The sequence below is a fragment of the Paenibacillus sp. W4I10 genome (assembly GCF_030816325.1).
Taxonomy (GTDB): Bacteria; Bacillota; Bacilli; order Paenibacillales; family Paenibacillaceae; genus Paenibacillus; species Paenibacillus amylolyticus_B.
In genome coordinates this window covers 2,883,575-2,941,245 of record NZ_JAUSXX010000001.1, presented here as the reverse complement: position 1 = coordinate 2,941,245, position 57,671 = coordinate 2,883,575, and the positions used below count along the sequence as shown (strand labels likewise).

Annotated in this window: 45 protein-coding genes (2 of these 45 running past the window's edge); 36 read left to right on the top strand and 9 right to left on the bottom strand. The window is 46.4% G+C overall.

The window, feature by feature from the left end:
• Positions 1 to 842: the start of a glucuronoarabinoxylan endo-1,4-beta-xylanase XynC gene (gene xynC / locus QF049_RS12980; protein WP_373428240.1), read on the bottom strand. Its footprint begins 853 nt before the window's first position; the window shows 842 of its 1,695 coding nt (coding positions 1–842); its start codon is at positions 840 to 842; the stop codon falls past the left edge of the window.
• A 409-nt stretch (positions 843 to 1,251) separates the two neighbouring features.
• Here xynC and QF049_RS12975 point away from each other — a divergent pair, with 409 nt between their 5' ends.
• Entirely contained in the window at positions 1,252 to 2,091 is an 840-nt protein-coding gene (locus tag QF049_RS12975) for a divergent polysaccharide deacetylase family protein (RefSeq protein WP_307537908.1), read from the top strand.
• Here QF049_RS12975 and QF049_RS12970 read toward each other — a convergent pair.
• Positions 2,066 to 2,809 (bottom strand): N-acetylmuramoyl-L-alanine amidase family protein, encoded by a 744-nt coding sequence (locus QF049_RS12970; RefSeq protein ID WP_307537906.1) that lies wholly within the window; start codon positions 2,807 to 2,809, stop codon positions 2,066 to 2,068. The genes QF049_RS12975 and QF049_RS12970 overlap by 26 nt on opposite strands.
• 193 nt (positions 2,810 to 3,002) lie before the next feature.
• On the opposite strand from QF049_RS12970, the gene QF049_RS12965 reads away from it, so the two are divergent.
• Positions 3,003 to 3,221 (top strand): YqzE family protein, encoded by a 219-nt coding sequence (locus tag QF049_RS12965; RefSeq protein ID WP_150364930.1) that lies wholly within the window; start codon positions 3,003 to 3,005, stop codon positions 3,219 to 3,221.
• A 132-nt stretch (positions 3,222 to 3,353) separates the two neighbouring features.
• Here QF049_RS12965 and QF049_RS12960 read toward each other — a convergent pair whose 3' ends face one another.
• The 3 genes from QF049_RS12960 to QF049_RS12950 all read right to left on the bottom strand — a co-directional run bounded on the left by QF049_RS12960 (position 3,354) and on the right by QF049_RS12950 (position 7,463).
• Positions 3,354 to 4,310, bottom strand: coding sequence for a hypothetical protein (locus QF049_RS12960; RefSeq protein ID WP_307537902.1), 957 nt, complete (start codon positions 4,308 to 4,310; stop codon positions 3,354 to 3,356).
• A gap of 204 nt (positions 4,311 to 4,514) precedes the next feature.
• Complete coding sequence (locus tag QF049_RS12955; RefSeq protein WP_307537900.1) at positions 4,515 to 5,696, bottom strand: YqhG family protein; 1,182 nt, start codon at positions 5,694 to 5,696, stop codon at positions 4,515 to 4,517.
• 3 nt (positions 5,697 to 5,699) lie between these two features.
• Positions 5,700 to 7,463 carry a DEAD/DEAH box helicase gene (locus QF049_RS12950; RefSeq protein WP_307537898.1) on the bottom strand — a complete coding sequence of 588 codons (1,764 nt, stop codon included), beginning with the start codon at positions 7,461 to 7,463 and terminating at the stop codon, positions 5,700 to 5,702.
• Between the two features lie 487 nt (positions 7,464 to 7,950).
• Here QF049_RS12950 and QF049_RS12945 point away from each other — a divergent pair, with 487 nt between their 5' ends.
• On the top strand, positions 7,951 to 10,590 hold the full coding sequence (locus QF049_RS12945; RefSeq protein WP_307537895.1) for an adenosylcobalamin-dependent ribonucleoside-diphosphate reductase: 2,640 nt from the start codon (positions 7,951 to 7,953) through the stop codon (positions 10,588 to 10,590).
• Between the two features lie 81 nt (positions 10,591 to 10,671).
• On the opposite strand, the gene catA is transcribed toward QF049_RS12945, so the two are convergent.
• Positions 10,672 to 11,319, bottom strand: a complete 648-nt coding sequence (gene catA, locus QF049_RS12940; RefSeq protein ID WP_307537893.1) for a type A chloramphenicol O-acetyltransferase — start codon at positions 11,317 to 11,319, stop codon at positions 10,672 to 10,674.
• Between the two features lie 231 nt (positions 11,320 to 11,550).
• On the opposite strand from catA, the gene QF049_RS12935 reads away from it, so the two are divergent.
• From QF049_RS12935 to QF049_RS12895, 9 genes are all read left to right on the top strand, one after another.
• Positions 11,551 to 12,111, top strand: a complete 561-nt coding sequence (locus tag QF049_RS12935; protein WP_307537891.1) for a flavin reductase family protein — start codon at positions 11,551 to 11,553, stop codon at positions 12,109 to 12,111.
• Positions 12,112 to 12,685: 574 nt separating this feature from the next.
• Positions 12,686 to 14,779, top strand: a complete 2,094-nt coding sequence (locus tag QF049_RS12930) for an acyltransferase family protein (RefSeq protein ID WP_307537889.1) — start codon at positions 12,686 to 12,688, stop codon at positions 14,777 to 14,779.
• A gap of 257 nt (positions 14,780 to 15,036) precedes the next feature.
• Positions 15,037 to 16,350 (top strand): extracellular solute-binding protein, encoded by a 1,314-nt coding sequence (locus QF049_RS12925; RefSeq protein ID WP_150364925.1) that lies wholly within the window; start codon positions 15,037 to 15,039, stop codon positions 16,348 to 16,350.
• A 101-nt stretch (positions 16,351 to 16,451) separates the two neighbouring features.
• The gene (locus QF049_RS12920; RefSeq protein ID WP_091032136.1) at positions 16,452 to 17,333 is read left to right on the top strand and encodes a carbohydrate ABC transporter permease; all 882 of its coding nucleotides are present in this window, start codon (positions 16,452 to 16,454) and stop codon (positions 17,331 to 17,333) included.
• A gap of 36 nt (positions 17,334 to 17,369) precedes the next feature.
• The gene (locus QF049_RS12915) at positions 17,370 to 18,224 is read left to right on the top strand and encodes a carbohydrate ABC transporter permease (protein ID WP_165790059.1); all 855 of its coding nucleotides are present in this window, start codon (positions 17,370 to 17,372) and stop codon (positions 18,222 to 18,224) included.
• A 30-nt stretch (positions 18,225 to 18,254) separates the two neighbouring features.
• Positions 18,255 to 20,036 (top strand): cache domain-containing sensor histidine kinase, encoded by a 1,782-nt coding sequence (locus QF049_RS12910; protein ID WP_307537885.1) that lies wholly within the window; start codon positions 18,255 to 18,257, stop codon positions 20,034 to 20,036.
• Complete coding sequence (locus tag QF049_RS12905) at positions 20,033 to 21,619, top strand: helix-turn-helix domain-containing protein (RefSeq protein WP_307537883.1); 1,587 nt, start codon at positions 20,033 to 20,035, stop codon at positions 21,617 to 21,619. The genes QF049_RS12910 and QF049_RS12905 overlap by 4 nt, the downstream gene beginning before the upstream one ends.
• Before the next feature lie 90 nt (positions 21,620 to 21,709).
• Positions 21,710 to 24,286, top strand: a complete 2,577-nt coding sequence (locus QF049_RS12900) for a beta-mannosidase (RefSeq protein WP_307537882.1) — start codon at positions 21,710 to 21,712, stop codon at positions 24,284 to 24,286.
• Positions 24,287 to 24,501: 215 nt separating this feature from the next.
• Entirely contained in the window at positions 24,502 to 24,729 is a 228-nt protein-coding gene (locus QF049_RS12895) for a hypothetical protein (protein WP_307537880.1), read from the top strand.
• Positions 24,730 to 24,843: 114 nt separating this feature from the next.
• On the opposite strand, the gene QF049_RS12890 is transcribed toward QF049_RS12895, so the two are convergent.
• On the bottom strand, positions 24,844 to 25,959 hold the full coding sequence (locus tag QF049_RS12890; RefSeq protein WP_307537878.1) for an FAD-dependent monooxygenase: 1,116 nt from the start codon (positions 25,957 to 25,959) through the stop codon (positions 24,844 to 24,846).
• 271 nt (positions 25,960 to 26,230) lie between these two features.
• Here QF049_RS12890 and QF049_RS12885 point away from each other — a divergent pair, with 271 nt between their 5' ends.
• Positions 26,231 to 26,713: a MarR family winged helix-turn-helix transcriptional regulator gene (locus tag QF049_RS12885; protein ID WP_307537875.1), complete on the top strand. Its 483-nt coding sequence runs from the start codon at positions 26,231 to 26,233 to the stop codon at positions 26,711 to 26,713.
• Between the two features lie 99 nt (positions 26,714 to 26,812).
• On the opposite strand, the gene QF049_RS12880 is transcribed toward QF049_RS12885, so the two are convergent.
• Positions 26,813 to 27,112: a hypothetical protein gene (locus QF049_RS12880; protein WP_307537874.1), complete on the bottom strand. Its 300-nt coding sequence runs from the start codon at positions 27,110 to 27,112 to the stop codon at positions 26,813 to 26,815.
• 443 nt (positions 27,113 to 27,555) lie between these two features.
• Between QF049_RS12880 and QF049_RS12875 the strand changes: the two genes are divergently transcribed.
• The 5 genes from QF049_RS12875 to QF049_RS12855 all read left to right on the top strand — a co-directional run bounded on the left by QF049_RS12875 (position 27,556) and on the right by QF049_RS12855 (position 32,505).
• On the top strand, positions 27,556 to 29,580 hold the full coding sequence (locus QF049_RS12875) for a Na+/H+ antiporter (RefSeq protein ID WP_307537872.1): 2,025 nt from the start codon (positions 27,556 to 27,558) through the stop codon (positions 29,578 to 29,580).
• A gap of 108 nt (positions 29,581 to 29,688) precedes the next feature.
• Positions 29,689 to 30,627, top strand: a complete 939-nt coding sequence (locus tag QF049_RS12870) for an aldo/keto reductase (protein WP_307537870.1) — start codon at positions 29,689 to 29,691, stop codon at positions 30,625 to 30,627.
• 66 nt (positions 30,628 to 30,693) lie between these two features.
• Positions 30,694 to 31,482: a polysaccharide deacetylase family protein gene (locus tag QF049_RS12865; RefSeq protein ID WP_307537868.1), complete on the top strand. Its 789-nt coding sequence runs from the start codon at positions 30,694 to 30,696 to the stop codon at positions 31,480 to 31,482.
• 214 nt (positions 31,483 to 31,696) lie between these two features.
• Complete coding sequence (locus QF049_RS12860) at positions 31,697 to 31,903, top strand: YwbE family protein (RefSeq protein ID WP_026081155.1); 207 nt, start codon at positions 31,697 to 31,699, stop codon at positions 31,901 to 31,903.
• Between the two features lie 41 nt (positions 31,904 to 31,944).
• Complete coding sequence (locus QF049_RS12855) at positions 31,945 to 32,505, top strand: DUF4269 domain-containing protein (RefSeq protein WP_307537866.1); 561 nt, start codon at positions 31,945 to 31,947, stop codon at positions 32,503 to 32,505.
• A gap of 21 nt (positions 32,506 to 32,526) precedes the next feature.
• Here the strand turns inward: QF049_RS12855 and QF049_RS12850 are convergent, their stop codons facing one another.
• Positions 32,527 to 33,969, bottom strand: coding sequence for a hypothetical protein (locus QF049_RS12850; protein ID WP_307537864.1), 1,443 nt, complete (start codon positions 33,967 to 33,969; stop codon positions 32,527 to 32,529).
• A gap of 342 nt (positions 33,970 to 34,311) precedes the next feature.
• On the opposite strand from QF049_RS12850, the gene QF049_RS12845 reads away from it, so the two are divergent.
• From QF049_RS12845 to QF049_RS12760, 18 genes are all read left to right on the top strand, one after another.
• Positions 34,312 to 36,111: a sensor histidine kinase gene (locus QF049_RS12845; RefSeq protein WP_307537862.1), complete on the top strand. Its 1,800-nt coding sequence runs from the start codon at positions 34,312 to 34,314 to the stop codon at positions 36,109 to 36,111.
• Entirely contained in the window at positions 36,086 to 37,699 is a 1,614-nt protein-coding gene (locus QF049_RS12840) for a response regulator transcription factor (protein WP_307537860.1), read from the top strand. Before QF049_RS12845 ends, QF049_RS12840 begins: the two co-directional genes overlap by 26 nt.
• 184 nt (positions 37,700 to 37,883) lie before the next feature.
• On the top strand, positions 37,884 to 38,870 hold the full coding sequence (locus tag QF049_RS12835) for an ABC transporter permease (protein ID WP_076208980.1): 987 nt from the start codon (positions 37,884 to 37,886) through the stop codon (positions 38,868 to 38,870).
• 17 nt (positions 38,871 to 38,887) lie between these two features.
• Entirely contained in the window at positions 38,888 to 39,796 is a 909-nt protein-coding gene (locus QF049_RS12830; protein ID WP_017689303.1) for a carbohydrate ABC transporter permease, read from the top strand.
• Positions 39,797 to 39,929: 133 nt separating this feature from the next.
• The gene (locus tag QF049_RS12825) at positions 39,930 to 41,459 is read left to right on the top strand and encodes an ABC transporter substrate-binding protein (protein ID WP_307537858.1); all 1,530 of its coding nucleotides are present in this window, start codon (positions 39,930 to 39,932) and stop codon (positions 41,457 to 41,459) included.
• Positions 41,460 to 41,640: 181 nt separating this feature from the next.
• Positions 41,641 to 42,339 carry a hypothetical protein gene (locus QF049_RS12820; protein WP_307537856.1) on the top strand — a complete coding sequence of 233 codons (699 nt, stop codon included), beginning with the start codon at positions 41,641 to 41,643 and terminating at the stop codon, positions 42,337 to 42,339.
• Between the two features lie 299 nt (positions 42,340 to 42,638).
• Positions 42,639 to 43,790: a sensor histidine kinase gene (locus tag QF049_RS12815; protein ID WP_307537854.1), complete on the top strand. Its 1,152-nt coding sequence runs from the start codon at positions 42,639 to 42,641 to the stop codon at positions 43,788 to 43,790.
• Positions 43,765 to 44,394, top strand: a complete 630-nt coding sequence (locus QF049_RS31485) for a sensor histidine kinase (protein WP_307537852.1) — start codon at positions 43,765 to 43,767, stop codon at positions 44,392 to 44,394. The genes QF049_RS12815 and QF049_RS31485 overlap by 26 nt, the downstream gene beginning before the upstream one ends.
• Before the next feature lie 73 nt (positions 44,395 to 44,467).
• A complete protein-coding gene (locus QF049_RS12805; protein WP_307537850.1) occupies positions 44,468 to 46,096 on the top strand; it encodes a response regulator in 1,629 nt (542 codons plus the stop codon).
• A gap of 123 nt (positions 46,097 to 46,219) precedes the next feature.
• Positions 46,220 to 47,911 carry a type 2 periplasmic-binding domain-containing protein gene (locus tag QF049_RS12800; RefSeq protein ID WP_307413816.1) on the top strand — a complete coding sequence of 564 codons (1,692 nt, stop codon included), beginning with the start codon at positions 46,220 to 46,222 and terminating at the stop codon, positions 47,909 to 47,911.
• 189 nt (positions 47,912 to 48,100) lie between these two features.
• Entirely contained in the window at positions 48,101 to 48,991 is an 891-nt protein-coding gene (locus QF049_RS12795) for an ABC transporter permease (protein ID WP_074094500.1), read from the top strand.
• A gap of 29 nt (positions 48,992 to 49,020) precedes the next feature.
• Positions 49,021 to 49,899, top strand: coding sequence for a carbohydrate ABC transporter permease (locus QF049_RS12790; protein ID WP_091032085.1), 879 nt, complete (start codon positions 49,021 to 49,023; stop codon positions 49,897 to 49,899).
• Positions 49,900 to 49,931: 32 nt separating this feature from the next.
• On the top strand, positions 49,932 to 51,017 hold the full coding sequence (locus tag QF049_RS12785) for a glycoside hydrolase family 53 protein (protein WP_307537848.1): 1,086 nt from the start codon (positions 49,932 to 49,934) through the stop codon (positions 51,015 to 51,017).
• Between the two features lie 85 nt (positions 51,018 to 51,102).
• Positions 51,103 to 53,175 (top strand): beta-galactosidase, encoded by a 2,073-nt coding sequence (locus QF049_RS12780; protein WP_307537846.1) that lies wholly within the window; start codon positions 51,103 to 51,105, stop codon positions 53,173 to 53,175.
• A 211-nt stretch (positions 53,176 to 53,386) separates the two neighbouring features.
• Positions 53,387 to 54,826, top strand: coding sequence for an NAD-dependent malic enzyme (locus QF049_RS12775; protein WP_124113995.1), 1,440 nt, complete (start codon positions 53,387 to 53,389; stop codon positions 54,824 to 54,826).
• 1 nt (position 54,827) lies between these two features.
• A complete protein-coding gene (locus tag QF049_RS12770) occupies positions 54,828 to 55,550 on the top strand; it encodes an HD domain-containing protein (protein ID WP_307537844.1) in 723 nt (240 codons plus the stop codon).
• A gap of 299 nt (positions 55,551 to 55,849) precedes the next feature.
• Positions 55,850 to 56,917 (top strand): FUSC family protein, encoded by a 1,068-nt coding sequence (locus tag QF049_RS12765; RefSeq protein ID WP_017689291.1) that lies wholly within the window; start codon positions 55,850 to 55,852, stop codon positions 56,915 to 56,917.
• Between the two features lie 285 nt (positions 56,918 to 57,202).
• Positions 57,203 to 57,671, top strand: the 5' portion of a protein-coding gene (locus tag QF049_RS12760; protein WP_307537842.1) for a pyridoxamine 5'-phosphate oxidase family protein. Its footprint extends 26 nt past the window's final position; 469 of the gene's 495 nt are visible here — the first part of the coding sequence; the start codon lies at positions 57,203 to 57,205; its stop codon lies beyond the right edge, outside the window.

Below are 57,671 nucleotides of genomic sequence, written 5' to 3'. Positions count from 1 at the left end.
TCTAGTGCTTCAGGCCAGCGGTCTGCTGAATTGTTGTCACTGTTCGGAACATACACCTCAGTCATCCACAGTTCTTTGCCAGCTCCTTTTTGCTTGAAGAGAGGGTAGGCAAAATTCGAAATCTGAGTTCCGTACGTATGTGCTCCCAGAATGTCCATGTTGGCAAGGGCCTGCGGATCATTCAGGATTGGGTCGGATATGTTCTTTAAGTACTGGAAGGATTCAGGTGCCATGACTTTGGTACCTTGAATGGAACCAGCATTTTCTTTCATGAATCGAAGGATCTCTTGTGGAGTCCACCAGGTCCAGTCATGAGCATAATCCGGTTCATTTTGTACCGAAATGGCATACAGATCTACACCGTTATTTTTCATGTAGGATACAAAGTCGTTCAGATGTTGCGCATATGCGGCATATTTGTCGTATTTCAGACGTTTGGCATTGGTGTCACCATTGCGGTTGAATGTTTCAACCATACTGCTCGGAGGATTCCATGGGGATGCGAATACGATAGCCCCCTTTTCAATAGCCCGTTTGGCTGTGGCAACTTCACGATACCAGTTATTAGAATCTGGATCAACGTAGATCCTGAGAATTGAAAAGCCTAACTGATTCTGGTCGTTACCAAAAGCAGTTTCACGTTGAGCGGGAGTCAGATCACCAATCCAAGCAGGAAGGTTAATGCCCCCAAAGCCCTTAATCAGCTGTTTTTCCGAGGACAAATTAATGTTGGCATCGCTGGCTGCTGACACATTTGTCGGGGTTAACATCAAAGGCAGGGCTGTTAAACAGGCCAAAAGAACATTAATCGTTTTTTTTAGTTTGAATTTCACTACTTTCATCCTCCTCGATAATGGTAAATGGTTACATAGATAAAACGCGACCAGGGATAACAAACAAGAATAGCGGATTGCCTGGCATTTATTTTATGTAAACCCTTTCAAAACCTCCTTCCATAAATCATAGGAAAGAAATGAAGCACATGAATTCTTTCATTTGTTGATTCTACTAAATAATTCCTAGACTGAAAACCTGACAAATTACAGTATTTTTTCTAATTAATCTCTATTTTCTAACTGTTCAATGACAGTTCTTGTCTGAATACAAAGGAGAAAACTGGAATGATGGAGATCTTCGTTTGAAATAGAGGTCTCCAATGGCGGGGATGTCGTTATTAAGGAAGGCTTTGGCTTACATATTCCTGCCTTCATTATCAAACAATGAGATCACAGAAGTTACGGGGAGGGAATCATGATGAAAGTACAGAGAAAGATTTATCGATTAACTGCAGGTATTATGACATTTTTGATTGTGATTTGCGCAGGAATATCAGTAGGAGGGCCAACAGCGGCAGCTTCAGAGTCCACATCGAATCACAATCGGTTAGCGATTATCATCGATGATGTTGGTAATGACATGAAGGGTACGGCCGAGATCCTGGCAATGCCAGTTAAACTAACGGTAGCGGTCATGCCTTTTTTGCCAACAACGAAGAAAGATGCGATAGCTGCACATGAAAAGGGGATGGATGTGATTGTGCACATGCCCATGGAACCCAAGAAAGGACGACCTGAATGGCTGGGCCCGGGTGCAATCACATCCAATCTAACAGATGAAGAAGTCCGCTCACGCGTGGAGAAAGCGATTGATGATGTGCCCCACGCAATTGGCATGAACAATCATATGGGTTCCAAAATTACTTCGGACAAACGCATCATGTCAATTGTGCTCGATGTATGCAAGGAGCGGGGCCTCTTCTTTGTAGACAGCCGTACGAACTTTCGCTCCGTGGTGGGGGAACTGGCCGTATCCAAAAATATGCCACCTGTAGGTAATGACATTTTCCTGGATGATCAAAACTCCAAGCAACTCATTCGCAAGCAACTGGATCTGGCTGCTCAGCGTGCGATCGACAAGAATATCTGTGTTGTCATTGGTCATGTCGGTCATTCGGGGATGAACACATCCGCAGTAATTCGTGAATCCGTCTCCCGTCTGCAAAATCAGGTTCAATTTGTAGGAATCGGTGATCTGGTTCGAGATGTGTGGCAATGGCATTCTGCTCCTACACTACCGACAGGTAATAAATAATGCCATTGGCAATGGACTGGGCGATTCGTTTTTGCTCAGCGGGGTCATTCATTCTGGCTCGATCTGCCGCATTGCTCAAAAATCCGGTTTCAACGATGACGGCAGGTTGCTTCACGTAATTTAATATATAAAAGGGCTTGCCCCATACGACCCCGTGCTCCGTTCCGTACAACTTGTTCATGGCATCCTGAATGGATTGGGCCAGCAAGTAACTCCTGCCTTCCTTCTGGTGCAGTACCACCGGGCCGTGTGCATTCGATCGGGGGCTCCAGTTCGCATGAATGCTGACCACGATATCTGTACTTACTTCTTCGCTAAGGCTTTTACGTTGGGCAAGATCTCTGGTATGACGGGAGCGGCTGTTCAGCCAGCGGTTCTCATCACTAAGTGCATAATCACCAAGTCGATTGATGATAACGGCATAACCTTTGCTGCGAAGCAGGAGATAGACCTTTTGGCTAATGGCCAGGTTGATATCTTTTTCCAGCACTCCTTGGGCTGAGGTACCACCGTCAATACCGCCATGGCCTACGTCGAGCAGGATAACGGGTGCTGCAAAGGCATGATGACTTGAGCGATAAGCATCTCCATCGGTCACCGGAAGCATGGATGGACTGTTCTGGGAAGGGGCTGCTTTTCCATAAGCGACATGAGGCAGCATGAGAAGGCAATGGAAGCTGATTAGCAAGGCTACCGAAGCGGTCAGCAGCTTATACATGAGAATACACACTCCTTCATGAAATAGGTATCGAATGCAGATTAACGACTCGATGGATACCTTTGGCATTAGACTGTGCATTCTGAGGGTTTTCATACTTCTTTCAATAAAAAATGTTTAACCAGTACACATCCTGCACACAATAGAACTATCGTAAACTCCGCGAATGTGCAGGAGCGAAGGAGGCAGAATTATGGCCAAAAGTGATGAGTTGGTAAAATACATTACGCAGCGTGTTGTTCATTATATCGATACGCCGAAGGATGAGCGGAAAGGCCGCACCAAAAGGAAAGAGCCGTGGGCGATGAAGTGGTTTGGTATGATCCCTTTCGCTGTATCCCTGTGGGTGGGGAAAAAGGAAAAAGAATTCGATACAGAGTCTCATAAACGAAGTTCTTCGGGTAAAGGGTGACAATCGCTTACCTATTTCACTAATGTTAAACCAAAAGACGCAATCCCTTAATATAATGGGAAGGCGTCTTATTTGTTGTGGATGTTTATAATTTTAAAGTTATCTGACCGAATCTTAAGAATTTGCTGATGATCAAGGATTTACGATGTAAAAATGACCATCTTGCTGCAATGTGCTCAAAGGGACAAAGCGTTGAATGGATGATTTTCCACCTAGCGCTACATATAGACTGGACTCTGCTTCCTGATCTGTATGCCACAGCTGATAACCGCTAACGGGTAAAGGACCGCCGTATACGATATTACGATCACCCGCTGAGAAAACAATCCCTTGATTCTCCCCGTGTTGTATTACATCTTGTGCCCGGTTGGCAGCAACAGGCTTGGCGGTAATCCACAACAGATTGTCAGCCGGATTAAAGACGGGTCTGAGATAAATTGGATCGACTGAAAAAGATGGCGTTGTGAACAAATCAGTTATGCTGGCAGAGATCTGTTTGGAATCAGCCTCCAGCAGGTTCAGGAACTCTGACGGTAGTACATCTCCGTTCGTAGCATCAATATAAAGTGCAGGATGGTTAGGTTGTTCCACTTTCCAATAAGCCAGCAGGGGAAGAGCATAACCAAGATGAAGCTCTCCTCCGCCAGCAAGTAATGCCTCAAGGTTCACATGTTGTTGATCCAAGGCTTGTCCAAGAAGTTCATTGTTGTATGGTGACTGTTCTCCATGACCATATTCACTAAGCATCAACTGACCCTGCTCTGTGACTGTAATAATCATATATCCGATAGGTTTACCTTCAAACTCAGCTTGTACGAGCCAGCTATGTGTACCTGGCCCCAGAGGGTAGAAGTCCAGTTCGGCGTTCTTCCAATGCATTTCGCCGTCCGCTGTACCAAGTGTAACAGCTTGTTGCTCTGCAAACCGTTGCACAGCAGCGGGAGCAAGCTTTTCATTCTGAATGGCATGATGTTCGGGACTATATTCTCTTGATGATGCGCGGGATAGCGAAGACGTTTTTTGTTCCTCTGCATGGGCTATCGACCAAAAAGAGAATAGGGCAAGACAACTGAACAAGCCCAAGGTCATACAGGTTGTTTTCCGAGCGTTGTGCCAACACGTATGAAAGAATCGTTTCAAATTTACACCTACTTTTCATTTATCCGTTGCCTGAGCGGGTCCTAGTTTCATTCTAGGGGACAGGCTATGCAAAGGTTGCCGCAACCTGTCGGGCAGCTGATCATGAATAAACACTACTTTTGCCAGCATTTGCAGGAAAAGTAGTGTCTTCGTCTATCTTAAGTGAAACATGCCGCTGCTAATGGCAGTCACTTTCACTTTGGGTTCATATTGCCAGATCATCTCGGTCCGGCGTGTCTCGTACTGCAGTTTCATCGCTTCACGATCTATTACCGCCTGTTTGGCTTTCTCTTCTTCGGCATCTGTCTCGGAGTCGACCTGTACTGCGGCCTCTGCCGCCAGTTCTACATCTGCTCCAATGGGTTTAGCGTTAGTTATATCCAGAACTTTTTTCAGTGGTGCAGGTGGTGTGCGGTTAGAATGGATATTCTCCGTGTCTGAGGCTATGTTAACTGGTGATTCTACCTCAGGCGTATCTTCTCGGAGTACCGCCTCATAGTAGGTGTCCAACACGTCCAGCTCCAGATCAAGCCGCTCCTGGGCTTTCTCTGCCCAGCTATAATCAAGTTCCAACAAGCGGTTTGTCAAATGAGATTCCAGAGCAGCTCCGGCATCAAATAACGAAATTTTAGCTGTCTGCACATGCATGTTCTCCGCAAGCCTCGGACTGAGATCACGTCGGTTCAGCTTAGTACCGAATTTTTCTATAATTTCACCCGAGCGAAGGGAGATGCCGAGAAAATGCAATTCCTCCCGTTTCAAATCACAGGCGAATTCCACCTTGAAACAGACACCAAGCCAAGGCTCATATACGGCTGGCGCTGTAGCGCGCAATTGCCGTTTGGCAGCCTGTTCGAACAGGTTTACGAAGGCACCGCCTTCACGGGCAGCGCCGAAAATCTGCTGGAGTCTGCGACTGCCGTACACCACTTCTTCACGCAATATTCGTCCTGGCCCCAGCTGTGGCAGTGATGGCGTAATACCAAAGTAACGGCCTAAAATCGTTTCTTTTGGTGGCTCGCCTTGAGGACTGCCGTTGGTTACGCCATTCGTTTCAGCAGCGTTAGGTGATGCTTGTGCAGCTTTGGCTTCTGCTGCTTCAATGGCCTGCTGATAACTGTCAGGATCAAATATAAATGTAAAGGACATCGTATCAGCGGGTGCTCCGGTTCGTTCCACGAACCCCCAATAATAGGGGCGATTGGTCAACGCTTTGTCCGCCTCAGGCGAGAGTTTGACTGTAACATGGGCAGGGGAACGTTCCATAATCTGACAATCAAGTGCTTCCAGATAGGTGAGAACATATGCCTGCACTTCATGGGGAGACATGGTCATGAGTTAGCTACCTCCTTTGCGAAGATCTAACAACCCGGATACGGCAGGCCCTTCATCGGCAACCTCACGTTGAATGGAGTTCAGCGATTGCCCAAGTGAATCCATTTTGCGGCGAATATCTTCATCGGTTTGTGATTCCAACATGATTTTGTACAAACTTTTCTCAATAGACTCCTTCTTCTCCAACCGTTCCAGAATGACATCCAGCCCGCCGATCACCATCTCAAACATATTGATCTTCTCATGCAGCAGATTCAGAATATGTTCCTCAATCGTTCCAGTCGTGGATAAATTGAAGATGTTCACGTCATTTTGCTGTCCAAGCCGGTGTACCCGACCGATCCGCTGCTCTACCCGCATGGGGTTCCAAGGCAGATCAAAGTTGATCATATGATGGCAAAATTGCAGATTGATGCCTTCACCACCTGCTTCGGTTGCAATCATGGCTTGCACACGCCCGCGGAAGAGATCCATCATCCAGTCTTTTTTGCCTCGATTCATGCCACCCCGATAGGGTACCGCCGTAAGCCCATTGTTGCGGAAATAGTTTAGCAGATACTCCTGCGTGGCCCGGTATTCGGTGAAGATAATTACTTTTTCATTCATGTTCCGAATCAGTTCCATTGTTTTCTCGGCTTTGGTATTTTCCTTGATCGCTTTAATATGGGCAACGAGTTCCCAAATCTTGTCCCGAAGGGGAGAGTCCAGCGGAAGTTTCTTCGACAGATTAACCAGTGTCACGAATACAGCATCCCGACTGCTGCACACTTCACGCTGCAATGTAACAAGGGAGAGCATGCTGCTCAGGTTGCCACCAGCTTCCTGGTACTGGTCTTTGACAAATGAAGTCACACCATCATAAAGCGCTTGTTCTTCGGGCGATAGTTGCAGATTCACGTTGGAGACGTTCCGTTTGGTAAATTGAACGGGGCCTTCGCCACGGCGGTTACGAATCATGACTTTGGATAACTCGTTCTTAAGCTGCTCCTGATTTTTCGGAACTCGTTTGTCTACAACAAAGTTGGCCGCAAAGTCACCCTGACGACCCAGTTGACCGGGCTTCAGCAGGTTGATCAGATTGAACAATTCGCTCATATCGTTCTGCACAGGTGTAGCTGTAAGCAGCAGACAATACTTTTTGCGCAATTTCAGCATGAATTGATAGTTAGTTGTTTTCTTGTTTTTGAGCTTATGAGCCTCGTCAATAATAATCATGTCGTAATCGGTATTCAGCAGCATATCTTTATGCGGGTCACGTTTGGCTGTATCCATGGAAGCAACAACCACTTCATTCTGCCAGGAATAGGCCTTTTTCTGGGCAATGGCAGGGATGCCAAATTTCGAATTCAACTCCCGTACCCATTGGAGCACAAGAGACGCTGGCACGAGAATGAGTACCTTGGATACGAGACCCCGAACCATATATTCTTTCAGAATGAGACCGGCTTCAATGGTTTTGCCAAGACCCACCTCATCGGCGAGAATGGCCCGGCCTGACATTTCAAATAATACTCTGCGAGCAGTGTCCATCTGGTGAGGGAGTGGAGTAAGGCCTTGTAGATGCTTCAAACACTGGATCTCGTCAAAATTGGGAATCAGGTTGGTTTCTTCGGCTTGAATGCCCAGTTGGAAGAGTCGATAATCCCCCCAAGGACCTCCTTTATCCAGTCGTGATTCCAATTGATTAATCCAGCTTCGATCAAATTCCAACGGAACGGGCAGCTCGGCTACAGGTTGATTGGTGTGGTGCGGGTTTTTCCGGTTCATGGTGCTTCCTCCCCTGCCATACGTGATGACGTTTTATTCGTAGGTAATAGTATGGACGAATGAGAGTCAGTTCATAACTATGTGGGTTCAAATAAGGAATATTTACACTTGTCACTCCGATGACAGATTAACCTACCGATCGCTGTTATCCCCAGATTTTTTTGATTCCCTTCTCCAATGGGGAAAACCCGGGGATAGCGTATGCTTTCGATGCAGCTTTCTTTCAGAAAGCTTTTAGGCGAACGCTTCGCTTTTCAGGTTTTTTCTGTCCCAAAAAATTCAAAGATTTTGTATGCGTGAGTCTGAGGGTGTGTGAAGAAGCTTGTCCGAGAATGGGGAGTCTATGAGGATGGACTATGATAAAAGTCGCATGGAAAATCAATATATGGTGTATTATACTGGATTTAAATCACTATATGTGGTGTTTCATCATAATTTATTCTTATAGTGAAAATGGAGCTTGAATCCGGGGAGGTTGAACGTAGCGATGAAATCGAACCAACGATCGTACCAATTAGAAGGACTCAGCGAAAAAATATTTCTGGACCGATACGCCTGGAAGGACGCTGATTCGAATCATGCCAAGGTCGGAGATGTGGTACTCGTATTAACGAAGGATGATCCCAAGTTCCCAACCAAGGAAGTGGGCGAAATCATAGAACGTCAGGATCAGCTTGTACAGGTAAGAACTCGAAGCGGAGAGATGATCGAGACAAACGTGGAGAAATTGACACTCAACATAGAAAAAACACCGGAAGAGATGTGGGACCGTCTTGCCAAAGCGATGGCTTCTGTCGAATCCACAGCCGATCAGCGGGCAACGTGGGAGTCCAAGTTCCGCTCTGTGTTGGAAGATTGGAAGTTAGTACCCGGAGGACGCATTGCTGCGGGCGCGGGGGCAAGCGATGAGCTGACACTTTTCAATTGTTATGTCATTCCGTCTCCACAGGACAGTCGGGGTGGCATCATGAAGACTTTGACCGAGATGACGGAGATTATGGCACGTGGGGGAGGCGTGGGTATTAATCTGTCCTCTTTGCGTCCTCGCCGAGCGGTGGTGAAAGGTGTCAACGGATCATCCAGCGGTTCCGTATCGTGGGGCGGATTGTTCAGTTATACGACTGGACTGATTGAACAGGGCGGAAGCCGCCGGGGTGCGCTTATGCTCATGATGAATGACTGGCATCCGGATGTGCTTGATTTTATTACCGTGAAACAAACGATGGGGCAGGTGACCAATGCTAATCTGTCTGTATGTGTGAGCAACGCATTTATGGAGGCTGTCAAGCAGGACGGAGATTGGGATTTGGTTTTCCCCGATACGAACGATCCAGACTACGACACCGAGTGGAACGGGGATATGCAGAAGTGGAAAGCCGCAGGTCATTCGGTGGTGCACTATCGTACGCTGAAAGCTCGTGAAATCTGGCATACCATTATTGAATCAGCCTGGAAATCGGCAGAGCCTGGTGTGGTATTCATGGAGTACTACAACCAGATGTCCAACAGCTGGTACTTTAACCCGATCATCTGTACTAATCCTTGCGGTGAACAAGGTCTGCCTGGCTGGGGGGTATGTAATCTGTCTGCGATCAATCTGTCCAAATTCTATGATGAAACGAATCATGATGTGGCATGGGATGAACTGGCGGAAACCACTCGTATCTCGGCTAGATTTTTGGACAATGTCATCGATGCAACACCATATCATTTTGAGGAAAATAGACTGAATCAGCAGCGTGAACGCCGGGTTGGGCTTGGCACCATGGGACTGGCAGAGCTGATGATTAAGCTGCGTATCCGATACGGCAGTCCTGAATCCCTTATTTTTCTGGATAAACTGTATGGATTCATGGCGAAAGAGGCCTATCTGGCATCGGCAGAGATTGCAGCAGAGAAGGGAGCTTTCCCAGCTTTCGAAGCTGAACCGTACTTACAGAGTGGATTCATGAAAAACATGGTTGCAACGTACCCTGAAGTGGGAGAGGCCATTCGTAAACAGGGCATTCGAAATGTCACGCTGATCACTCAGGCGCCAACGGGAAGTACTGGTACGATGGTGGGCACATCCACAGGTATTGAGCCGTATTTCGCCTTCAAGTATTTCCGTCAAAGCCGTCTAGGTTATGATGAACAGTTCGTACCCATTGCGCAAGATTGGCTGGATGAACATCCGGGTGAAGCTTTACCAGACTATTATGTGACGGCGATGGATCTGTCGGCTGAGAATCACATCCGGGTGCAGGCTGCGATCCAGCAATGGGTGGATAGCTCCATCTCGAAGACGGCCAACTGTCCGGCTGATTTTACGGTGGAGGATACGGCTGAGCTGTACGAACTGGCCTTCGACCTTGGCTGTAAGGGAGTAACGATATATCGCGACGGCAGCAGGGATGTGCAGGTGTTGTCCACGTCGAAGAAGGAAGAGGCCAAGACCGAAGATGAAAACACGGGGGAAGCAGGAGAGAAGACTGCCGTATCTGCAATAGATAACCCGAATAATATTGGAGGGCAGGCAGGTGTTGGATCTTTCAGTAGCGAGGTTGATGTTGAGACTCTTTCTTCTGATCAAGCCCCTTCTTCTGCTACAGTGCTGGATAAACAATACAGAAGCCGTCCTCAAGTACTGCGCGGTGCAACATACAAAATCAATACGCCATTCGGGATGGCTTACATTACGATCAACGATCTGGAGGGAACGCCGGGTGAGATCTTCCTGAACGTGGGCAAAGCGGGATCGGACGTGTTTGCCATGGCTGAGGCACTCGGTCGAGTGTGCTCTCTGTTCCTTCGATACGGAGATCATGGGCACAAGGTTGAACTCTTGATCAAACATCTCAAGGGAATCGGCGGTTCGGGAGCGATTGGCTTCGGAGCCAACAGGGTTGAATCGATTGCTGATGCAGTCGCCAAAGCATTGGAAAGTCATGTACAGAGCAACGCTCAGGAGAACGAAACTGGAGTAACAAAAGAACAGAACCAAGTGAAGAGCGTATATCCACAAGTGGAGGATCAGAAAACCTTTACCGAATCGAGAGATTTATGTCCTTCATGCGGCTCGGCATCCCTGATGAATGTGGAAGGTTGCAAAACATGCAGCAACTGTGGGTACAGTAAGTGCAATTAAATACCTTTTGAAAAAAGAGAAAAAGAAAGGCACTCCTGACTCCATTACGAAGTCAGGAATGCCTTTTTGTCATTTAGCTAACTAACACCAATCCTGGCATCGATCTGCAAGTGATTGCAATTCATTAAATAAAACGCCAGCATGGTAGCCGTCGCACACAGCGTGATGTAACTGAACGGATAAGGGAAGATATACTTGATCGTTTTGTTGAACATATTTCCCCATCGTGAAAATAGGTAACAAGTAGGTTCCCTCATTGTAAATATTCAGATTAAATCCAGTAAAGTTCACCCAGGGAATGCTGGAAACGGGAAATGTATTTGGCGGTTCATTGGGTTTGGCAACAAATTGTTTGTGATCTTTGTAATTCTTCATATCTTCCAGATAACGAATGTGGAATGTCTCGAAATCTTCATGGAATGTCGTCCAGATCGTTGAGAAACTCTTGTCGTCCTCATGGAAAATCGTATAACTCGGAGACATTTCGTCCCAGTAGCCCAATCTCCCCTCGGCATCAAAACAGGTTCGGAATTCCCTGTGTGCATTGACGACCGTAGAGATCATATGAATAAGAGCGGGATAGAACTTCAATCCTTTAAGCTTCAGTTCGTTGATCAATAGAGTGATATCCAGATTAGCAGTTATGCTGTAAGTACATCTGACCTGATTCAAGTAGTGGTCAAAGTATGGCTTTCGATCCCACTGATCTAACACGATTGAATTAAACATAAGTTATAACCTCCTAAATTTGAATATTGCCTTCATTTAGGAGGTATATTTGACTGATTTGACCATATCCTATCACATTCCCAGTATCGTATTTTTAGAAATTGACCATCTCAGTATAACATGATACTGAATGTGTCGCTTATAGCGAAATCCTCTGCAAAACGCTTTTTCAACCAGATTTTTTACTTTATAATTAAAGTTGTGTTTATAACGAAGAAGAGAGGGGATTAGATGCGTCAGCCGATAGAAGAACCCATATTTTATTCTTATCCTGGAATGGTAGCGGTGGTGACTTCACGTCATGAGGGAGTTCAGAATGTGATGGCGTCCGGATGGCATACATACATCGGATCATCACCAGGCGTATATGGCATCTCCCTTCGTAAGGAAACATACTCCTATGAACTCATTGAGAAGAGCGGCGTATTCGGTGTTCATTTCCTGCCAGGTCATCGATCGGAGTGGATTCAAGCTGCAGGAACGTTCAGTGGAAGAGCTACGGATAAATTCACAAGATTCGGCATTCCATATGAGGAAGGAATCAAGGTAAGTGTACCCATTTTGACAGACGCTTATTTTGCTTATGAATGCAAGGTTATGGAGATTACGACATATGGTGACCATGAATGGATTGCAGGCGAAGTGTTGCAGCGATATCAGGATCAGAAGTATTTTCTGGAGAATGGAATGGTTGATCTGGAGAAGTTACAAATCCCAATGTATACAGGGCGTTCAACATACCGGATCATGGATGCGAGAACAGAAGAAAAGATTCACCCGTTCCACCTCTAGGGTCCTAGGCAAGAAGAAGCAATTATGAGCAAAACTTTCAATCCGGTCTGACATAGGTTTATAATGGATATTGGCTGCTGAGCAAGTCGGCAGCCTTTTGTTATGGATTCAATTGTTTCAATCGATGTATGCGTGGGTATGCTGGTTTGCGCAAGCGGGACAGGTAATTTTAGCCACTCAATGAAAAATACTATATTTAACGACAAAATTAGAGTATGATTTTACAGCTATATGAGCTGGCAGGAAAGGTTACATCGGTTTAATCGTTTGTAACTATTCCTGTAAAGTATGAGGCTTATTTCGGGCGTATAATGCTAAACGTGAACTCACGAATGAATATAAAGAATATTTTAATGATTAAACTTAATGGACAGGCAATTCGTCTTCTTTAAGATTATAGAATTCACACAGAATGTAGCATCATCGGATCGTGCTTCAAACAGAAGCTTTTCTTATGTTGTAAATGAAAGATGGAAGGTGCAATACGTATGTTAATGACAACCAGAACGATCAGGAGTTCCTTTATGCCCCCAACACCGATGTTGTTGATTCACAGTAACAAGGAGGGGCATGCATGTCACAATCGTTAAACCGTAAGAGACATATGAATGGACTTGACGGCTTGCGAGCCATCGCTGTACTTGCGGTAATCGCGTATCATCTGAATTTGGATTTTATTCCGGGCGGACTGCTCGGTGTAGGGATATTCTTTGTTCTCTCGGGATATTTAATTACAGATATTCTCGTGTCACAGTGGCAGGAACATGGACGCATTTCACTCGGTGATTTCTGGGTAAGACGGGTGAGGCGTTTGCTTCCAGGCATGCTGACCATGACAGCTGTGGTGATGATCTGGTTAGCTTGTACAGACCCATCCCGGCTTGCTGCGCTTCGTGGTGATATCGTTTCGGGTGTATTATACATAAGCAATTGGTGGTATATCTTTCACAACGTTTCCTATTTCGAAAGTTTTGGCCCTCCATCACCGTTTGGACATTTCTGGTCACTGGCTGTGGAAGAGCAATTTTATCTTATATGGCCTCTTCTACTGATCGCAGCAATCGTAGTGTTCAAAAGAAAGGGATGGCTGGTCGTCTTCATTGTCGTCGCAGCTGAATTGTCTGCTGGCGCAATGGCCATCATGTATAATCCGGATCTGGACCCGAGCCGTGTATATTATGGAACAGACACGCGGGCATTCGCACTGCTTGCCGGTGCTGCTCTTGCAGTGGTGTGGCCTAGTCGCAAGCTGTCGAACTCTCTGTCTGGCATGAACCGGCTTGTGCTCGATGTGTCGGGACTTGCTGCGCTCGCTTTGTTAATCTACATGATGCTGAACAGCAGTGAATATGATGCGTTTCTGTATCAAGGGGGCATGGTGCTTCAGGCTATCGCAACAACGTTGCTGGTAGCGGTGTTGGCTCACCCATCGTCTTTCCTGGCACGTATCATTGGAGCGAAGCCATTACGCTGGATCGGAGAGCGATCCTACGGATTATATCTGTGGCATTATCCTGTCATTATGTTAACCAATCCCGCGGTGGATACGGGAGGAGCACATCCTGTACGAATCATTTTACAGGTTGCTGCAACGGTTGTACTGGCCTCATTGTCCCTTAAATATATTGAAAATCCGATTCGGTACAACGGATTCCGTGATTCTTGGTCCCGATTATGGGGAAGAGGGCGGTCATCGATCGGTATACGTAACGTATGGTGGAAGCGGGCAGGTCTGTTGATGACGATTCTGCTGTTGTCCTATACGGTATCTCAGATGATGGTCTCACATGCAGCGAACTCCGATTCCCATTCGGTATCGATGTCCAACACATTGAATGGAGAGAATTCCGTAGAAGAAGAACAGGGACAGGATGTGTTGCCAGCTATTACAGCGACGTCAGGCTCTGGTCAAAAGAACGATGCTCATACCCATAAACCGGAAGCAGGAACGAAAGATGATCTGGGGAAAAACGAGAAACCAACAGGAGAGTCTGCTCCAGACTCAAAACCTGACGACCAAGACAATTCAGTGAATCCTGGCAAGGACGGTCAGTCTGAAGATAAGCCGGCTGATGACTCCGTGACTAACGAGAATGATACACCAGATGACGCTGGAGCGAATCAATCCGATAATACGGATCATGCGGATGATGCACCTGATTCATCTCAGGACAATGAAGAAACGGCTCCTCCTGCCCAGGATGGCAAGGTTCATTATACCGTCATTGGAGATTCGGTGATTTTGGATGCAAAACCGTATCTGGAGCAAAGTATATCGGGAGTGTATGTGGACGGACATGTCGGTCGTCAGATGTGGCAGGCAGGTGATGTATTGGAAGGTCTGAAGCAAAACAACCAAATGGGCAGCAAAGTGGTGCTGGAGCTCGGGACGAATGGTTCCTTTAACTCCAAAAACTTGAATGCTGTGCTTGATTATCTGAAGGATGAGGATCGGGTATATCTGGTTACTGTGCGTGTACCTCGTCCGTGGGAACGTACGGTGAACAGGGCTTTGAATGAGGCAGCATCCAAATACAGCAATGTCTCGTTGATTGACTGGAACAGTGCAAGTGAGGGACATGACGAATATTTTGAAAAAGACGGCGTACATCTCACTACGCAAGGATCCGAAGCTTTTGCAGATCTGGTGAAAAACAGTATCCAATAATACGCAATCCAGATTTAATACGATTTAGCACTTATTCATTATATATAGCCTGGGTTGAAGCTACCGACGGCTGCAACAAGAAAGAGCTCTCATTGTGAGGGCTCTTTTTATATGTTATGAACAATAAGTCAGCAAAGTAAGTTCCAAACAGGGGAACCGATATTTTTCACCCCTGCATCCGTGGATCGTCACCTTACGGTATGATAGCGTTAACATTTACAATAAGTGTATTCAAATCGCCGAGGGGGATTATAGAGATGTTGAAAAAATGGCTTTCGGGTTTCCTGGCAATAACATTGTTCTCCATTATTCTGGCTGGCTGTGCTGGCGGGGACACTTCAGAAGGAGGCAGTGGCAATGACAAAGTAACCGTCACTCTCTGGCACAACTGGACCGGACAGGATGCAAAGGCGGTTGCGATGCGCAAAATAATTGAAGATTTTCGCGCGGCGCATCCAGATATTGAAGTTGTGGATGAAGGCCTGCCAACAGATGGTCTCAAAACTCGGCTTCGTACGGTGGCAGCTGCCAACGAGATGCCAGACCTGTTCGTGATGTGGCCAGATGCCATGACAAAGGAATTTGTGAAAGGTGACCTGTTACAGCCCATTAATGCAGAGCTGGACGCAAAGCCGGAGTGGAAAGACAACTTTATCCCGAATGCACTGGATGGATACACTGTGGACGGGAATATCTACTCCGTGCCGATGAATCTGGCGCCAAGTTCCTTCATTTATTACAATGAAGCTCTTTTCAAGCAGTACAACGTGAAAGTGCCTGAGACGTGGGCGGAACTGGAACAAGCGATTGCTACATTTAATCAAAATAAAGTCATTCCCATGGCACTTGGCAACAAAGCCAACTGGGTAGCTCAATCAACGATATTCAGTACACTGGCTGATCGGATTACCGGCACAGACTGGTTCCTGAAAGCGACAGCACAAGATGGTGCAAGCTTTACCGATCCGCAATTTATTGAAGCCTTGAACAAGATGCAGGAGCTTGGCAACACCAAGGCATTCCAGGATGGATTCAACAGTATCGATGAGACACAGATGATGCAGCTTTATTTCCAAGGTAAGGCAGCGATGGTCATGAACGGTGGATGGGCCTTGGCAAATCTGGTGAACAATGCACCTGAAGAGGTGTTGAACAACACCCATATTACGATTCTTCCTCCAGTGGACGGAGGTCAGGGTGAACCAAGAACAACATCCGGTGTTGTAGGAACCGGGTTGGGTGTAAGTAAAAAGCTGAGCGGTGCACAAAAAGAGGCAGCGATGGAGCTGTTCTACGCGCTGGCAGGACCTGATGGTCAGAAGGCCACATTGGATAGCAGCACATTGGTGAGTTACAAGATTGATCTGGACAAAACCAAAGCACATCCATTGTTCGTAGAATTATATGATCTGATGCAGGAAGTGAAGATCACGCCAGTATACGATTCCAAGCTGGGATCGGCAACGGTTGAGGTTATTAATAATGCATTGCAAGAGTTGCTTATGGGCGGCAAGGCCGAAGACATTGCGGCTAAAATTCAGGCGGCTCAAGCCAATGCAGTTAGTCAGTAACCATTCGTTAAAACCCCTTCCCGGCAGGGGAGGGGTTTTAAGTATGAATGGGATAGTCAGTTGCAAGTTGGTAAAGGAATTTATCGAAGGGAAGTGAACAGATGAACGCACTGCGCAGTCGGCGTTTTATTATGCTGGGGTTGGCCCCGGCAGTCATCATTTATGCATTGTTTGTATTTGTACCGGTCGTGTGGTCGGCATACTACGGTTTCTTCAACTGGTCCGGCATCGGCGCATCCAAATATATTGGTGTGGATAATTACGTGGAGATCTGGCATGATCCTGTATTTTGGCGGGCACTGAAAAATAACGTTATTTTTGTGTTGGCATCGGTATTTGGACAAATTCCGTTAGCGCTGATGCTGGCGGTCATCTTACACAAAAGCAATCCATTACAGCGGTTTCTGCGCTCAGCCGTATTTCTGCCGATGGTGTTATCCACTGTAGTTATCGGTATGATCTGGCAGTATATCTATCATCCGCAGATCGGGATATTGAACTTTCTGCTGGACGCACTGGGGCTGGAAAGTTGGAAGCTGCAATGGCTGTCCGATGACAAGATTGCAATTTTCTCATTGGTACCGCCGCTGCTCTGGAGCTTTGTCGGGTTGTATCTAATTATCTTCATCTCGGCGCTACAGAATATTCCCGGCGAGATTCATGATGCTGCCAAAATAGACGGGGCTTCAGGAATCCGGAAGCTGGTATCAGTCTCTTTGCCCATGATCTGGGGTACGGTTCAGGTAGCGATCATTCTATGTATTTCGGGTAGTCTGAAATCATTCGATCTGGTCTACATCATGACCAAGGGTGGTCCGGCACATGCGACAGAACTGCTTGCAACGTATATGTACAATTCAACCTTTACAACATACCGATATGGTTTTGGTAGTGCGATCTCAACAACTATTGTACTGATTTCCCTGCTGCTGATCGGAACAAGCCAGTGGCTAACCAGTCGCAAACGAAAAGAGAATCAATAGAGAGGAGGAGTTATCATGCAAGTGACACCTGTATCCATGCCATCACCACGAAGCAGCTCGGGCCATCCGATTCGCCGCCTACGTAGCGGAATTGTTTGGACGCTGCTAACGGTCTATGGTATTTTAACATTGTATCCGTTCTACTGGCTCGTGATTAGTGCATTCAAAACAAATGAAGATTTCTATAGCAGGCCCTTTGGTCTGCCGGAAAACTGGAATGTTGCCAATTTCAGCAATGCATGGGAAAGCTCCAGGCTGGGGACCGCTTTTGGCAATTCACTAATCGTATCGGTGGGGTCACTTATTCTAACGCTGTTTATTGCAGCGCTGGCTTCATTCATCCTGGCTCGTTTCCAGTTTCGCTGGAAAGGGTTAATCATGACCTTCTTTGTTGTTGGCATGCTCATTCCGATCCATAGTACACTTGTCCCCTTATTTATTTTAATGAAACAGATGTCCCTGCTAAATACGTACTGGGCCTTAATATTACCTTATACGGCTTTTGCATTGCCTACGGCAATTTTTGTGCTTACTGCTTATCTGACAAGTGTTCCACGTGATATTGAAGAAGCAGCTTTTATTGATGGAACAGGACTTTGGGGGCTGTTTACCCGGATCATGTTACCCATGTCCGTACCTGCGTTGTCAACGGTTACGATCCTGAGTTTCTTGCATGCGTGGAATGACTTTTCATTTGCGCTTGTATTCATCAACAAAACCGGATTGAAAACGTTACCGCTGGCCATTGCGAACTTTGCGGATGGGTATCAAACCGATTACGGATTAACGCTTGCTGCCATGACCCTGTCGGTCATTCCAACCATTATCTTGTATCTCGTATTCCAGGAACAGGTTATGAAAGGTATGACAGCCGGAGCTGTCAAAGGGTAAGCGAAAGCGCATCCAGAGGAGGAGAAACGTTTGGCACGCTGGCTCACATCTTCGTTACAAAGGAAGCTATCCGTCGTTGTGACGGCTTCAATGATTGTGCCTTTGCTGGCCTTGGGCCTGTTTGCCTTTCTAATCTCTTCCCGCATCACAGAGCAAAAAACAAAGCTGTCCGGCATGGATACGCTGAAACAGGTAGAGGCCAATCTTCGTTATATGTTGCAGGATGCCGAGAATCTCTCCATTTTCCTGATTGGAGAACGGGACATCCAGCAGTATCTTAGCCACAATGAAGATCATGAGCTGGACCGGGTGGATATCCTGGGCAGGATGACCAATCTGGCGGCTTCCAAGAAATATATTGCGAACATCGCCATATATCCAAGCCGATTCGATGCCACATTGTCTACGGCTACCTGGTATGAATACAATAATTCAAGTTTATCTTATCCACCAGTGCCGAGCGGAGAAGCAGTGAAAAAATGGACGGGGGTATATCCGGTCCAGAATTATGCGGGTATACAAAATGTGATCACATTGGTTCGGCCGATTCGCAGTATCCATGATTATCGACCCATCGGCTGGTTAGCCATTAGTCTGGATGAGAAGGCCATATCCAAGGGATGGGCCGCTCTGGGATTAGGCAGAGGGCAAGGCAGACTGGAGCTCATCGGCAGTTCTGGAGAGATTCTGTCTTCGATGGACAAATCCCGGCTTGGACTTAAGCTGGAAGGTGTCGAACCAGGGATTTCGACGTTAATTCAGAATGGCGGTAGCGGAACCACCACGTATGGCAGTGGTGACGATAAACGGACGTTGCTCTATTATCCGGAAGAATTGACGGGGTGGACGTTGGTTGGAACGGTTCCTTATGACCAGTACAAGTCGGAGAATCGGTACATTCTTATTCTAACCGGCTGCGCCGTTGCGATGTCTGCTGCGATCAGTGCTGGCTTGGTCTGGTTTACGGTGAGGCGTGTGACGAGGCCGCTTCGTGTGCTTACTCGGCATTTGTCCCGAATTGATCCAGAACGTCCGCTTCCTTTGTTTCGATCTGAAAGTGATGACGAGATTGGCAGGCTTGGGGAGAGTTACAATCTGCTCGGTGCACATATTCAGTTATTGAAGGAAGAGGTTATTCGAGGTGAAGCTCGCAAAAAAGAAGCGGATCTTCGTGTGCTTCAGGCGCAGATTAACCCGCACTTTCTGTATAACACGCTCTCTTCAATTCATTGGATTGCCTTGATGTCTGAAGAGAAGCGGATCGCGGATATGGTTGAGGGCCTGAGTGATTTTCTACGTATCAGCTTGAATAATGGTCAGGATTACTGCCCTGTGGAACAGGAGATCGCTCATATTCGCCATTATGTGCGTGTGCAGTCGATTCGTTTCCCTGATCAATTTGTGTTGCATTATATCGTAGATCCAGCGCTTGAGAAGCGAATGATGCTGAAGCTATTGCTGCAACCGCTTGTTGAGAACGCCATGATTCATGGCATTCAGCCCAAAGCAGGCGTGGGCACCATCACCATAATGATTCGCAAGGATCCGGATAATGAACAGATGAATGTGCTGGTGCTGGATGATGGTGTCGGCATGGAGCCGGACATGCTGGAACAATTAAGGATAAGCATTAGGGAATGGAAGGGAAAACAGCCGGAAAAACAGCTAAACCAAGGCGGTTATGGGCTCTGCAATGTGAATGAGAGGCTGCTGCTCCATTATGGAGCGGATGCACAGCTTGAAGTAGACAGCAGGGTTGGGGGAGGTACCCGGATTTCGTTTTCCATTCCAATCTTGGAGGGTTCGCCATGAGACTATTAATTGTTGATGATGAAGTGATTATCCGTACAGGGCTTGCCAGCGTTATTGCTTGGCATGAACTCGGAATTGAACTCCTTCAACCTGCTGCCTCGGCAGAGGAGGCGTTAACACGCATGGCTGAGGAACGTCCGCATATCCTGATGACGGATATTCGGATGACAGGTAGATCAGGGCTGGAACTGGCAGAAGAGGGCCTGCGATTGCTACCTGAGCTGGAGGTCATTATTTTGTCCGGATACGATGACTTTTCTTATGCGCAACAGGCGATTCGCCAAGGCGTTACAGATTATCTGCTCAAAACAAGCAAGCCGGAAGAGATCATCAAGACCGTATTACAGGCCAAACAAAGAATCACGGAACGTTGGGCAGAGAAGTCCAGAGAGGGACAGCTTATGCGGGAGAATCGGGAGCGGCTATTTGCCGGGTGGATCATTGACGGTGACACCGCTTCGGGCCAATTTCCTTCGTTTTTGCGATCTGATGTTGGAAAAGAGGCAGGGGTTAATGGCCTTGATGATGAACAGCTTCTCAGACAAGTCATTATTCTTCGAGCAGAGGGTTGGGATCGATCCTCGGATGCGCTATTACGATTTGCGGTGCAGAATACCCTGGAGGATATGTTACCTGGTGCCATTGCTCATGTAGAGAAACAGCAAATTATTTGTGTAGTTTCATGGCCGCCTGTGGAACATGAAACTACGTTCAGGCTGGAGAGTGCATTACGTCGGGTGGAGCAATTACTGAAGTGCACCCTGCGCGCAGCGGTAGGTCTGCCTGTGCGTGGATATGCAGATCTGCACGAAAGCTACAGTACTGCCTCAGCTGCATTCCGATATCGGGGTTTGATGGATTATAAAGTATGGCATTATGAGCACATTCAGGATCGTCAAGGTGGCAAAACCGTACTTACGCACGAAGAGGAGACCAGACTTGGTACAATATTGCTGGATAATGATTCAGTCACGTTAACGACATGGACGCGGGAACTTGTGGCTAAGTTGATTACAGAACCGGAGGTCACACCAGAATCGTTCAGTGCCTGTCTGCACTCAGCCGTTATTGCAGGTCATCGCTGGCTGACTCGCACAATGCGAGCCACAGGGCGTGAAGAACCCACAAGGCTCGAGCCATGGTTGCCGGAACCCGATGCCGAAGCTGCGGAGCTCGGGGATATGCTGTTCCATCATCTGTATGGTCTGATGCATGTCTATCATAGCCGAATGGCTCAGGGACAGGCTGCCCATGTGCAGAAGGCTATCGGTTATATTGAATCTTCATTGGCGCAGGATATTAATCTGCAGCAGGTAGCTGGACATGTTCATTTGCATCCGGGTCACCTCAGTGAGCTGTTTAAAAAAGAAATGGGTGTGACCTTCGGAGATTTTGTCACCGATATGCGTATACGAAGAGCGATGGATATGCTCGCGGTGTCTCCAGCGAAGGTTAGTGAGGTCGCTGCCATCAGCGGCTACGAGGACGTGAAATATTTTAGCAGACTGTTCAAAAAACATACCGGCAAGACCCCGAGTGAATATCGCGAAGAGGCGTTGTCGTTCAAGCCTTCGGGAAGTTAGAGATGAGCAGATTAGGAAACATGTCTTGCCTTACTGCAAACGTTTTCGATAGGGTATTACTCAGGGTTATTGGAGAGTGAGGGCATACTGATGAAGACCTATAGTTCAAGTCAGGATTTATCGGGACAATGGAAGATACAACATTTTGAAGTTGGAGAGAAGCGGGCAATGGATGTGGCAGCAGCTGCGCTGGATGACCGTTTCTGGATTGGGGCTGAAGTGCCTGGCGATGTACACGCTGCACTGGTTGAGCGCAGTATTATTGATCCGCCCTATTATGGACATAATGATGCCAAAAGTCGCTGGATTGAACAAAAGGAATGGTGGTACCGCACAACCTTCAATCTGGTGAGAGATACAGAGAGCGAGGAGCACTTTGAATTGGTGTTCGAAGGATTGGATACGTTTGCAACGATATATGTCAACGGCCATGAGGTCGGGAAAACGGCCAATATGCTTATGTCACATACGTTTAATGTAACGTCACTGGTACGGAGCGGCTGGAATGCGATTGCTGTCAAGTTTGACCCGCTTCACCTGCATCACCGGGACAAAGAAACCTTCGACTGGTCCTCGTATACGAAGGAACGGCCATGGTTGCGTAAAGCAGCGATGAACTTTGGCTGGGACTGGGGTCCACGCATGGTTACGGTGGGGATCTGGGGTGCCGTACGACTGGAAAAACGAACAATCGCCAAGCTGGAAAGTGTGTATGCTCGAACGGAATCAGTCAGTACAGAGCTTGCTGTATTACGCGTCACGGCGGATGTGAAGTCAGTCTTGTCTTACCGTAGCAGACAGAAACGTGAGCAGGCTGTGGTTGCGACCTGTAATGTTCGTCTGTTGGATCGCAGCGGACACGAGGTGGCAGGTGCCAGTGAACTACCTCTAGAAGGTGGTAAGGCAGAAACCACATTAAACATTACGTCACCTCAGTTATGGTGGACTCATGATCTGGGTGAACCTTATCTGTATACGCTGGAGGTTACATTATACGCAGATGGCGTTGAGGTGGATCGTTATAGCGAGCCTTATGGGTTACGAACGATTGAGCTGGCTCTTCACAATGAACGGGGTGAAGATACATTTACGTTTATTCTGAACGGAGTCAAAGTATATGCCAAGGGTGCCAACTGGATTCCGGCTGATCATCTTATTGGTGCCATCCCAAACTCCCGGTATCGTGAGCTTGTCGAGCTGTCGGTGGAAGGGCATATGAACATGTTGCGTGTCTGGGCTGGTGGTATATATGAGAAGGATGTCTTCTACGATGAGTGTGATCGGCAAGGAGTGTTGGTGTGGCAGGATTTTGCATTCGCGAACGCACTGTTCCCGGATTTCAATCGTGATTTCATGGATAATGTACGGCAAGAGGTAGAAAACAATGTCTTACGCCTGCGTAACCGTGCCTCGCTTGCTATCTGGTGTGGTAATAACGAGATTGACTGGCTCTATGATATGAAGTCGGCAAGTGGAGATATTACCAGTCCGTTCTACGGTGAACAGATCTATCATGAACTGATCCCTGAAGTGCTGGATCGCTTGGATCTGTCCCGTCCGTACTGGCCTTCTTCGCCGTTCGGGGATAGCAACGGTCAGGATGCGAATGATCCCGATGTCGGGGATCGTCACAACTGGCAGGTATGGCATGGCTCGGTCTATCCAAGGAAGCATGGAGAGCCGCCGCTGCTGGACTATAGTATTGAAGGTGTGACGTTTAAAAATTACAAAAAGGATCATGCGCTTTTCAGCAGTGAATTTGGTATGCATGCCTCGGCCAATCGTTACACGCTGGAGAAAAATATGCCCGCTGGGCAGTTTTACTGGGGCAGTCCAGAGATGGCCTACCGTAACAAGGATACCAATCATCAGAAAGGCATTCTGCTAATGGAGGGTTACACAGGCATTCCGCAAGATATAGAAGAGTATATGAACTACTCCATGCTTACTCAAGCAGAAGGGCTGCGATATGGAATTGAACATTTCCGGCGGATCAATCACCGTAACAGCGGAGCGCTTGTGTGGCAATTGAATGACAGTTGGCCGGGGACAAGTTGGTCCATGATTGATTATGAACTGCTGCCGAAGGCATCCTTTTATTATGGGAAAATATTCTTTCATCCTGTCCTGTTGTCACTGGAGCATGAGCCGGGTGATCCGCTTGCGTTGTGGGTTGTGAACGATACACGTGACGTCTTAAAAGGGGAGCTTCGACTTAATATCTATGCATTGAGTGGAGAGAAGATCTACTCCAGCTCACATGCTGTTGAAGTAACATCCCAATCCTCACGGTGTATTGCTGAATTAACTGAAGTAGAGGTGTTACAGGGTAGACGCGCGGAGGAAGTAATGGTTGAGTTGGTATCCGAAGGATTTGCGGCACCGAGCAATCGATACTTCTTGCGTGATCCTAAGGATGTGACGTTGCCAGAGTCGCAATTGAGCGTACATGTGAATGAAGAGGAACAGTCTGTAACGGTTACGGCCAGTAGTGCGATTGCTCGATTGGTGAAGCTGGAGCTTCCCCTTGGACGTGTACGATTCAGTGACAATTATTTCGATCTGCTCCCCGGTGAGAGCCGAACAGTGAGACTACGTCATCCAGAGCAAACGTCTCTGCCTCTGACGGAACTTCGAGTTAGTGCCATGAACGGCAGAGAAGGATAAAATAATAATAACAGACTTCGAATCTTATTCGAGGTTCAAGGTGGTAATCCTGATCAGGGATGCCACCTTTTTTACTTTCGCAGCAGGGTGAGTTACTGTCGTTGTGTCAGGTGGTTTTGTCCTTATTCCAAAAGCGAAACTTCCAATCGGGTTCACATCTTGGATCATTAAGGTTAGAATGATATAAAGAAATCGTTTTCAAAGGAGGTGGATTCATGTCATTTGTCTTTTACCCGGAGATGGTTATATTCTTTCTGATGTTGATCCTGCTGATTGTTGGTATTGTATATATCGTTCGTAAAAGCAAACAAGTATTGCGCCGCTTAAGTAATCTGGAGAAAGCAGTATATGAAAAAGACAACATCTCATCCTATCCGAAGGACCTTGATACTGTACAAGAAACACCCAGAGAAGACACGTTTGCTCCACGCAAACGAAAATGAAGATACGGAATTACATAAAAAAAGATAAACCAACAAACCAAAGAGCCGATTCTTCTCTATGAGGAAGTGATCGGCTGTTTGGGCATATAGGCATTTTATCCGTATTAACTAGGTTTAGAGAAAGGATTCATAACGCTGTTGGAAAGAGGATTCCATCTCCACTTGTCGAGCAAGTTGCTGCTGTACCTTTGCACCGCGAATCGTCTGAAGTTCCTGAAGTTGTGCAGTGGAACTGAATTGATCTGCAGCCATTTGGACAAGTAATTCGGAGAGCACATCCGCATCTTCGAGCGCGGCATTAAGTCCAAACGCACCTGTTGGGGTCATGGTATGAGCGGCATCACCGATGAGTACAACATTGTCCTGTGCCCACGACTGGCAATAGCTGCTTTCGACAGATAATAGAACAAAATCACTCCAGCTCTGAATATTGGCAGCTACAGAATCAGACAGGCAAGGAAAAGCAGATACAAGTTTATCTACAAAAGGAGCAATCGGCTGCTCTCGCAGCTTGGAGTAAGCTCCCTCGGGAATGTTCCATCCAATCTGAACATAACCGCCGAACTGTGAGAACAGTGCGAGCTGTTGACCATCCATGCTGGCCATCCGAACAGCGGGTTCCCAACCTACGGGTGCCGGAATGCGTGCCCAGAGCAGATCATACCCGTGCTTGCGAATCTCCGGGGTCATACCGGAATGTTTGCGTACAGCAGAGTATCTACCATCAGCACCAACAATTACAGATGCTTCAATGGAGGCAGGAACGCCGTTCTGCCGAATGTTAATACCCACGACCTGGCCGTTCTTGTCTCGTAACAAACCGGTCATAATCGTATTGAATAGTACTTGTTTATATGAACTGTGCTGCTGAGCATGCGACACGATGGCTTCCAGGAGATGATCTTGGGGTACATGAATACCAACATGAGATTCTCCATTGCCCGGTGATACCGTATGAATAATCTGCCCATTTTCCCAATACTGAATCTGTTCCAAGAGCAGCGCTCCGCGTTCCTGAATGAGGGAATAGAGGCCGTGTTTATTCAAAATGGCTTCGCCATCCACATTGAGCAACTCCCCGCGAAAAGACTTGTGCAGGTGGGGCTGCCGCTCAATGAGCATCGTGGAGATTCCTTTTTGATTCAGTAAATAAGAAAGCAAAGCACCGCCAGGACCTGCGCCGACGATGCAAACATCTGTTTTAAGTTGAGATTGTGTATTCTGATTCATGTGCATAAGTCCCTTGCATTATAATGGTGACGCTTTATTTACTTTATAACAACAGATTTATTAAAATCATTAAGTAACTAAAAGTAACTTTAAAGATATAGGTTATTATAAACAAACCCGTTGCCATAATGCAATAGGTGAAACCCAAAATAAAACAAGAGTCATGCAGTCAACTATAGGGTGCCCGATACAAGCGCATTTTTCACAAACATCATAGTGTAAATATGTTACAATATGAGGTAGGTTATGATGAAAGGCAGGAGGAACGTTTATGAGCCCGGATACGGAGCGAAACTCTCAATTGGCAAATGTAGATCAATTGTTGGAGGCCTTCTTCAGATATAAAAATAAAGTATTGGATCAGCAGCAGAAGAGCGAAACCAACTGTAAACTGAATCCGACAAAAAGTCATATATTGGGCATGATTTTACGTGAAAAACGCTGCATGGCGGTTGATGTGGCCAGACAACTCAGTTTGTCTTCCGGCGCAACCACCATTGTACTGAATCAACTGGAGACGGAAGGGTTGATCCAGCGGGTGCGCAGTGAAGAAGATCGGAGAATTGTGTGGCTGTCCTTAACGGATGAAGGCGCGCAGCTTGCCAAGACACTTAATGCGAATCGCGGCCGAATGACGTGGGAATTGTTGCAAGCACTTTCCGAAGAGGAGCAACAGCAGATGTTTGGCATGCTGAAGAAAATTGAACTGAAACTACTGGAGAACATGAAGTCGTTTGAGCAGATCCACCGGTAGTCCATAATATGACTTGATTCCTTGAAGACGTCAGTCCTCATGAGTTCGTCCCTAATTGCGGGGGGATGAACCTTTGAAGACTGGCGTTTTTGAGTTGGTTTACAAATGAAAGCGAGCCACATGATCCGTTAAGCCTTCCTGGATCAAAACTTCTTTTTGTTTGCTGCCCATCAGGTCAAAGTGGGGAAATGGCTGCCGCCGATGAATGTATCGCGGGTCCAGCCCATGATCGTTGCACCAACGTTCGAGACGTTCCAGATCTGCACAGCCAACTTTGGTGACACTGGTGATACCGGGGAATCGGTTGTCAATCCAGAAATGAGTGAGGTACGCAATCTCACCACGAGCCACTTGTTCCTTCCACGCAGCAAGCTCTTGTCGTTTAATTCCAAATGCCATAGATGCAAGTTCCTTTCCAAACGGGTATTGTCCTGAGCATATTGTAACATCTTATATACAGAATCCATCAGAAATCTTCAATCTATATAAGTTGAACTAAAGATTATTTACACTGACACTACGATGACAGAATAACCTTCCAATCGCTGTTATCCCCAGATTTTTTTGATTCCCTTTTCCAAAGGGGAAAATCCGGGGATAGCGTATGCTTCCGATGCAGCTTTCTTTCAGAAAGCTTTTAGGCGAACGCTTCGCTTTTTCAGGTTTTTTCTGTCCTCTCCGTTATCGTGTAAATGAATAGTTCAACTTATATAGACTAGTCTGAGAGCAGTTAAATGGGTATATGAATATGACAACATTTTTATAATGAAGTATGGATTATGTTAAAATAAACCTATACAACAAAGGTTTCACCACTTCTATAGCGGAAAGGGATTGTCATCATGGAAATATTTACTGCCGTACTTGTGTTACTGGTCCTGATCGGTTTATCCAATATTTTAAACCGGTTTGTACCCTTTATTCCCGTTCCGCTTATTCAAATTGTGCTTGGTGTAGCTATAGCTTTGCTTCCCGCAGGTGTTCACCTGCCGTTGAATCCGGAATTGTTCTTTGTACTTTTCATCGCACCTTTGTTATACAACGATGGTAAGCGAACGCCAAGAAATGAATTATGGAATCTGCGTGCACCGATACTTCTGCTTGCATTAGGGCTTGTATTCGTGACAGTAGTCGTGGCGGGATATGCCATTCACTGGCTGATTCCTTCGATTCCGTTACCTGCTGCTTTTGCTCTTGCAGCCATATTGTCCCCGACAGATGCAGTGGCCGTTGGCGCCATGGCAGGGCGAGTACATTTGCCCAAAGGCATACATAGACTTCTTGAAGGTGAAGCATTAATGAATGATGCATCCGGCTTGGTCGCCTTCAAATTCGCGATTGCAGCCACGGTTACAGGTGTATTTTCCCTGGCGAATGCAACCTTTAGTTTTATTCTGATTGCGATTGGCGGACTTCTTGTCGGGGCATTGTTATCTTTTCTGTTAATCAGGCTAGGGGTATGGATCCGTAGACTGGGCATGGAAGATGTGACAATTCACATGCTGCTGCAAATCCTGACGCCATTTATCATCTATCTGGTGAGTGAAGAAATTGGGGTATCAGGTATTCTTGCAGTAGTGGCAGGCGGTATTATCCACGCTATTGAGCGTGACCGCGCTGAATCGGTTCAGTTGAAAATGCAGGTGGTATCTGCGAGCACGTGGTCAGTCATTTTATTTATACTAAATGGTCTGGTGTTTGTTATTCTGGGTGTACAGGTCCCGGATGTGTTGAGTACCATTTTTGAAAATGTTTCGTTTAATAACTTGCAGGTGTTGGGGTATGTGGGCTTGATCTCGGTGCTACTGCTGGTTCTGCGTTTCCTCTGGATCTATCTGTTCTGGCAAGGGAATGAATTGCTGCGTACCAAATCCTCAATTGGCCGGCCCAGATTCAAGGATATTACGATCATTTCCCTCTCTGGGGTGCGGGGGGCTGTAACATTGGCGGGTGCCTTCTCCATTCCTTATGTGCTTCAGGATGGATCACCTTTTCCTGAAAGGGATCTGATTATTTTCCTCGCGGCAGGGGTTATCCTTTTCTCCCTGATTGCGGCGAGCGTGTTTCTTCCCGTTCTGGCCAAGGACGATGGGAAATCCACAGAAGAAACACCGCAGAAGTCAGAACGAAAAGCACATGACATTATGCTGAATGCTGCAATACGAGCTGTCAAATCCGAAATGAACGATGAGAACAAAGCTGCCGCTCTCGCGGTTGTCTCCGACTTGTCCAAGTACATCAGACAGGCCGCAGGTCAGCTTACCGCCGATAAACGCAAAGATATTCAGAAACAAGAAACGGCTATTAATCTGATTGCCACCCGTGCGGAACGTAAAGAAGTTGAAGTGATGCTGGACGAAAATGCAATTGCTTCTGATGCGGCCTTCAAATGTGACAGCTGGCTGGATCGCAAGGAAATGATGCTGGCGAATCGCGCAAACACTCAGTTCATGACCTCGATCAGCGAGATCGGGCGTGTGTTAGGACATCTGTTCACCAACCGGTCCCAGAAGCCGAATCAACCATTCATGCTTGAAAATGCAGAACTGTTCCGTCAGGTGAAGTTACGTACCTCTGAAGCGGCAATTAAGGCCATTCGTGCCCATATGAATGATGGGAATCGAGTCGTCGCACTGTCGGTCATTGCCAAGTATGAGCGTGTAATTGCCAAATTGCGCACCTGGAACCAGGGTAAAACGGAAGATCCGTTTAATCAGGAGAAATTGGAGTTGCAGATGGTGGCCATTCAGGAACAGCGTAATACGGTTCAACAACTGTATGAAAACGGCGAAATCACCCGTGATGTGGCTGCGAAACTGCGTCGGTTTATTAACGACGTGGAAGCGACTGCGCTGAAAAACACCTAATCCGATAAACCCGATATTTTAAATGTGCTAAACGGTTTGATATAATATGGACAAGAAAGACGTCACAACTAAATTGTACTTATTCGATCAGTGAAGGAGAGATGAGACATGGCAGAACAACAAATTCGGTTGGGTAAGACGGATCTGATCGTGAATCCCATTGGACTGGGTGCGAATGCAGTAGGCGGACATAATATCTATCCGGACATGCTGAATGATGAGACGGGTAAGGAAGTGGTTCGTACAGCTTTGAAACAAGGTATTAACTTTGTGGATACGGCATACATCTATGGACCTGAGCATTCCGAACGACTGATCGGTGAAGTATTGAAGGAAACCGGTCAGCGTCAGAATACGATTATTGCAACCAAGGCAGCTCATAAATTAGTGGATGGCAAGATTGTCATGGATAACTCACCTGCTTTTCTGAAAACATCCGTGGATGAGGCGTTGAAACGTCTGCAAACCGATTACATTGATCTGTTCTACATCCACTTTCCGGATGAACATACGCCTAAGGATGAAGCGGTAGATGCGTTAAAACAATTAAAAGACGCTGGTAAAATCCGCGCCATTGGCGTATCTAATTTCTCCATTAATCAGTTGCGTGAAGCCAACAAGGACGGGCATGTAGACGTACTGCAATCTGAATATAATCTGTTCAAAAGAGATGCGGAGAAAGAGCTGTTGCCGTATACGGCTGAGCATAACATTTCTTTTGTGCCCTATTTCCCACTGGCTGCGGGACTGCTGGGCGGTAAATATAATCGCAATACAACCTTTCAGGATGGACGGGCGAAGAATCCGCTGTTTACAGGTGAAGCTTTCATTGAAAATTTGGATAAAGTTGAGCAACTGCGCAGCATAGCACAATCCAAGGATGTTGAGGTCGCGCATCTGGTTCTGGCCTGGTACCTGACCCAGCCTTCCATTGATGCATTGATTCCGGGTGCCAAACGACCGGAGCAGGTCATTAACAATCTGCAAACATTAAATGTGGAATTAACTGCTGAAGAAATTGCTGTAGTGGATCAGATCTTTCGTTAATGAGTTTGAGTGAATCGGGAAATGCTAACAGGGAGTTTACGTATGAAGATAAAGTGAGGACACCACATGAACCTGAAGGCAGCCCGAGTCATCGGAATGTTCACGCTAATTATTTTGCTGGGTAGCAGTTCTGCCTATGCAAAGCCTGTACAGAAGAACCGTCAGTATTATGAGGAACGAGGAGAGATTGTGTGGGAAGTTCCCACACAGGATAAACTCATCGCCCTTACCTTTGATGATGGACCAGATCCGATTCAGACTCCGCAGATTCTGGCTTTGCTTCAGCAGTATCATGCCAAAGGAACTTTTTTTGTACTTGGCAAATGGGCAGATAAATTTCCTGAACTGATTAAGCAGGAACAGCTCGAAGGGCATGAAATCGCCAATCATACGTATGCGCACACGTATGCAGTTCGATCAACTAGTGCGGACAAGTACATGAAGGATATGAACGAAGCGGAAAGTTCCATCATTGAAGCGGGTGCTGAGCGTCCCCTGTTGTTCAGGCCACCGGGCGGCTATTACAATGACATGGTCATCGAGGCTGCCAAACAAAAAGGGTATACCATTGTACTCTGGTCCTGGCATCAGGATACACGGGACTGGGCTTCTCCAGGTGTATCGGCTATCGTTAAAAAAGTACTGAATAACGCACGCAATGGGGATATTGTACTCTTCCACGATAAGGTGGAAGGCAAGTCCCATACGGTAGCTGCACTCAAAACAATCCTGCCGAAGTTACAGCAGCAGGGATATCGATTCGTGACAGTATCTGAGCTGCTTGCTATGAAGGCACGCGAAGCTGCGAAGGATGGAACTTCGCCATCGTCTATATTGAAGCATGTGCAGCCCTGAACATGGTAATCCAATTAGAAACCGTAGGTCTCAGTTGAAGAGACCTGCGGTTTCTTTATCTTGGTCTTCATATCAACCATGGAATCAGGCGTAGGAGGTTATTGCCGTGTCCCTTTTGTTTTGAAACTAAAACGTCTACAATAGATGGAGCTTTGTGTTTAAGGGTTATATAGTATACAAGATATGAATTATGACATAGAGGAGAGTGAACATAATGAATGGACAACAACGTGTAAATATTAAGCCAGGTCTGGAAGTGGACATTGTGCTGAAGCAGGATCAAGCTACAGGTAAGCTGACACGTGGCATTGTGAAGGATCTGTTAACCAAGTCACCTACGCATCCACACGGAATCAAAGTACGACTGACGAGTGGTCAAGTGGGACGTGTGAAACAGGTCATTACAGGAGGCTCGAACTAACTGTGGCCCAAGGCGGGGAGATGAATACTACCGCAGAAGTAATGGCACATCTGGCTTCGGGTAATACACGTCAGCAGGACGCCTATTATGTGTTACAGAGCAGTGGATTGCTCGAAATATTAGCTGACTATCACCCGTATCCAGCAGGAACGGTACCAATTGATATTGATATTCCGGGCAGTGATCTGGATCTGCTGTGTTATGCAGAGGATCTGGATGTGTTTGAAGCCGAGATATACAATCGAATCGGAGCCGTTGCTGAATTTCAATGTGTACGTGGTGGGGATCTTCCAGACCAACGTCCTTATGTGACTTGTAATTTGCAAGTGGGACATTGGCCTGTGGAGATTTTTGCCCAATCCGTGCCAGTTTACAGGCAGAATGCATACCTACACATGATCGTAGAGTGGAGATTGTTGCAACTGTGGGGAGACGCGGGACACCGCGAGATCCGCAGACTCAAACAGGCAGGGTGGAAGACGGAGCCTGCATTTGCTTCTGTACTTGGATTACAGGGAGATCCATATGTGGACATGCTGCATCTGGCCGAGATGAAGCGAGAAGATCTCTGGAACTGGGCGCGTTTACGCACGTTTTTTTGAACGGTTTAGCATAATCTTTGGTCAGATTAGAAAGATGGCTACAATTGTTGTTACCGTGAGTCCCAGCAGTACAGGCTTCAGGTTGCGTCTTGCAAGTTCAAAAGGATTGACTCCGCAGATTGCAGCAGCAGGAATCAATGCCCATGGAATCAAGGTTCCGCCACCTACCCATATGGCTGCAACCTGACCGAGTGCTGTCAGTACAGGTGCGGAATCTGCCGTACCTGCAAACATGGACGCAATCGAGCCAACCAGGGATATCCCCGAGAACCCCGAACCATCCATTCCGGTCACTGCTCCGGTCACCGTCATTGTAATGGCGCCCACCGTATCATTCAATGGCACTAGTCCAGCAAGTGCGACCCCGAGGTCATTCACAATCCCGTGTGAACCTTCAGGAAGAGGGTTGATGAACAACTCCGTAATCGCAGCATCACCCAGATAAAAAAATGCGGCTATGGGAATAACCGGTCCAAACACCTTGAAACCAAACTGAAATCCTTCTATTAAATAGTTGGTCGTTTCCTCTGGTCCGGCATGTCGATGTGCGGCAAGGGTAACCGCAATCAGTATAACGACAGCGGTTCCGCCAATCAGAGCTGTTGCATCGCCGCCTTGCAATTTCAATACAAACATCAGAATCACATCAACTGCGAATAACAGAGGAATAAGCAGAGCGAACGCCTTTTGCAAACGGGGTGACATGACTTGACGTTGAACAGGCTGATCAGTGGGTAGGGAGATGGACACAGCTTCTGATGAGGAAGAAGGTTCCCTGCTCAGGGTACCTGATATAGCGTTTGGGAAATGAACAGGTGAGCCTGATTTCATCTCTTTGCGCAGCATCCAGAAGGCTGTAAGTGTAGATACGGTGCCCATGACAATGACCAAAGGAATGCTGGCCGTCATGACGGAAGTAACGGGTACACCGGCTGCATCGGCTGTAAGTTTGGGAGCCCCCTGAATAATGTAATCCCCCGACAGTGCAATCCCATGTCCGAACAGGTTCATGGCAATAGCAGCTCCAATCGGAGGAAGACCTACACGCACGGCTACAGGAAGCAGTACTGCACCGACGAGTGCTACGGCCGGGGATGGCCAGAAAAATAGTGATACTACCATCATGATCAATCCGATACCCCAATACGCGACCTGAGGAGAACGGATAAACCGGGTGACGGGTGTTACCATGACCTCATTAATGCCTGTTCTGATCAGAACACGGCTCATTGCCACAATAATCGAGATGATGAAGATCGTACTTAACAATTCTTTTGTTGCATAGATAAAACTGCTGAAGATCCCAGCAACTGACCCGCTTAAGGTTTCGGTTGCCAGAAGTCCAATGGTCATAATACCCGCGACACAGATGATGGTGGTGTCCCTGCGCCGGATCATTACCGCAATAATCAAGACGATAAATGCCAGATAGACATAGTGTAACGCAGTGAGTTGAATATTCATCGAACAGGCCTCCCTACATCCTGGTGACTAACCCGAGGAGTGATATATCGTATGCATGTCAAGATCGGGCGTTCGTGGAGTCCGGGGCTTGCCGCAGCATTTATTTTTAGGGAGAAGCTTCAGAGTAATAAATGAAGGATTTATTTTACAACTGGAGAATTTATTACAACATGAAGCTTGTTACTCTTGAAATTGGAGCGGATGAAAGTCACCAGAATTGATATGTGAAGGTCACGGGACCCCATAGACAATGGCAAGCAGGGGTGATTACAATAAACATGCCATCATAAGGAAGAAAATAGAAAAACTATGTTGAACTAAAAGGGCGGGAATCCATAATCCATGAATTTTATCCGTTCACTTCGTTTTAAATTTATAGTGGGTCTTACATTGATCATGCTGCCATTATTCATGCTGCTTTATTACAACAACGTCTACGCCATGAAAGTTGTACGTGACAAAGTATCCCTCACCAATATGAATCATCTCGCCAAGAGTGTGGAGCAGAATGAACGTGTATTACAGGAGACAAATCGGTATTTATATAGTCTGGGTGAGCGGGACCCGGATATAATCTCTCTGTTTTTTCTGAAATACGGCAGCGGTGATTATATCATTGCAAAGCAACGGATTATGAACAAATTCATGACAGATATCGGTTTTTATAATCTAATCGATTCTTTTTTTCTATATGATGCCGTGAATGATGATCTGCTGCTCGCCACTTCAGGCAATTATGATGTCAAAAAGTCGGTTGTGCAGGAGAGTATGCCAGTCCAGATGCAGCAATTGGAAGGGGATATCCAGAAGCCGGAATGGAGCATCGTGCGTGGCGGGACGTGGAATGCGCTGGTGAAAACGGTGCGAATCAACCAGCAGTTCTATGCAGGTGCACTTGTTGATATGAATGCACTGAATCATACACAACAATTCACTGAATCCGGAGATCGGGGAGGCGCAGTCATTGTTGGAACAGACGGTGGGGCACTATCGGATTCCACATTAAATACTGCACAGATTCAGCTGGCTGCAGCGCATCTTCCCGGCCTGAAGAATCCGTATCAGGTTATCTCTGAAGTTGTGAACAAGGGAGAAGCACGTCAATATTTGATGCTGGGTAATGCCTCGGCCATGTCCGAGATGAATTATATCGTGCTGCTGCCTGAGGAAGACATGATGCGTAACCTCCCGTTTTTCCAGCAGATCATTCGTCTGCTTCCCATTGGTGCGGCAGTAATTCTGGTTACTGCACTGATCTTTTTGCGGCATCTGTTATTCCGCCCGATGAATGCGTTAATCCGAGGCATGAGAAGGGTGAGCCGTGGAGATCTCGATGTGAAGCTGGACCCGCCATCTTCCTCGGAACTTGAATTTATGACACGAAGTTTCAATCAAATGACCAGTGAGATCAGGCATCTGAAGATTGATGTGTATGAGGAACAGCTGCGGACGCGGGAGGCAGAGTTCAAACAACTGCAGATGCAGATCAATCCTCACTTTTACCTGAATTCACTCAATATTATTCATAGTCTGGCTTCCTTGCAAAAGCATGAGTTGGTGCAGCAGATGGCTGGTCATCTGGCCGATTATTTTCGTTTCAGTCTGCGTGCAGGCAAACGTGTTATTCGTCTGGATGAAGAGCTCGAGCACATTCGTCATTACTTAGAAATTCAAAAGCTGAGGTTTCCAAGCAGATTCGATTTTGAACTGGATGTCGAACCGAATCTGGGACATTATGTGATTCCGCCATTAACCATTCAGCCTTTTGTAGAGAATGCCATTATTCATGGATTTCAGCGCCGGACACAAGCATTTGTCATTCGGATCGTGGCGCGCCTCGGTGAGAAGTCGTCCGGTCAGATCGATGGGACGGTGCTTCAACTGATGATTGTGGACAATGGTGTCGGATTTGAAGAGGAGTTGTTGGGGCGTCTGCAACATGGTCAATACGCTGAAGACCTGAGTGGACAGCATATCGGTATATGGAACGTGGCTCATCGGCTTTTAGTAAAGTATGGTGATCAGGCCAGTTTGCAGTTTGGCAATGAGGTGGATCATGGCGCCAAAGTCATCATTGATTTACCCGCTCAGACCGAAGAGGAAGAAGGGGGAGCCTATGCGGAACCTGTTGATCGTGGATGATGAAGTGTATGCATTACAAGCAATGGTGGAAGGAGTCGATTGGCAGGCAGCAGGTATTGACCAGGTATACAGTGCTGGTGATGCCGAAGAGGCAAGAAAGATTTTAAGGGCAGATGCTATCGATATCATGATCTGTGATATCGAGATGCCTGGTGAAACAGGGCTTGACCTGCAAAGCTGGGTGTTGAAACATGATCCAGGCATACTGACCATTTTCCTGACAGGGCATGCTTTATTCGATTATGCTCAGACAGCCATTAAGCTAAACAGCTTTGATTATGTGTTGAAGCCGGCTCCAGCTGATCAATTGATTAAGGTAGTAACTCAGGCAGTGGAAAAGATCAAGGATGGAGAGCAGCGTACCCGTACCAACGAAGTTTATGAGACCGTATACAAACGCTGGAAAACCCATAAACCGCTGCTGACGGAACGCTTCTGGAAAGATGCCATCTCTCAGCGTATCACGTTAACCGAACAACGGTTGCAAGAGCTCGCAGAACTGTATGGTGCCGAGATTGATCCGCAGGCTCGTGTGTTACCCATTGTGATCTCGGTAGAGGAATGGGTGCGTGATTTTGATTTGCGTGACGAAGAGGTATTGGAATATGCCCTTCGTAATGCAGCCAAAGAGATGCTGCTTGGCGACAAGCCCGGTGAGGTTTTTCAGGATCAAAGTGGATTAAATATTGTGCTTGCTTATGAGCAAGATGGCATCATTCCGAGTGCGAGCGAAGTGGCACAACGTTGTCAGGGGTATATTCAGGAATGTGGTACGTATTTCTACTGCCGGTTGTCCTGTTATGTTGGTGCCCCGGTTGCTGTAACTGAGCTGCAAGGCATGTTAAATGAACTGATGGATATGGAACGGCGCAATATTAAGGAGCTTGAAGAAGTTTTTGTCTATGATGAGCGGGGAAGAGATCAGGAAGATCGCTTTTTGCCTATTCCATGGTTTTCGGAATTATCCATTCTTTTTGAGACGGGTAAAGTAGGGGATTTGCGAGAACGTGTGGATGAGATTTTTGAGTTGCTTGCTGCCCAGGAGGGATTGTCTCCTGAAATGCTGCATCTCTACTATCATGCCATGCTGCATGTGGTCTATCCGCTGCTTCATCAGAAAAACGTATCAATACGCAGTCTTTATCCGGGTGAACGGGAGCCGGAAGAGGGTATGGTGACAAGGTCGTTGCCGCAGTTGAAACAGTGGACGTCTGATCTGATTGATCGTGTTATCCCGGTGTTGTACCCGGACGATCATAGCCCCATGACCATTGTGGATCAGTTGTGCGTTTATATTGAAACTCATATTGGTGAAGAACTTATGCGAGAGGAGCTTGCAGCTTTTGCCGGATTCAATCCCGCTTATCTATCGCGTCTGTTTCGGAAAGAGAAGGGGATGTCCCTATCTGAGTTTATCCTGCAGGGCAGAGTAGCCAAAGCGAAGACATTGTTGTCCCAGTCCACCGTCAAAGTGACGGATATCGCTGGCAAGGTGGGGTACTATAATTACTCGCATTTCACCAAAATGTTCAAAAAGTGCACGGGTATAACGCCACAGGAGTTTCGAAAACAGTCACGTACCGTATAGTTCAGGGCGCAGCATGCTGCGCCTTTGTTTTGTTTATTTTGGCACTAAAGTCATAATTTGATAAGTCAACAGGTCACCACAGCAGATAGAGGTCTTACTCGCCCCGCCGTATACTTGAACCACAGGAGCCGCAACGGAGCTTCATCCTGAGGAAGAATTCAAGAGGAGTGAGGGAGAACAAGTTATGAAGACACAACCCCAGGCGGGTAAGGGAGTACGGATATCGGAAATACCGGGAGAAACAGTCCGAAAGCGCAAGTCTGTGTGGCACAATCTTGGCAAATTCAAGGTGCTGTATCTCATGTTCTTGCCAGGTGTCCTGTTTCTGCTGGTGAACAACTATATGCCGATGTTCGGCGTTCTGATCGCATTCAAAAATGTAAACTATGCTGATGGTATTTGGGGTAGCCCATGGAGTGGATGGGACAATTTTAAATATTTGTTCTCCACCAGTGATGCATGGGAAATTACCCGAAATACACTCGCGTATAACACGGTGTTCATTGCACTGAATCTCTTTGTAGGTGTCGGGCTTGCTATTCTGCTCAATGAAGTGAAGAACAAGGCAATGTCCAAGTTATATCAATCACTTATGCTATTACCGTATTTCCTGTCCATGATTGTGGTCAGTTATCTGGTACTGGCTTTCCTGGGCAAGGATTCAGGCTTCATGAACTCAACGATTCTGCAGATGTTCGGTGGTCAGCCGATCGACTGGTATTCAGAGCCGAAGTATTGGCCGTATATTTTGCCACTGGTGAACACATGGAAGAATATTGGATATTATGCCGTCATTTATCTGGCAGCTGTCGTGGGTATCGATGAAGAATATTATGAAGCAGCTGTGCTTGATGGTGCAACCAAATGGCATCAGATACGCTTCATTACCATTCCGTTTCTCGTCCCATTAATCGTCATTATGACGTTATTGCAAATTGGCCGTATATTCTATGCAGACTTCAGTCTGTTCTACCAGGTTCCACTGGAATCAGGAGCGCTGTTCCCTGTAACGAATGTACTGGATACCTACGTATATCGTACGTTCCTTATCGGTGGAGATATCGGGATGTCATCAGCAGCCGGTCTATATCAAGCAATCGTTGGATTTGTGCTGGTTCTTGTATCCAATACCATCGTAAGGCGAATTGATAAAGATAATGCATTATTTTGAGAGGAGGCAAGTCAGCTGTGAAATCACGTGATCCACTAGCCGTATCGAAGCGTTCCGCATCCGTTATTCATGCGATGTTTCTATTCTATGCCATTGCCTGTATCGTGCCGATCCTGCTTGTCTTCGCCATCTCATTTTCGGACGAGACAACAGTGATTGCCAATGGATATAAGCTTATTCCAGAGAAGTTCAGCCTGACGGCTTATGAGTTTCTGTTCAGAGATATGGATCAGATCATTCACTCGTATGGTATATCCTTTATCGTAACGGTTGTAGGTACCATTACAAGTGTTGCGCTGACCGCATTGTATGCGTATCCACTCTCACGGAGAGATCTGCCTTACCGGGGCTGGTTCGCCTTTTTCATCTTCTTCACAATGTTGTTCAATGGGGGTCTGGTACCTTGGTACCTGGTCTATGTCAACGTATTGGATCTGAAAAACTCCCTATTGGCACTCATTATGCCGCTACTGCTATCCCCATTCTTTGTACTGGTCATGCGTACATTCTTTGCGAACTCCATTCCGGTGTCTATTCTGGAATCGGCTCGGATTGATGGTGCGGGAGAATTGAGAACGTTTGCACGTATCGTGCTTCCGCTCTCTCTTCCCGTAATGGCAACCGTTGCGTTGTTCAGTACATTGAATTACTGGAATGACTGGTACCTTAGCATGATTTTTATATCAGATAACCGGACGATCAGCCTTCAGTACCTTATGTACCGGACGCTGCTCGATATTCAATATTTAACAACCAACTCCAACGTCTCTTCACAGATTTCGTCGCAGGGTGGATTGCTCAATCTGCCTAACAAAACTCTGCAAATGGCGATGGCTGTGGTCGGTATTGGTCCAATTGTACTGGCATATCCGTTCTTCCAGCGTTATTTCATCAAAGGTCTTACGGTTGGCGCTGTGAAGGGATAACTCTGAACCGGTTAGCGGAGTGGGCAAGGTAAATGAAGATGGACTGAAAGGGCATATACAGAAGTAGTTATCGGTTTAATTGTGAATTGGGGAATTCGGTTGTATGGTTCAACACATGACAGGAGGGGTTCAATTGGTTAGATCATTAAAGGTATGGTCACGCATGATGGCAACGGTTATGGCGCTGAGCCTGGTGCTGGCTGCTTGCTCATCAGACAAGGGTGGAACAACAACACCTGGCGCAGAAGGCGGAGGAGCAAGTGAAGGTGGGGGCAAACCCTATGAAGTGACACTGTTCTACCCAGGGACACCACAGAAGGATGTCGCTCTGGTGGAAGCCGAGATTAACAAAAAGATGGAACCAAAGATCGGGGCCACGCTTAAGATCAATGCGATTGACTGGGGGCAATGGGATAACAAGCTGAATCTCATGATTTCTTCAGGTGAAAAATCAGACATTATCTTCACAGCGGCTTGGCAGAACTACACGGTGAATGTAGCTAAAGGCGCATTCTTGCCCTTGAATGATCTGCTTGATGCACATGGTCAGGATATTAAGAAAAACCTGGACCCTGCCTTTCTGGAAGGTTCCCAGGTAGACGGCGTGAATTACGGCGTTCCTACGAATAAGGAACTTGCTGCCACACGTGGTGTGTTGGTACGTAAAGATCTGGCTGACAAGTATAAGCTGGACCTGACAGCTGTAAAGACATGGGCTGATCTGGAGCCTCTGCTCAAAACAATCAAGGAAAACGAGCCAGCTATCACACCATTCTATATGTCCAATACCAACGGTAACGGGCTGTTGGAGAATCTGGATTGGGATTATCTCGGTGATGCTTCCGTACCTGGAGTCATCTCCAAAACAGCAGGCGGAACAACGGTGCTGAATGAAGTGGAGACCCCTGAATTCAAAGAAGCGGCTGAACTCGCTCGCAAGTGGTATCAAGCAGGATATATCAACAGTGATGCTGCTACATCCAATGTGTTCCCGAAAGACCAGGCGAAGGCTGGAAAAGCATTTCTCTGGACAGATGGCATGAAGCCAGGCAAGGATAAAGAAGAAGAAGGGTATGTGGGTTTCCCACTTACTCAGATTGAGATGACACAGCCGACAATCACGACGGGTGATGCGTCTGGAGCGATGCTTGCAATCTCCCGTTCTTCCGAACAACCGGAGAAAGCGATGCAGGTCATTAACCTGCTGCATTCCGACAAAGAAATTAACAACTTGCTGAACTTCGGAATTGAAGGTACACATTATGTGAAAAAAGACGGACAGGATAATATCATTACTCTCCCTGAAGGCGTTGATGCCAACAGTCGTACCTATAACCCTGGTGCCCAATGGCAGCTTGGTAACCAGTTCCTGAACTTCCTATGGGATAATGAAGATCCGCAGAAGTGGGAAAAGTTCAAAGAATTTAACGCCAAAGGTGTGAAGTCGCCAGCACTGGGCTTTACATTCAACAGTCAATCTGTCAAAAATGAAATTGCTGCGGTCAACAACGTGAACAAACAGTTCAAGCCGGGTATGACATCGGGCGCCGTTGATCCAAATGAGATGATTCCGAAATATCTGGAGAAATTGAAAGCAGCGGGAATTGATAAAATTATTGCAGCCAAACAGGAACAACTCGATGCATTCTTGTCTAAGCAATAAATGATCGTCAGCCATGACAGAGAGACCTGTGTTACTACAAGCTCTTGTCAGCGGTGAAAATGGAGGACGTTTTCGGTGAACAACCGAAGGCGTTCTTTTTATTGTTGTTTTTTGATTTGGATTGTTAATCATAAATAGGAAAAATATGATATAATAAGGTGGTTGATTAGGGGGTGTTCGTGTGTCGAGAACCAGACTTGTGTTCTCAGGGGCTTTATTGCTATTTGCTATTATCTTTACATTTAACCATCATCTTGGTTTTTCTGTTGGGGATACCATGCTGTCAGCAATAGGTATATCACCGTATACTACGTCTTATTTAAGTGGTGTACATATCACACTTTTCCTGGGATTGGGGATCTTCGCTTGCGGCTTTTACCTTACACGCAAAGAAATCGGGAAATCATTCCCCGGTCTTGCAAAAGGGTTATGGATCGTAGTTATCGCTATCATTCTCAGTTATTCGTACATGACGGATAAATTCATGTATGTTGCCAAGTGGGGAGCTACAGGCATTAAGGCGGTATCCTATGTACAGAATGCAAGCTCTTGTACCTTTAACGTGCTGAAAACGGGTGAGACCCGAGCAACCTGTGACCTGACACTCAAAAATTACGGCAGAGATTCCGTATCCGCCGTGTTATTGCCTGATCTCGCACGCAGTTATAAGTTTAAGGACGATCCACTATTGGAAGCCTTGCAGTCTGTCCAATTAAGGCCCGTACATGTTGAAATTGAACGCCATGGAACGTTTAAAGGCAAGTTGGAGTTTTATGGGAAAGCGGAATCCCCTCTGTTCGTCAATGGGAAACTTATGGATATTGTGCTGGATGTAGGCGTGGATGGAGCAAATACGGTATTTGATTATGATATTCCATAGTTGATATTTTTATAGAAAAAAAGAATAATTACATAAACAGAAGTGGAATAAGGTTTGAGTTGAATAGAAAGATCAAAGATATATACTGAAATTAGATAGAGAGCTGGCTAATCGCTGGCTCTTTTTGTGCGTGGAAGTTGCATTTAGTGCAGAAATATTGGTTTTATCTCCTTTCCCCTTGAATTGGTAACGCTTACGCTAGATAATGAATCAGTTTGTCTCAAAAAAATAGTTTGTCTTTAGCGCTTACATCATTACAATTAATGTCACGACAAATTAAGACAAGGTGAGATGAAAAGATGTCATATCGGACAAACCTGTTTTCCAAAATGGTCATTCTTATTCTGATTATGCTGATTCCTGTAGTGCTTTTGTATTGGTACTCCAATCACAAAACAACAGCTGTTCTCAGAGATGAGTTGAATCGATCGAATAGTAACCAGCTTGAATTTTTCCAAAATCAAGTGAACACAAACATCGAACTGTTATCCTCATGGCCGAATCTGCTCATACATGATCCTGATATTGCCAGCTTCAAGCGAATCTATGCGGACAGTAACTACTTTGATCTGGATGCGATCAACCTGGTCAAACGTATTCAGAATAAGCTGAGTATTCAGGAAAGCTCATCCAATTGGGCTACGAAATTATATCTGTATTCTCCTTCGCTGGGCAGAGTGGTTTCCGAAAGGGACGCACGTTCTTACGATAAACAAGCGCTAAGAGAGAATATCAGTTCCGGCTGGGATGTACGCAAAATTCAGGATGGGGAAGATGACCGGTTCATGTTTAGCTGGATTACGGTATCTCCGTACGGTATTAAAGACCCAGCTAATAATGCGGAAACGATTATTAAACTGGAGTTTGATAGTGACAACATTCGGGATATGCTCGACAAATTCAAAGACGATGGCAGGCATGATCCCTTCTATTTCCGAGAAGAATCGGGAGTTATCTATAACCGGACTTCAGATCGTTCCCTAACGAATCAGTTGATGGAAGAACTGTCCGTTCATAAACTTCAGGACGTTGATAACCGTACAGTGGTGATCGGGGACGAGCCTTACATGGTTAACACGGTGAAATCCAGTACAACAGGCTGGTATTTGGTGGACTACATGCCCCTGTCAGATATTCTGAAGCCTATTCATCAATCCAATATGCTGTTCTATTCTTCCATGATTTGTTTGTTGTTAATGAGTTTTGGTGTGGCGTATTTGTTCTATGTTCAGGTACAGGTACCAGTGAAACAACTCATTCGCGGGTTCCAGCGGTTGAAGCAGGAAGATTATTCAGTGAGGATTAAGCCAAAGGGCCGCAATGAATTCAGTTTCCTGTCCGAACGTTTCAACTTGATGGTGGAGCAGATCCAGCAGTTATTTGAACACGTTTACCTGGAACAGATTCATGTGCGTGAAGCCCGGTTTGAAGCAGCTGCAATCGCAGATTAACCCGCACTTTTTCTATAATTGTTTCTCCTTCATTACGAGTATGGCGAAGCTGAAGCGTATGGACGCTGTTGTAGCGATGTCACATAACCTATCGCGATATTATCGGTATACGACAAGACAGGAGCGGGACGTGGTACCGTTGACAGAAGAGATTGAATTTGTCAGCTGTTATCTGGAGATCCAACGGATGCGTATGGACCGGATTCATTACAAGATTGATCTGTCTGATGAGATGTTAAGACAGGAGGTACCGCCACTCATCGTGCAACCATTGGTGGAGAATGCAGTGATTCACGGCATCGAAGCGGACGCGGAAGCAGGAGAAATAAGAGTATCCGGGGAAAAACAGGGCGGTGTCATGGTTCTTGTGGTAGAGGATGATGGGCAAGGCATGACGCAGGAGGCACGTGAGGCGCTTCTGAGTAAGCTCAGGGGAACGATGGATCAGGAGATGGGCTGTGGCCTGTGGAATGTGAATCAGCGACTCCAGCTTCGATATGGGGAGCAGGCTGGGCTTGATATAACGGAATCGGAACTTGGCGGGTTACGCGTTACACTGTCATGGCCTGCCGAGCAGGAGTTTCTTCTGGAGAATGAAGGATAAGCACTTGGAATGTGTAGCGCATGATGCACGATGGAATCCATTTGCAGAATGAACGAAATAGGGAGTGAATCACTTGATTGATATATTGCTGGTAGATGATGAGACATACGTAACAGAAAGTCTGGAACTTACGATCCCCTGGGGAGAGCTTGGAGTAACGACCGTGCTGCGTGCCGCATCCGGTAAGGAAGCGTTGGAGATTATGGAGGAAAATGCAGTAGATATCGTAGTTACCGATATTCGCATGCCTGGCATGTCAGGACTGGATCTCATTGCAGAGGTAAGCAAGCGCTGGTCTCATATCCGCTGTATTTTACTAACGGGTCACAGTGATTTTGATTATGCTAAAAAAGCCATTCAATTGCAGGCAGCGGATTATATCCTGAAACCCGTAAACGATGATGAGTTTATGGGATCGGTGTCGGCAGCCATCACGTCTCTTCGCGATGAGTGGGATGAATTTGATAAATATCACCGGCTTTTATACAGTCGGAAGTCTGACTATAAGATTTTACGAGAAAATCTTATGCATGATCTGCTGCTGGGACGTGAGATCACGGCGCGGGCGCTTCGGCAACAACTGCAACAATATGAGATTCATATTGATCCGGAACAATCGGCTGTGATGATGCTGATTCGGCTTACAGGACGCTTCTCATCAATGGACCAGCAATCTCTGGATCTGATGGATTTTGCGGTAGGTAATATTGCAGAGGAAGTACTCGGAGAGCAATTTAACGTGTGGTTTGGTCGCGGACCCCATGAGTGTCTGGTTATGTTCTTGCAGAATCAAGATCAGATCGTAGCTCCGCAGATGGACTTGGAGACGTTGAGAATCTCAGCTGAAACTTTCCGTGAGCATGTCATTCGATATTTACAGGGAGATCTGTCCATGGTAGTTACACCGTCATTTCCCTTTAATGAGTTAACAGCAGCTTATCGAAAAAGTCTGGGTTCGCTTGTCCTTTCAGGACCGGAAGAACACAAGATTATATATATGGACATGGATCAGGCACTCAGCAAAAGACCGGAGAATGATGCGACGCAGGCGCTCGAAGAGCTGTACAAACCGCCTGTACTTCCGCAATTGCTTGAGACCAAGCAATGGGAAGCGGCAGCGCTTAAGCTGAACGCGGTCTTTGACGCGGCAGAACAGGTTCGATTGTCCAGAGAACATGTGTATGAGATGTATCTGTCGGTAACCAATGCATTTATGTATATCGCCCATAAACAGGGGCATCTGGTGCATGAGATTGATCATGCGGGATTTGATCTGCTCCTTGCTCATCAGTTGATTCAATCCCCCGAGAAGCTGCGGCGCTGGGCAACCGAGATGCTGGCGAAGCTTCAGGAAGAGTTGTCCGATCAGGAAGGTGTGCAGAGCCGCAGACATGTGATCAAGCAGGTTCAGGAGTTGGTAACAAGAGATACAGGACAGGATCTGTCAGTGAAGATGATTGCGGACAAGGTATATTTACACCCCGTATATCTATCGAAAATTTACAAGGCAGAGACAGGGGAAGGTCTTGGGGACTACATGATTCGTATGCGCATGGAACGTGCTCTGTATCTGCTTAAGAATAGCAATAAAAAAATATACGAGATTACGAGTGAACTTGGCTATCAAAATCCGCAATATTTCAGCAAAATGTTCAAAAAACATTATGGTATGACACCAAATGAATTTCGGGATCAGGCATAATTACAACAACATTCCAGAATATAGGTTGGCAAAGGTGCAGAAATCTTGATTTCGTATCATAGGCTCAAAGGCCTGGTCAGCCTATAATGAAAGGGTAACCAAAACGATTTAAGGGGGAACAACATGAGAGCGCAATCAACGAAAAAGAGATTCTTGACGCTTCTCGCTACAACTCTGAGTCTAACTGTCGTTCTTGCAGGATGTTCAGGAGGCAGTGGGGGCGGAGATAGTGCAACACCAAGTACATCTGGAACCCAAAACGAATACAAAGAAAAGTATGATCCGGAAGTAACCATTACAACAGCATGGGGAATCGATCCTGAGCTGAAGTTTAAAAATGGCGAATCCATGGAAAATAACGTGGCAACCAAGTGGGCCAAGGAAAAATTCGGGATTAATGTCAGCGCGCTCTGGTCAGTAACAGACACAAACAGTGCGTTTGCAACTAAACTTCGTCTGGCTATGTCCTCTGGACAGGAAATGCCAGATATCGTGACGATTGGTAGTGCGGACAATCTCGTTGCTCAAGACTTGATCGACTCTGGCATGTACGAAGAAGTCGGTCCACTGTTCGACAAATATGCTTCAGACACATGGAAAAAAGCGATGGAGCAAGATCCTAACGTCTGGAACCAATATAGTCGTGATGGCAAAAGAATGGGTATCCCTGTTCTGGACTACGCATACAACAATGATTACTTGCTCTGGATTCGCCAGGATTGGCTGGACAAGCTGAATCTGAAAGCACCAAAAACAATCGATGAGCTGGAAACCGTTATGGAAGCATTCAAAAACAATAACCCTGACGGCTTGGCTCCTGAAAAAGTCACTCCGCTCAGCGTTGGTTTCAAAACATCCATGAACACTTGGATGGGAGATGTATCTTGGATATTTGGTGCATATGGCACCTTACCTCAACAATGGAATCTTGCTGCGGATGGCAAGTTGGAGTATGGCTCCATCAATCCGGGTATGAAGCAAGGTCTGACCAAATTGAGCGAATGGCTCAAAAAAGGATATATCCCGCAGGAAGCAGCTCTATGGGATGAGAACAAAACAGCAGAGCCAGCAGTTGCAGGAACTGCCGGCATTATTCCAGGACCTTACTGGATGAGTGGGTGGCCACTTCTCGATACAGTGAAAAATGTACCGAGTGCGGTATGGAAACCGATTGAAATTCCTACCGGTCCTGAAGGAAAAGCGATGCGTCACGGAACACAGTTCGTTAATGGTGTTACGTTGATCAAAAAAGATATGGCACACCCAGAAGCATTCTTTACGTATCAGAACTACCTGTTTGACAATTATGCAGACCCAGCACCAGGTAGCCCTTATGATAACGGTCTGTTTGCAGGTTATGACTACCAATTGGATGCAAATGGAAAACAAATGCCGATTGACCAGATCGAAGGCGGATACGTGAACGTTGTACGTTATTTGCTTGTTCGCGACGGTGCTCGTATTCCAGATGCCCAGATGAAAGCACTTCTGAACTTAGCAGATGGCAAAGAGCCTGAAACGAAGCTTGAGAAAGATGTTGCTGTCAATTACGGTAAAGAAACTCCAGCAGCAGCCAAAGTGTTACTGAGCCAAGAAGAAATTTCCTTCAAAAACATGTTCACAGGTCCAACAACACAGACGATGAAATCCAAGTTGGACTATTTGAATAAAATCGAGAATCAAGCATTTAACGAAATTATCTATGGCAAAAATCCGGCGGATGCGTTTGATACCTTTGTACAAACGTGGAAATCGGGTGGTGGTGACCAAATCACGCAAGAGGTTAACGAGTGGTATGACAGTGTGAAAAAATAGTTACAAGCAGCGCTCAGACGACTAACGTCTGGGCGCTTTTTTTGTTTATTCAAGTTAAGGCAAAGTGGTTGAATTTGTGCCATTTATATTGCTTTTATGTGCTGTTTGGGCCCCATAAAAGGTTGATATAATCGCATTATAAGCCACTCAGGGAGTACTTGAGTAGGAAGAAATACAGGGGGAGCAATCATGAGAACTTTGAAACGCACTTGGCCATTCCACGTTATGCTGTTGCCAGCCATTATCTTTCTGATTATCTTCAGTTATGTGCCTATGGGCGGGATCATTATGGCATTCCAGAACTACAAGCCATGGCTTGGGATTAGCGGTTCTGAATGGGTTGGGCTGGACAATTTTAGATATCTGTTTGAACGTGAAGACAGCTTACAGGTCATCTGGAACACATTGATTATTGCTGTACTTAAACTGATTTTTAATTTATTTGTTCCATTTGTTTTTGCCATTCTTTTGAATGAGGTTCGTAAGATGGCTATACAGCGAACGATTCAAACACTTGTCTATTTACCTCACTTCTTGTCCTGGGTCATTCTGGGCGGGATTTTGATAGATCTGTTGTCAACAGGCGGCTTGGTTAACCGGGTTCTGGGAACCTTCGGACTCGGGCCATATTTCTTCCTTGGAGACAACAGTTGGTTCCGATCTACGGTCATTCTGACAGATGTGTGGAAAGAATTTGGCTATAACATGATTGTCTTTCTGGCTGCCCTTGCCGGAATTAATCCAGCATTGTACGAAGCAGCGGAAATTGACGGAGCAGGACGCTGGAAACAGACACTGCACATTACAATTCCTTCACTTGTGCCGATGCTGATGGTTGTAGGAACACTGGCACTTGGTAACGTACTGAATGCCGGATTTGACCAGATATTCAACTTGTATAACCCGCTCGTATATCAAACGGGTGACATCATTGATACATTCGTATATCGTTCCGCAATGCAAAATGGTGAGATGGGCTTTGCAACGGCGATCGGATTATTCAAATCGGTTATTAGCATGATCTTGATTCTTGTATCGTACAGCTTAGCCAAAAAATACGCTGGATATCGCATATTCTAAACGAATGAACAGAGAAAGAAGGGACCACGATGTATCATAAATCATTGCCTTATCGCGTGTTTAATATAGTCAATACCTGCTTTCTGATTTTGATCGCCATCATGTGTATCATACCGATGGTTCATGTACTGGCGGTATCCTTTAGTACAAAGGCTGCTGCCGATGCAAATTTGGTCAATCTCTGGCCTGTAGGTTTCTCCCTTGAGGCATACAAAAAGACAATGAACAATCCAATTTTCTTGAACTCACTCTGGATTTCACTTCTACGTACAGTAATTGGTACAGCTATTACCTTGCTGATTACGTTCCTGGCAGCGTATCCGTTGTCCAAAGAGAATAGTGAATTCAAAGGCAGAACAATCTACTCCTGGATTTTTGTATTCAGTATGATTTTCAACGGGGGACTGGTGCCATTCTACATGGTTATCCAGAAGATCGGGTTGATGGATTCCTTCTGGGTACTGGTACTCCCTGGGGCAGTTAACACATTCCTTGTCATTCTGATGCTGAACTTCTTCCGCGGTATTCCAAAAGAGCTGGAGGAAGCGGCGCTGATGGATGGAGCTAACCATTTCAGAACATTGTTCAGTATCTTCCTTCCCATTTCGATGCCGTCCATTGCAACAATTGCATTGTTCAGTATGGTGTTCCACTGGAATTCCTGGTTTGATGGATTGCTCTACATGAATAACGCCAAGGATTACCCACTTGCTACATTTATGCAAACGGTCATTATTGGACGTGATATGAGTAGCATGAGCATGAATCCAAAAGAAATGGAAGCTCTCTCTCAAACTACGGTAAGGGCAGCTCAGATCTTCATCGGAAGTGCACCAATCTTGATTGTGTATCCTTTCCTGCAACGTTTCTTTGTCAAAGGTATGACGTTGGGCTCAGTTAAAGGCTGAGCCTGTACCCCAAATTAATGGAGGTTGATACAGTGAGCAATTTGACGGAAAAGACATTCATTCTGGGAATGGATGTGTCCTTTATGGATGAAATCGAACAGCATGGCGGGAGTTATAGTGATGTGGATGGCAAGGAACAAGACTTGCTGTCCATCCTGAAGATTAATGACGCTAACGCGATACGACTTCGAATCTGGAATGATCCTGTTGGTGGATTCTGCAATCTGGAGCGGACGGTGGAGGTAGCCAAACGGATCAAGGAACAGGGATTGAAATTTTTGCTGGATTTTCATTACTCTGATCGCTGGGCTGATCCAGCCAATCAATGGAAGCCGAAAGCATGGGAGAATCTGTCCTATGAAGAGCTTCAACGTGCGGTATGCATGTATACGGCTGATGTTCTGAGAACGTTGAAGGAACACGATGCGCTTCCGGACATGGTGCAGGTGGGCAACGAGATTACACCAGGCATGTTATGGAATGAGGGACGTGTCGGTGGAGAAGAGCATAATACGGATGAACAGTGGGAGCGTTTTGCAGGCCTTGTGAAGTACGGAATTGCTGCGGTCAAATCCGTTGACGCGGATATTCAGATTATGATACATATTGATCGTGGTGGAGATAACGCCGAGAGCCGCAAGTTTTACGATCGCTTTGAAGCACTGGGTGTGGAGTTTGATATCATTGGTCTCTCGTATTACCCTTGGTGGCATGGCACACTTGATGCGTTACGAGACAATCTTCATGATCTGGCTGAGCGTTATGGCAAACCTATCAATGTAGTTGAAACCGCTTATCCATGGACGCTGGAACAGCCGGAAGGCATTGAATGGATTTTGAATCAGGAAGATATGTTGTTACCAGGATACCCTGCAAGTGTAGAGGGACAGACCAAATATCTGAAGGATCTATTGCAGATTATCCGCGAAGTTCCTGGTGGTTTGGGGCACGGATTCTATTATTGGGAACCTGCCTGGATACCAAGTAAAGAAGAATGGTCCGTCGGGCACCCGAATAACTGGGGCAACCTCACCATGTTTGATTTTAAAGGTCGCAAGTTGGAATCGTTTACAGCACTCGCTACTGCAGAAGAATCTGATGTCGTGACATACGTGTAATCTAGCGTAATACGTATCTTCTGTGAAGTCGTTGTTATCGTATATAAATTAAAAAAACAGTAATTAAAGCAAGGGAGTTGTCCTTATGACATACAAATTTCCACCTGTAAGTTCCAAAGCCCCGCACATGTTGCATGGCGCAGACTATAACCCGGAGCAATGGCTCCGCTACCCTGAAGTTCTGGAAGAAGATATTCGCTTGATGAAGCTTGCCAAGTGTAACGTGATGTCCATTGGTATCTTCTCATGGGTATCCCTTGAGCCGGAAGAGGGTGTATACACGTTTGAATGGCTGGATCAGGTTTTGGATCGTTTTGCAGCAAACGGCATCTATGCATTCCTGGCTACACCAAGTGGTGCCAGACCTGCCTGGATGTCCGCGAAGTATCCGGAAGTGCTCCGTGTATCCGAGAAGCGTGTCCGCAATCTGCATGGTTTCCGTCACAACCATTGTTATACTTCCCCGGTATACCGTGAGAAGGTTACTGCGATCAACACAAAACTGGCAGAGCGTTATTCGGATCATCCGGCTGTAATCGGCTGGCATATCTCAAACGAGTTCGGCGGAGACTGTCATTGTGATTATTGTCAGGAAGCGTTCCGTGGTTGGGTTCAGAATAAGTATAAAACACTCGATGAACTTAATCATTCGTGGTGGACCACATTCTGGAGCCATACGGTTACAGACTGGAGTCAAGTGGAATCTCCTGCTCCACACGGTGAGACACAGGTACACGCGATGAATCTGGATTGGCGCCGTTTCGTTACGGATCAGACAGCTGATTTTATCGTGCATGAAACGAAACCATTGAAAGCTCGGAATCCCGATCTGCCAGTCACAACAAACCTGATGGAATTCTATGGCGGTCTGAACTATTGGAAGTTCGCCGATATTCTGGACTTCCTCTCTTGGGACAGTTATCCGACTTGGCATGATGCAGATGACGACGCGAAACAGGCATCCCGTATCGCCATGATGCATGATATCGTTCGTTCCATCAAAGGCGGTCAGCCGTTCTTGCTGATGGAGAGTACTCCAAGTTCGACGAATTGGCAAGATGTCAGCAAGCTGAAAAAACCTGGCATGCATCTGCTCTCTTCTCTCCAGGCTGTTGCGCACGGTTCCGATAGTGTTCAGTACTTCCAGTGGAGAAAAAGCCGGGGGTCCAGTGAGAAACTTCATGGTGCGGTGGTAGACCACGTAGGAACGGAACACACACGTGTGTTCCGAGATGTGACCGACGTAGGAACGGCTCTTGAAGGCATGGAAGCCATTGTAGGAACAGCGGTTCCGGCAGAAGTTGCAATTATATTTGATTGGGAAAACCGCTGGGCCGTTAATGATTCCCAGGGTCCACGCAATATCGGTGTGAAGTATGAGCAGACCGTGGAAGAGCATTATGAAGCATTTTGGAAAAAGGGAGTCGCTGTAGACGTTATTGATATGGATGCAGATCTGTCCAAGTATAAGTTGCTGATTGCTCCAATGCTCTATCTGGTACGTGAAGGTGTTGGGGAACGCATTGAGAAGTTTGTAGAACAAGGTGGTACGTTTGTTGCAACTTACTGGTCTGGTATTGTTAACGAAAACGATCTGTGTTTCCTGGGTGGATTCCCAGGCCCACTGCGTAAGACACTTGGCATCTGGTCCGAGGAAATTGACGGACTGCATGATCGTGATCTGAACGGAATCATACCGGAGAAGGGCAATGAGCTTCAGCTCAATACAGCGTATGATGCAATTGAGCTGTGTGATCTGATTCATCTGGAAGGCGCGAAGTCCCTGGCTACGTACCGTTCTGACTTCTATGCCGGACGTCCGGCATTGACGGTTAACCAGTTGGGTACAGGAAAAGCATATTATGTAGCGACACGTCTGAAAGCACCATTCTATGATGATTTCTATGCAAAACTAATCGCTGACCTGAACATTGAGCGTGGACTTGAAACCGAGCTGCCTGACGGAACAACGGCACATACACGTACAGATGGTACAGCTGATTATGTGTTTGTACAGAACTACACACCAGATGAGAAGCTGGTTGAACTAGATGGACAGTCCTATACCGATCTGCTCAGTGGTGATGCTGTGGAAGCAAGTCTCAGCTTGAAGCCATATGACATTTGTGTTCTGCGCAGACCGGCTGCCCGAAAATAATATAGGTTCTATATGTTACTAAATAAATTAAGTTAGTATTAAGAAGAGATTGCCCTGAAACGCCTGCATTGGTGTTCAGGGCATCTTTTTTATTTTATGCATTTGGCTGTTGAACGACTTTTTCTGGACAAGATAAAGGATAAACGTGTCCGCGCAGCGAAGACAAACACGTAACATGTAACTCAAGACTTTCAGTCTGGGAGGAATGGAAATGAATCAAAGAAATCTGGATGGTAACAGCATTATTATTCGACTGGAAATGACAACTAAGGATATCAAGTTTGGCGAAGTGGCTTCGGCCATCTCGGAAGCTGGGGGAGACATCATTGCAATCGACGTGATTTCCACCAATCAGGATGTAAGCGTGCGCGACTTGACGGTCGCAGTTACAGATGCACAAGATAACAGTAAAATTATAGAAGGGGTGCGCCAGCTTAAAGGTGTGTCCATTATTAATGTATCGGATCGGACGTTCCTGCTTCATCTGGGCGGTAAAATCGAAGTAACACCAAAGACCCCGATTCAAAACCGGGAAGATCTGTCACGTGTGTACACACCGGATGTGGCTCGTGTATGTTCAGCCATTTCAGAAGAACCTGGCAAAGCCTTCTCATTGACAATTAAACGGAATACAGTGGCCGTCATATCTGATGGCAGTGCGGTGCTTGGGCTTGGTAATATTGGGCCTCGTGCCGCGATGCCTGTCATGGAAGGTAAAGCGATGTTATTCAAACAGTTTGCTGGTGTGGATGCTTTCCCAATCTGCCTGGACACACAGGATACCGAGGAAATCATACGTACTGTGAAAGCGATATCACCTGGTTTTGGCGGCATTAATCTGGAGGATATCTCGTCACCGCGTTGTTTCGAAATTGAACGTCGTCTGAATGAGGAATTGGACATTCCTGTATTTCATGATGACCAGCATGGCACAGCGGTTGTGTTATATGCCGGTCTGATCAATGCGCTCAAACTGGTGGGCAAGTCCATTGAAGATGTGAAGATTGTGGTCTGCGGTATTGGTGCAGCAGGTGTAGCTTGCAGCAACATATTATTGTCTGCAGGAGCCAGTCGACTTATTGGTGTCGATCGTGAGGGTGCGATTGTACGGACACAAACCTATGAGAATGAAGTCTGGAGTGATTATGCAGCTCGTACAAACCCGGAACTGGAAACCGGATCACTGCGCGATGTCATCCGTGGAGCGGACGTGTTCATTGGCCTGTCCCGCGGTAATCTGTTAACTCGCGAAGATGTGCAGACCATGGCAGAAGATCCAATCGTGTTTGCGATGGCAAACCCGGTACCTGAGATAATGCCTGCATTGGTGGAAGACATTGTGGCGGTAATGGCAACAGGCCGATCCGATTATCCGAATCAGATTAACAACGTGTTATGTTTCCCGGGTATCTTCAGGGCAGTTCTGGATTGCCGAGCCACCGAAATTAATGAAGAAATGAAGTTGGCAGCTGCGCAAGCGATTGCTTCGGCCATTACGGATGAAGAGCGTACACGTTATTACATTATTCCGAGTGTGTTCAATGATAAAGTGGTCAAATCGATGCGCAGTCGCGTGATTGAAGCAGCTATTAAGACAGGTGTAGCTCGGCGTATTCCGCGTGAACAGGCCCGTGAAGGCGGGGAATCGTAAGATGTCAGAGAACCCTCTTCAATCTGGTGGGAATCTGCAGGAATTAGGGCACATGCATAATATAGATGGAATAACGGCAGGAGAGGCTGTTCTGCGCGACGCCCGATCCTTTGTTCAAGGGGACTCATCCAAGCACAGTGATGGTCATGACTGGCCGCACATTGAACGGGTAACGGCACTTGCGGTCGAACTCGCTCACCGGATGGGTGCAGATCCATTTGTCTGCGAACTGGCTGCATTATTACATGATGTACCGGATGAGAAGCTGAATGAGAGCTTGGAAGCCGGGATGGCCAAACTGAATGACTGGCTGGATACCCAGCCTCTTGACCCGGATATACGTAATAAGGTTGTGGGTATTATTAGCACCATCTCATATGCGGGAGGCCAGCGTCCTGCAGTCAGTTCGCTTGAAGCACAGGTTGTTCAGGATGCGGATCGACTGGATGCACTTGGTGCGATTGGGATCGCGCGAACCTTTGCCTTTTCAGGAGCCAGAGGGCGCGAGATGTACGATCCCTCCCTCCCCCCACGGGAGCAGATGACCCGTGAGGAATATCGTAATGGGCGCAGCACAACGATAAATCACTTTTACGAGAAGTTGTTCAAGCTCAAGGATCTGATGAATACCTCCTATGGCAGGGAGCTGGCGGAACAGCGTCATGATTATATGGTGCAGTTTGTGGACCAGTTCAAAAGGGAATGGGAGGGCACGGACCGTTAGGCAGGCATAATAAGCATGAGTATTCCACAGAGGTATAATAAGTAACAGAGGCGAATCTTTGAAGTGGAGAAATCCATTTTGAAGATTTGCTTCTTTTTGGGTTAATAATGTGTATTAACATACATAAAGAAATCAATTTCACAATACCTCTGACTTATGACATGGCAACGGAAGACCTTACATGGTACAATAAATCGTTCTCCTGAATGAATTCAGGCAAAAAAAGAAATATGGGGTAATAATGAACATGATTATCAAATGTAAAATTTCAGGTTCGGTAAAGAGGAGGGGTCACCACCATGTCGTTTGGTGCACGTGTACTTAAGACGGGGATCGCGGTCACGCTTGCCTTGTACCTAAGCAGCCTGTTCTTGAACCCGCAATCTCCCGTGCCTGCCGCAATCGCGGCTATATTCGCCATGCAGCCTTCCATCTATCGTTCCTGGAAATACTTCCTGGATCAATTGCAAACAACCACGCTGGGAGCTATTGTCGCCCTGGTGGGGGGCATGGTGTTGTCCAATGAGCCAATCGCCGTTGGATTAATTATTGTACTTGTCATCATGATCTGTCTTAAATTGAATATGGGTGAGACGGTTGGCCTGACACTGGTCACGGTTGTATCCATTATGGAAGCCTCGGGTGACTGGCATTTTGCACTCAATCGTTTTCTGTTGACACTGGTTGGTATCGTATCGGCGTTTCTCATTAACATTACGGTATTTCCTCCGAAACCGAAGGTTCAGTTCGTGAAGCAGATCCATAGTGTATTCAGCGGTATGTCGTTGCTTCTGCGAACTTCGATCTCGGATGAGATCAAGGAAGTTGTATTCCGGGAGGAGAAAAGCAACCTGGGAGGTTCCATTAAGTCTCTGTCCGACAAGTATAATTTGTTCGAAGAGGAACAGAAAAAGATGAAACGTTCGAAATTCAGCGAAACTCGTCAGATGGTGGTCTATAAACAAATGTTGCTGAGTCTGCAAAAAGGATATGAGGTGCTGGATTCGGTGGAACGCCACTATTTCCAGGCACCGCGGACAACGGCCATGGATCAGTTTTTTGACTCACATCTTGAACTGGTTATCAAATTCCATGAGCATGCACTGCTCAAGTTCGAGGATAAGCTGAAACCTAATGGGGAAGAAGCCGCACAGTTTGTATTGGATAATGACCGTTTCATGGAGCAGGCGATCACCCAGTTTGATATCGACAAGGAAGGAATGTTACGATTGTCCATCGTGGCTGCGGCGATCTATGATTACGGGTATCAACTGGAACGTCTGAATCGACTTGCCGAACATGTGCATAGCGCCAGTGAAGACAAAGAATCACAGGACAAAATTTTAAATTGGCTTAAGTGGCCTTAAGTGCGAGTTCAAAAAGGCTGGTTTTCAGTACCGAGAAGATGGAATGAAGCTAGAAATGGAGTAGCGGAGCGTAGGAAAAACTACGTGAGCAACGGACATTTCGGCTGAATTCCATATTCGATGCTGATGATGCCGTTAGGCATGATTCGTAATCAAAAGTAGACTTTTTGAACAACCTCTCTAAGTGCGAATTGCGCACCTGCTTGGCGATCATATACAATGTAGTTACAACATTGCCCGGACCATCGTGTCCGGGTTGTTTTGTCATACATAGGGCTGAAGCGCATGAATGATTTTAACGAACTGAGGGATAGAGACATGATTATAGAGGAATTGGACGCTGAACTAATGGAATGGTTGAGTGGGACAAATCTGGAACATAAACAGCATGAAGCCATGCAACTGCTGACCGTATCTGAGGATCAATGGCCGCATCAGGCGATGATCAGTATGGGGGAAGTGATTGCGATAAATCCGCATCAGCTTAGACTTGCTTTATGGCCAGGTACACAGACCAGTATGAACATGAGCAAAACAGGCAAGGCTACCTTGATTGCGGTTCAAGGACATCGATTGCTGCATATCCGTATAGAAGTAGAACGGCTGTCTGAGATTAAGGGCGCTGTTCATCCGAGAGATCGTTTTGAAGCACAAGTGCTCCATGTACGTGTGGATCACGCGCCATATGCGGAGATCACTTCAGGAATAACCTTTCAATTAAAAGATGAATTTGGAGCAATTACACGCTGGAAAG

Excerpts from the sequence above, each read along its gene's own strand:
- QF049_RS12975 (WP_307537908.1), top strand. The coding sequence starts at position 1,252 with ATGATGAAAGTACAGAGAAAGATTTATCGATTAACTGCAGGTATTATG.
- QF049_RS12970 (WP_307537906.1), bottom strand. The coding sequence starts at position 2,809 with ATGTATAAGCTGCTGACCGCTTCGGTAGCCTTGCTAATCAGCTTCCAT.
- QF049_RS12965 (WP_150364930.1), top strand. The coding sequence starts at position 3,003 with ATGGCCAAAAGTGATGAGTTGGTAAAATACATTACGCAGCGTGTTGTT.
- QF049_RS12960 (WP_307537902.1), bottom strand. The coding sequence starts at position 4,310 with ATGACCTTGGGCTTGTTCAGTTGTCTTGCCCTATTCTCTTTTTGGTCG.
- QF049_RS12955 (WP_307537900.1), bottom strand. The coding sequence starts at position 5,696 with ATGACCATGTCTCCCCATGAAGTGCAGGCATATGTTCTCACCTATCTG.
- QF049_RS12950 (WP_307537898.1), bottom strand. The coding sequence starts at position 7,463 with ATGAACCGGAAAAACCCGCACCACACCAATCAACCTGTAGCCGAGCTG.
- QF049_RS12945 (WP_307537895.1), top strand. The coding sequence starts at position 7,951 with ATGAAATCGAACCAACGATCGTACCAATTAGAAGGACTCAGCGAAAAA.
- catA (WP_307537893.1), bottom strand. The coding sequence starts at position 11,319 with ATGTTTAATTCAATCGTGTTAGATCAGTGGGATCGAAAGCCATACTTT.
- QF049_RS12935 (WP_307537891.1), top strand. The coding sequence starts at position 11,551 with ATGCGTCAGCCGATAGAAGAACCCATATTTTATTCTTATCCTGGAATG.
- QF049_RS12930 (WP_307537889.1), top strand. The coding sequence starts at position 12,686 with ATGTCACAATCGTTAAACCGTAAGAGACATATGAATGGACTTGACGGC.
- QF049_RS12925 (WP_150364925.1), top strand. The coding sequence starts at position 15,037 with ATGTTGAAAAAATGGCTTTCGGGTTTCCTGGCAATAACATTGTTCTCC.
- QF049_RS12920 (WP_091032136.1), top strand. The coding sequence starts at position 16,452 with ATGAACGCACTGCGCAGTCGGCGTTTTATTATGCTGGGGTTGGCCCCG.
- QF049_RS12915 (WP_165790059.1), top strand. The coding sequence starts at position 17,370 with ATGCCATCACCACGAAGCAGCTCGGGCCATCCGATTCGCCGCCTACGT.
- QF049_RS12905 (WP_307537883.1), top strand. The coding sequence starts at position 20,033 with ATGAGACTATTAATTGTTGATGATGAAGTGATTATCCGTACAGGGCTT.
- QF049_RS12900 (WP_307537882.1), top strand. The coding sequence starts at position 21,710 with ATGAAGACCTATAGTTCAAGTCAGGATTTATCGGGACAATGGAAGATA.
- QF049_RS12895 (WP_307537880.1), top strand. The coding sequence starts at position 24,502 with ATGTCATTTGTCTTTTACCCGGAGATGGTTATATTCTTTCTGATGTTG.
- QF049_RS12890 (WP_307537878.1), bottom strand. The coding sequence starts at position 25,959 with ATGAATCAGAATACACAATCTCAACTTAAAACAGATGTTTGCATCGTC.
- QF049_RS12885 (WP_307537875.1), top strand. The coding sequence starts at position 26,231 with ATGAGCCCGGATACGGAGCGAAACTCTCAATTGGCAAATGTAGATCAA.
- QF049_RS12880 (WP_307537874.1), bottom strand. The coding sequence starts at position 27,112 with ATGGCATTTGGAATTAAACGACAAGAGCTTGCTGCGTGGAAGGAACAA.
- QF049_RS12875 (WP_307537872.1), top strand. The coding sequence starts at position 27,556 with ATGGAAATATTTACTGCCGTACTTGTGTTACTGGTCCTGATCGGTTTA.
- QF049_RS12870 (WP_307537870.1), top strand. The coding sequence starts at position 29,689 with ATGGCAGAACAACAAATTCGGTTGGGTAAGACGGATCTGATCGTGAAT.
- QF049_RS12865 (WP_307537868.1), top strand. The coding sequence starts at position 30,694 with ATGAACCTGAAGGCAGCCCGAGTCATCGGAATGTTCACGCTAATTATT.
- QF049_RS12860 (WP_026081155.1), top strand. The coding sequence starts at position 31,697 with ATGAATGGACAACAACGTGTAAATATTAAGCCAGGTCTGGAAGTGGAC.
- QF049_RS12855 (WP_307537866.1), top strand. The coding sequence starts at position 31,945 with ATGGCACATCTGGCTTCGGGTAATACACGTCAGCAGGACGCCTATTAT.
- QF049_RS12850 (WP_307537864.1), bottom strand. The coding sequence starts at position 33,969 with ATGAATATTCAACTCACTGCGTTACACTATGTCTATCTGGCATTTATC.
- QF049_RS12845 (WP_307537862.1), top strand. The coding sequence starts at position 34,312 with ATGAATTTTATCCGTTCACTTCGTTTTAAATTTATAGTGGGTCTTACA.
- QF049_RS12840 (WP_307537860.1), top strand. The coding sequence starts at position 36,086 with ATGCGGAACCTGTTGATCGTGGATGATGAAGTGTATGCATTACAAGCA.
- QF049_RS12835 (WP_076208980.1), top strand. The coding sequence starts at position 37,884 with ATGAAGACACAACCCCAGGCGGGTAAGGGAGTACGGATATCGGAAATA.
- QF049_RS12815 (WP_307537854.1), top strand. The coding sequence starts at position 42,639 with ATGTCATATCGGACAAACCTGTTTTCCAAAATGGTCATTCTTATTCTG.
- QF049_RS12800 (WP_307413816.1), top strand. The coding sequence starts at position 46,220 with ATGAGAGCGCAATCAACGAAAAAGAGATTCTTGACGCTTCTCGCTACA.
- QF049_RS12795 (WP_074094500.1), top strand. The coding sequence starts at position 48,101 with ATGAGAACTTTGAAACGCACTTGGCCATTCCACGTTATGCTGTTGCCA.
- QF049_RS12790 (WP_091032085.1), top strand. The coding sequence starts at position 49,021 with ATGTATCATAAATCATTGCCTTATCGCGTGTTTAATATAGTCAATACC.
- QF049_RS12780 (WP_307537846.1), top strand. The coding sequence starts at position 51,103 with ATGACATACAAATTTCCACCTGTAAGTTCCAAAGCCCCGCACATGTTG.
- QF049_RS12775 (WP_124113995.1), top strand. The coding sequence starts at position 53,387 with ATGAATCAAAGAAATCTGGATGGTAACAGCATTATTATTCGACTGGAA.
- QF049_RS12770 (WP_307537844.1), top strand. The coding sequence starts at position 54,828 with ATGTCAGAGAACCCTCTTCAATCTGGTGGGAATCTGCAGGAATTAGGG.
- QF049_RS12765 (WP_017689291.1), top strand. The coding sequence starts at position 55,850 with ATGTCGTTTGGTGCACGTGTACTTAAGACGGGGATCGCGGTCACGCTT.